We start from the raw sequence: 57,275 nt of genomic DNA, 5'->3' as shown, positions 1-57,275 counted from the left end.
GCGGCCTCGGCCAGCTCAAGCTGGCCGAGGCCGAACATGTAGTGGGATAAATGACTCCGTGCAGCAGAGGAGCAGCCGATGACCAAGAAGACTTACCGGGCTCCTAGCCTATTGGCCATGAAGCGCGTCACGACGCACCCAGGCGAGATGCTGGACGAGGAGTTTCTGAAGCCCTTGGGTGTGAGCGCCCGCGCTCTTGCAAGCGAGATCGACGTCCCGGCAAACCGTCTCACCGAGATGATCGCTGGTCGTCGCGGCATGACCGCCGACACAGCGATCCGGCTCGCACGCTACTTCAGCAACTCGGCTGAGTTCTGGATGAACCTGCAGGCGATGCACGACCTGACGAAAGAGGTCGTCGGGAAGCGCAAAGCTTACGCCAAAATCAAGACGCGGAAGATTGAGACCGAGGCGGCCTAGCAGTAGTGGACGAACTCGATGTCGAACTCTACCTTGCGGTGCGACGATGTCGCCCCGTCACGCCGAGATCAGTGCTATATGGGTCTCGAAAGCTGCTTCCCTATGTATTTGGGGGCGTGTCCCTGCGCCGCATATATGCTGGCTGGGAGCTCATATAGCCGCGAGGGGTCATCGACTGCCCATCTTGGCGGACCTACCTTGGTGACCGCACATTGCATCACGGGCAACAGGACGGCAAGGTTCGCAGCGCACGCCCCCTTAGCCGTAGGGGACGAGCTCGATTCCGAACTCGCGGGCACTTCCCGAGGACTTAAATGGGCACTAAAAGAGGGCGCCAGACAGCTAACATTGAGAAGCGCGTGAGCGACTTGGAGCAGATGGTCGACAGCATCCCCGACATCCTGAACGTCAGGTTTTCGCGGATCGACCGCGAGCTGGCCGAGATCAAGGAGCAGCAGGCCGTCCACACACAGCGGTTCACGACGCTGGAGCGTAAGGTCGAGACACTCAACAAGAAGCTTGCGCTCGGCTTTGGCGAGATGATGGGCGAGATCAAGGGCGTAAAGGGCGAGATCGCGGCTCTGCGCCAGCTGCTCGAGGAGCGATTGCCCAAAACCTAACACCCCGCGGTGTCGCGACAGCCCTTCTTCTCAGCCCGACGTGCAGAGTCCCGAGCTAGCGGTTCCGAAAGCTGCTTCCCCTAAGCATTAGAGGGCGTGTCGTCGTAAACGGGCAGAGTCGGTAGCGGCGGCTGATATCCCTGCGCCGCATATAGGCTGGCTGGGAGTTCGTATAGCCGTGAAGGGTCTTCGTACACGACCCAAGCGCTATCCTCGCCGCCCCAGCCATCCTTGACGCGGTACAATCCCCTCGCCATGCGCTCTCTCCATACTTTGGGCTAAGCAGGCGTCGGTTCGGCGTCCGTGTCAACCAGGACTCAACCGGAAATAATCTCAAACCGAGACGGTACTCTATTGCGAGGCCCCATCGACCGACTTTGGATCGATCTGTAAATCGACGTTCCTCTGTCCGACCTAGGGCCTCTCAAGCGAGACGTCTCTTGATTTCGAAACTCATACGATTGTGTACAAAACCACACCTGTCATGCGGAACATTTACCTCTCTGTGGTGATCGCGCCTGATCGCAGGGAGCCGCGGGGTGGTCTCGCCCATGCGGTCAGTCGTCCCATTCGTTGGGCTCCAAGTGTGCCACGGACTGTGGAGTGCCGGGAACTATCAGGATGGTGCCGTCCGGCTCGATGCGGATTGCCGCGATGTCGAGCTTCTCCTGTTTCGCGGCCCGGATGGCACGCGCTAGATCGGATTGCGTGAAGCGACACGGCCCACGTGCCTCGCGTCGCGCCTTGCCGGGGTGATTGATTGAGGTCTTCCTCACCGATCCACCTCTGGACAGGCATTTCGCCAATTTCCCAGGTGGCATTTCCAGCACGTCCGATGCGGCACGTCGACCTCAAAATTCCATTCCTCACAACTTGGCTTTGCTGCCGCCCGGGGATCATCATGCTGCAGCCATCTGCGCCTGATGTTGCGTCGAGTGATCAGGACCTTTGCTGGCCAGAAAACCCTGGCGCTTCTCGCGCGAGCGCATATGCCCAGCAGAGTGGCGTTCGCTCGATGCTGTTGCCAGGCGGAAGATCGATCCTGATGACTTCAGGAACCTCGATGATCTAAGACGTTTTCCCCAGCCATCACCTGCAGAAGCTGAGGGCCCCCAGGAATGGCAGATTGTCGGCTACCGTTGAGGATCAGTATATGAAGCGCATCCGCATCACCACGCTCGGGGCGAGATCCTACTCAACGAGTGCATGATCCCGCCTCAACATGAGCGCCAGCGCGCTCGCATGAGAACTCTGCATCCCGGCAAACCAGAGATCATCGCCGCAAGCGCAGCATCACAGCCGGACACGATGATCAGGCTATCCGCTATTTTCGCATGAGCGCCGAGATGTGGCTCACCTGCAGCGCAACCAGGATCTCTCGAAGACGCTCGCCGAGAACGCCCGGGCATACGCGAAGATCAAAGCAAGCCCGAGGAGACATAGCAAGATCGGCGTCACCAAGAGAGCGGCGACGTGTTCGCCGACTGGCCTGGTGAACGCCAAAACGCGTGCCATCAAGGCACGACCTCGCAGTTGCGGTCGCCGATGACCATCGGACCCGTTGGCCTCACTATCAGTGGCCTCGAGAGAAACCACGCGGCCCTGGATGTTGGAGCCCTCCGACATGATCGATTATGCTGGCGCCGGAACTTGAACGTGGATGTGACCAGCGGATCCTTGATGTGGAGCATGTAGGTCATCGTTGCGCGGATGATCGAGGACCTGCTCGACGCGCCGGCTGTCTTGGCGGCCGTAATTCTTCCAGACCAGGTAATCGAGCATGTCGCCCTGCTGGGCGATCACCGTCACGCCGAGATCGGTTGCCATGCCTACCCTCTTGACGTTATGGTAATTTGCCCATAGACTGTGGAGTGTCAGACGTTCGCAAACCGCTGCTTTGGATTGGCTCCAGCAAACGCGATCTCGACGGCCTCCCCGATGGGGTGCAGGACGTGTTTGGCTTTGCCCTCGATTTCGCCCAGCGCGGCCTCAAGCATGAGGCCGCGAAGGCCTTAAGCTGTTTCGGCGGCGCCGGTGTTCTGGAGGTAGTCGAGAACGACGAGGGTGGAACTTACCGAGCCGTCTACACGGTGAAGTTCGCCGGCGCCGTCTACGTGCTGCATGTGTTTCAGAAGAAATCGAAGAAGGGCATCGCGACCCCACAGTCAGACGTCAAACTGATCAAGGCGCGCCTCAAGAAGGCGGAAGAAGACTGGAAAGCTCGCCTGAAGGAGCAAACCAAATGAGCAAGATCACCGTCACCAAAAGCAGCGGCAATGTCTACGCCGACATCGGGATCCCGAACGCCACTGAGCACGCCGTCAAGGCCGATCTCGTGATCCGGCTGAGCCAGATCATCAAGGCTCAGGGGCTGACCCAAACCGCAGCTGCGGAGAAGATCGGCATCAGCCAGGGCGACCTCTCGAAGGTCCTGCGCGGACACTTCCGCGGCTACTCGGTCGAGAAGCTCATGACGGCGCTGACCAAGCTGGGCCAGGACGTCACGATTGGCGTACGCGCTGCCAAGCGCAGGACCGGCAGAGTTGCGGTCGAGCTCGAGGACGCTTAGGGCAGAATAGCGCCATGACCGGCAACCGAGGAACGAAGAACGGCGACGAGTACGACGCCTTCTCGCGCAACCGCGGCATTCACAGCTGGCGGCGCGGGAAGCTGCGACGGATCAAGCGCGGATTTTCCAAACGCATGCGCAGACTCGCCCGCCTGGCGCTCAGACGGCCCGATGATCAGCCGTAGTGGACGAGCTCGATGTCGAACTTGACCTTGTGTGGCGCGCTGTCGGCGAAGAACATCGTCTGGTCATCATCGATCGCCCGGATGCACCACTTGCCGTAGTAGCGCCAGAAGCAAGAGGCGAGCCGCGCGAAGAAGGTTGTCTCCAGTGGATGAGACTATCGTCAGACTAGGATGGGCGTGCGACTGGGAATCCGCCACCAACGTTTGCACGCTCCAAGTCTTTGGCCATGCCATGGCCTGCCACACCTCCTGCCGGCCGACTAACCACGCCAGGCCCCGCACCACAACAAGGACGTCCCGACCGCTACACACGACCGGGACGGTCCAGGAGTTTTCACATAGACCGGCCTGCAGACAGATAAGCAGCACGTAGCTGGGTGCCCGATAGCAGCACGCCTGCATGTGCGGCACTGGTGGGAGATCAGTTTGAGAAAACGAAAGTCGAGGTCGAAGGGAGTCAATGGCCAGAGAGGCGCAGCGGAAAGGTTCACTCCTCAGCAGGTGATCGCTGCCCTGGAGGCAAGCGGAGGTGTGAACCTCGCAGCCGCTAAAATGCTTGGTTGTGCTCCTTCGACGATCGCCAACTACCTGGCAAGGTATCCAGAGATCGCCGACGCCAAGGTCGAGATAGAATTCGAGAAACTCGACATTGCCGAAACCGTGGTAGTAAGGCGGATGTTATCCGACGCTAACCCCGTCTTGCAGCTCCGAGCAGCGATGTTCTACCTGACAAGGAGAGGTGCTGCTCGCGGCTACAGCAAGGGGAGGGGTGCATCAGCAACCAAATTTCGGATTGAGGAGAGCATCGATGCCTCGGCGCTGTCCCCTGAAGAACGGCAAACCTTTGAGGAGTTGCTCGCGAAGGTCAAATGGCGAGGTACCAGTTGAGCCAAATTTCAGCTCTCCAAGGGACTTCCAATATTTCCAACGAAGCCCCTGCAGCCGCGCTCGGCTAGTGACGGCCGTTGCGGCGCGCCTGAACGGATGCTCTGCTTCACAGGCGACGGCCGTTAGCGAACTCCAATAGAATGGGATTGATTGGAGCGGGCGATGAGATTCGAACTCACGACCCTCACGTTGGCAACGTGATGCTCTACCCCTGAGCTACGCCCGCATCCTTTAGGGTATTTGGCGCCGCGAGTAGCGGCGGACCCGCCTTATGGCGCAACTGCGCCGCCTTGGCAAGCACCCGCAGCCGCCATGGCGTCCCTCTCCCCCAATACGCCTTCCCCTAGCCCTTCTCGCCCGTTCCGGCCTTGAAATAGCTCTTGAGGCTGCACTGCGAGTAGCCGCCCTCCGAGAACAGCCGTTTGACCTCCTTGAGGGCGATCTCGCGCGTGGCGCCGACGGCCGCCGCACAGCCGGTCTTGGGGTCGGTGCAGCACATGACGGCAAACACATGGTCCATGCCGTTGGTGCTGGCCGGCGTTTCTGCGCAGGTCGAGGAAACCTGCTTGCAGGCGAGCACGGCGAGCTTCTTTGCCTGGTCCTTGCTGGTTGCCCAAACCACCGATGACGAGTTCTCCAGGTTGGGGGCGATGGCTGCCCATCGATCCTGGGCGGCGGCCTGACACGGCAGCACGGCCAATGTGAGCAGTGCCACGGCGACGGCTGCGAGTGGGGCGAGGGATCTCGTGAGCATCATATCTCCTGCGGTCACGACCTTAATGCTACCGCTGGCCAAATCGGCCAGCAAGCGGGTGACAAGAGGAAAGCAGGGAAAGCCGCGGCAAAGCCGATTGGCGAGGACCCGTGAGTTGTTTTAGTAGTCGTCCAGCCCCGAGCGCCCCAAGCCATGCCAGCATCCCGCCAAGACCTCTTCGCCCGACTCGCCGAGCTCGGCATAAGAACCACGACGGTGGAGCACGAGCCGGTGTTCACGGTGGCCGAAAGCAGTCGGCTCGAAAGGGAGCTCCCGGGGGCACATACCAAGAATCTGTTCCTCAAGGACGAGGACGGCTCGCTGTTTCTCGTGGTTGCCATGGCTTCGACGCGCGTCGATCTCAAGGCTTTGGCGCGGACTCTGGGGGCCGGGCGCTTCAGCTTCGGTAAGCCGGAGTTGCTGCTCGACGCACTGGGCGTGCCGCCCGGCTCGGTGACGGCGTTTGCCGTAATAAACGACACAAGGCAGCGGGTGCATCTCGTGTTCGATGCGGAGCTGATGCAGCATGAAACTATAAATTGCCATCCGCTCGAGAACGCGGCGACGACCAACATTGCGCGCGACGACCTTTTGCGGTTCATTCGCGCTTGCGGTCACGAGCCGAGAATTACCGTGCTCGGCGGCGCCATGGCGAACGGCTCTTAAGATATGCGGGTGGTGGCGGAAAAATCCGGCGCCAGCATGACTTGCAGGTCACGCCCAGCGTGACGATGTGGGTCAAGGAAAGCCGCTCGCGGGCCTCAATTTGGACCGCCAGTTGCGTTTTTTGCTATTGAGTGGGGGCAGGCGCTAAGCTTAGTGCCGCGCCGCGAGGAGAAGAGGCATGGAATTCGGGTTGAAGGCATCGCCGGGTGGCGCCAGCGATGCCGGCATCGTCAAGGATTCGACGACGGCAAGCTTCGCCAAAGACGTTATCGAGGCGTCGCGTACGGTACCGGTGATCGTCGATTTCTGGGCGGCTTGGTGTGGCCCGTGCAAGCAACTGACGCCTGTGCTCGAGAAAGTCGTTAAGAGCTACGGCGGCAAGGTGCGGCTCGTTAAGATCAACGTCGATGAGCACCCGGGCATCGCCGGACAATTGCGCGTGCAGTCGCTACCGACCGTCTACGCGTTTCGCGATGGCCGGCCGCTCGACGGCTTCATGGGCGCGCAGCCTGAAAGTGCGGTTCGTGCCTTCGTCGACCGCCTCGTCGGAGAGGATGCAGAGGCCGACGTTGCCACTGTGCTGGCGACCGCCGAGCAGGCGCTTGAGGAAGGCGACGTTCAGGCCGCAGCCGAGATCTTCGCCGCCGTCCTGCAGGAGCACAAGCAGAATGCGGCAGCGCTTGCCGGGTTGGCCCGCTGCTATCTGCAGACGGGCGACATCGATCGCGCCGAGCAGATGATTGCGCTCGTGTCGCCGGACGACAAGAAGATCGCTGCCGTCGAGCAGGTGAAGGCGGCGCTGGAGCTGGCGCGTAAAGCCGGGCAGGCGGACCAGCGGAGCGAGCTGGAGCAGCGGCTGAAGGCTAATCCGGCGGATCTGCAGACGCGCTTCGATCTGGCCGTGGCGCTGGCGGCGCGAGGACAGAAGGCAGAGGCGGTCGAGCATCTGCTTGAGCTTGTGCGGCGCGACCGCAAATGGAACGACGAGGCGGCGCGCAAGCAATTGGTGCAACTTTTCGAGGCTTGGGGTTTCAAGGATCCCGCGGCGATAGACGGACGGCGCCGCCTGTCGTCCTTGCTGTTTTCATAGGCTCTCAGAGCCTCGCCAGAGGCGGAAGGATTTACGGCCCGTGTCCCCGACCGATCGCTACCGGCGTCCGGCAGACCTTCCGCCACGCATTCCCGTCTTTCCGTTGCGCGGTGCCATTCTCCTGCCGCGCGCGACGTTGCCGCTCAACGTGTTCGAGCCCCGCTATCTCGAAATGCTCGACGACGTGATGGCGGGCGACCGTCTGATCGGTATCATTCAGCCGGCAATCAGTGACACGGCCGAGGATGAGGAAAGCCCCCGCGGTCCGGTCGGTCTACGCAGTGTCGGATGCGTGGGGCGCGTCACGAGCTATCAGGAGGTCGACCACGCGCGCCGCATGATCACGCTCACCGGCGTTGCGCGCTACGATGTGCTCGATGAGGCGGTGACCGATCTTCCTTACCGCGTGATGAGCGTCAGCTACGACCGCTACGCCACGGACCTCAGCGAGGGGCTCGGCGAAGAGCAGGTTGATCGAACCAACCTGCTGCGGGTCTTGCGTTCCTATCTCGATGCCAACAAGCTCGAGGCCGATTGGGCCGCCATCCAGCGCGCGTCGAGCGAGTTCCTCATCAATGCGCTGTGCGTCATGTGTCCGTACGGCCCCGAGGAAAAGCAGGCGCTGCTGGAGGCGGAGGACCTCAAATGCCGGGCGGACGTGCTCGTTGCGCTGGCCGAAATGGAGCTGGCCTCCAGCGGCAGCAGCGGCACGACGCTGCAGTAGGCAGCGAGGGAACAAATGTCCCATGCTCCCAACCAGAAGGTCGATCCCAAGCTCCTCGAGATACTCGTCTGCCCGGTGACCAAGACGAACCTCGAATACGACGCTGCGGCACAAGAGCTCATCAGCCGTGCGGCCGGGCTTGCTTTCCCGATCAGAGATGGCATCCCGCGCATGCGCCTCGAGGATGCACGCCGGCTCGACGAGGGCCCGCGGCAACGCTAGCTGCCCACCACCGTTAACCAACCCGCTTCAGCGTTTCGAAACGCCCGTATGGTTGCCTCGGCCGCGGATTTCGTGCGTTGCGTAGCGGGTGCTATTGGCGTGAGCGACAAGAATTTGCATTCCTCGGTCGCGCCGGGTGCTGCGCATGCGGGAGGCGAGAAGTTGCGTCGATTATCCGCCGGTGTTGCGGAGCGCCTGGCCGAGCTTCAGTTGAGCCTTCAGCGTGCACGCGAGGTCGGCGCGTCTACCGCATCGGTGAAATTGTCGCTTTTGATGCTGCTGGTCGGCCTGGCGTGTCTCGTTGTCGCTTTCGCTCTGCTTCCCGGTCCGCTGACGGCCCTGCAAGTCTTTGTCGCCCTCGGCGTTGGCTTCACGCTCATTTCGCTGTATCTCGCGTTCACGGCTGCTGCCCGCCCGGGAGCCGACCAGCTTGAGCATGTGGGCGCGCGTATCGAGCGTCGACTCGAGCGGCTGCAGGATGTGCAGTGGGAGTTGAGTGAGAACGAGTCGCGCTATCGTGCGCTGCTCGACACGCAAGAGGACGCGATCGTTCGGCGTGATGAGCTCGGCAACCTGACTTTTGCCAACAAGGCATTTCTCGACATGTTCGCCGTATCGGCCGATGAGGTGCTGGGCAAGCCGTTCGTGGTCGAGGTGTGCGAGGAAAGCGGTATCGAGCCGCTCTCCGTCGCCGACGATGTCCGTCACCAGCGCTTCGTACAGCACGCGTTCACCGCTTCCGGTCCGCGCTGGATCGAGTGGGAGGAGCATCTGGTAGCCGCCGCGAGCGGGGGCCATTTCGAGGTGCAGAGCGTCGGTCGCGACGTCACCGAGCAGCGCCGGGCCGAGACGCAACTGGCCGAGGCGCGCGATCAGGCCGAGGCCGCCAATCGCGCCAAGGGGCGCTTCCTAGCCGCCATGAGCCACGAGATCCGCACCCCCATGAATGGCATCCTCGGCATGGCAAGCCTTCTGCTCGAGACACCGCAAACTCCCGAGCAGCAGACTTACGCGCGCGCCATCGATCAATCGGCGCGCACACTGTTGGCGCTGATCGACGAGATCCTCGACTTCTCCAAGATCGAGGCCGGAAAGCTGGAGCTGAGCGAGGCGCCGTTTGCGCTCGAGACGTGTATCCAGGGAGCCGTGGAGCTATTGGCGCCGCGCGCGCACGAGAAGGGCCTGGAGATCGCCTGGTCGATGAGCTCACGGCTTCCGCGCGTGGTTCTTGGCGATGAGGCGCGGGTGCGCCAGATTCTCCTCAACCTCCTCTCCAACGCCGTGAAGTTTACCGACACGGGCGGTGTGAGCGTGAAGGTTACGGAGGCCGAAGCGCCAACTGCAGGCGGCGGTACGAAGATCGCAATCGTGGTCGAGGATACCGGCATCGGCCTTACCCCGGAGGACATGCGAGGTCTCTTCACTGAGTTCGAGCAGGCCGAGACGGCCATCCGCCGCCGCAACGGTGGCACCGGACTAGGCTTGGCCATCTCTATGCAGCTGGCGCGCGCCATGGGTGGCGAGATTCGCGTCGACAGCGAGCCGGGAAAGGGGTCGAGATTTACGGCCGACATCGTCCTGCAGCCCGTCGCGCTCGCAGATAGCTCCGAACCAGCAATCCTCTCCGATTCCGGGCGCGTGCTATTGGCCTTCGACCGGTCGTTGGAGCGGCGCGCGTTGAGCGAAGCGCTCTCGTCTGCAGGTATCGCTGCCTTGGAGACGAGCTTCGCCGCAGCCGCAACTGCCCTGGAATCCGCCTCGAGCGAAGGCGCGCCCATCGATCGGCTGGTCGTCGATGGCGCGGAAGGGCCGGCAGCCGCCGGCGGCCTGCTCGCCAAGGCGCGGCAGCTCAATCGTCAGGCCAATGTCAGGGGTATCGTGCTCGTCAATGTGCTGGCGCGCGCCAGCCTCTCGGAGTTTCGCGCCGCCGGCTTCGATGCCTACCTCGTGAGGCCGGTGCGCCCGGCTTCGATGTTGATGCAATTGGGGCTGCGGGGCTCCGAAAGCCCCTCGGCCGTGGAACGCCCTGACGCTCTCGGTAGTCCGCCGCAGCCGGCGCTCGGCGGAATATCGCCTCGTCGCGTGCTGCTGGCCGAGGACAACGAGATCAACTCGCTGCTGGCCAAGCGCGTGCTGGAGAAATGCGGTTGTGACTACGTCGCAGTGACCAACGGCGCCGATGCCGTTGCGGTGGTGCGTCGCGCGCTGGAGGGCGAGGTGTGCGGCGTTGACCTCGTCCTGATGGACATCTTCATGCCGCAGCTGGACGGAATAGAGGCGGCGCGGGCAATCAAAGAGCTTTACGCCAGAGCTCCCCGCTGCATTGCCGCGCCGCCGATCGTCGCGCTGACCGCCAACGCCTTTGCCGAGGATAGGCAGCGCTATCTGGACGCCGGGATGGACGACTATCTGGCCAAGCCGTTCGACAAGGCGAGCCTCGAGACCGTGCTGATGCGCTGGTTTGGCCGCCGCCCGGGCGGGGACGCCGACGCGGCCGCCTGAACGCCGCCATCGAGAGCCCGCAATCCCATGCGCTTTTGCTGCGTGTAAGTTGCCCGCAGCCCATTGGCCGACAGTAAAAAGTCTGTCATGGAAGCGTGATATCCACCCGCGGCCGTTGGGAAAAAAAGCCGTAGCGAAGCTGGTGCGCGGGGGCGGTGCGAGCCGCTTCAAGGGGCGCTGTGGGCACCGTATGATAGCCGTATAGGCAGGGGAGAGACGGAGCGATGAAGTATGCGGCGCGGCGGATGGCCAGCCGGTTGGCACGCAGCCCCAAGTGGCAAGCGGTCCCCGGCGGCCTCTTAGCCTTGCGCGCTCTGCGCGATGCGAGCGGCGCTGCCTTCCCGCTGCGCAAGCCGGACAAGGTCTACGGCAAGATCGGCAACCTCGAGGTGCGCCTGACGCGCCGGTGGCGCGACATCAAGCTCGCGCAGCGGCTGCGCTACAAAGTCTTCTACGAGGAGATGTCGGCCGTGCCGACGCTGCGAGCCGAGCTGCGGCGCCGCGACGAGGACCCATACGATGCCGTGTGCGATCATCTTCTCGTCGTCGACGAGGCGGCGACTGCCGTCAACGAGTCGTGGGGCGGCCTGCGCCGGCAGAAGGTCGTCGGGACCTATCGGGTGCTGCGGCAGGAGGTGGCCGAGCGCACGCTCGGGTTCTATACGCAGAGCGAATACGATATCGCACCGCTCATTGGCGCCAAGCCTCACCACCGCTTCATGGAGCTCGGCCGCTCCTGCGTCCTCGAGCCGTATCGCAACAAGCGCACCGTCGAGCTGCTTTGGCATGGGCTCTGGACGTACGTTCGCGAACACAAGGTCGACGTCATGATCGGGTGTGCGAGCCTACCCGGTACCGATCCTGATCTGCATGCCATGGCGCTCAGCTTTCTGCACCACAACGCCCTGGCGCCCGCCGAGTGGCGTTGCCGCGCGCACAGCCGACTGCACGTCAGCATGGACCGGGTGCCGCGCGATAAGGTCGACTCCAAGGCGGCCTTGAAGGCGTTACCACCTTTGATCAAAGGATATCTGCGCCTCGGGGCTTTCGTCGGCGATGGGGCAGTCATCGACCGGCAATTCGGCACCACCGACGTGCTGATCATTCTGCCCGTGGAAAAGATCGACCCGCGCTACTTCGAGCACTTCGGCACGCCCAGCGAGGTGAAGAGCCGCGTTGCCGTGGACGCCTGAGCACGTCTAGTCGGAGCTATTCTCGCGGCTGTTGTCTTTGCTTCCGGCGATTGCCGAATCGAGCGCGGCCAGGCGCAATGTGCACTGCTTGACGGCGCGCTTTATGCCGCTCGCGCGCACAGGCGGGCTGAAGTAGAAGCCCTGCGCCTCGCTGTATCCTGCAGCCCGGACGGCGGCGAGGCTGGCCGCAGTCTCGACACCCTCCGCAACCGAACGCATGTTCAGCTCCCGCGCCAGATCGGCGACCGATTTGACGATGGCGACGCAATCGTGGTGCTCGGGAATGTCACGCACGAAGCTACGGTCGATTTTGATCTTCTTGAACGGGAAGCTGCGCAGGTAGTTGAGCGTGGCGAAGCAGGTTCCGAAGTCGTCGAGCGTGATGAGAACGCCGAGATCGTGCAGCTTGCGTAGCACCTCCTGCGTGCGCGCCTGATCGCGCATCAGGACGGTCTCGGTGATCTCGAGCTGTAGGCGCTGCGGCTCGAGGCCCGTCTCGTGCAGCACCTCGGTGACGATTTCGTAGACGTCGCAGCACTCTATCTGGACCGCAGACAAGTTGACCGCCACCTTTGTCGATTCCGGCCATTCCTTGGCGTCGGTGCAGGCTTGCCGCAGCGCCCAGCTGCCCATGCGCACAATGAGGCGCGTCTCCTCGGCAATCGGAATGAACTCCGATGGCGGGATCATGCCGCGGCTCGGATGCTTCCAGCGCATCAGCGCCTCGAAGCTCGAGACCTTTCCCTCGCGCAAGTCGACGATCGGCTGATAGTGGAGCACCAGCTCGGAGCGCTCGACTGCCTGCTGCAGCTCAGAGCGCAACGGGTTCTGCGCCTCCGAGGCCGTGTCGACCGAGCCGGGGGCGTAGATGGCATGCACGCCGCGGCCCATGGACTTGGCGCGATACAGCGCCATGTCGGCGCAAGCGAACAGCTGCTCGGGGGTTTGTCCGTGGTGCGGCGCCAGCGCGACGCCGATGCTCGCTTCGGTATGCAGGCAGTGCCCGAAAACGTCATGCGGGCGGCGGATGTTCTGCAGGATGCGGCGCGCAAGGCTGTCGGCAAGGTCTTCGCGATCGACGCCTACCTGTAGAATCGCGAACTCGTCGCCGCCCAATCGCCCGACGACATCGCCGGCACGTAGGCAGTCCTTGAGGCGGGCCGCGACGCTCTTCAAGAGGCCGTCGCCGACGAGATGCCCGAGGCGATCGTTGATCTCCTTGAAGTGGTCGAGATCGAGCCACAGCAGCGCAAATCCCTGGCGCGGATCGTAGCTCTCGAACTGATGCTCCAGCTGTTCGCGGAAGTGGAACCGATTGGGAATCTCGGTCAGCGTATCGTGGCGCGCCAGCCATTCGATCTTTTCGTCGGATTGACGCTGCGCAGTGATGTCTTCCTGCATGTCGACCCATCCGCCACCGGCCAGTGGCTGGTAGGTGACGCGAATGATGCGACCATCGGTGAGGTTCTGGATCTCGTCCAAATGGCCCGACTGCTGCAAACGGGCCACGTGTTTCTTGATCCACTCAGTCGCCGCCTCGCCTGAAGTCTCCTCGCCCATCACGCGCCGCATGTGATAGCGCAGGATCTCGACAAAGGGCGTGCCGGGGCGCGTCAGTCCCGGCGGCAGGTGATAGATGTCGGCATAGGCCTTGTTGCAGACGACGAGACGTTGCTCGCTATCGAACATCGACAGGCCGCGGCCCATGTGATTGAGGGCCGCCTCGAAGCAGGCATTGAGCTGCTCGAGCTTCTCGTTGCGCTGCAAAACCGCGCCGAGCTGCTGTTCGAGAGTGGCCTGCAGGTGCGCCACCTCCTCGGTCGAGAACGGCTCGGAAGCCGCCTCGCCGCGCAGGCTTTCTTGCCGCGGCTTACCCAGGGCAAGCTTGAGCGCACTCTGACTCACGTGTGGCCTTCCTGACGTCGCCGCAGCGTTTGGGCAACTCTACGTCAGCGTTGGTCTCTACATTCCTAACCGCCCCTGCGACTCTTGGGAGGGTTTAGCGAGGAGTTAATCGCCGTCTCAGCTGACTACAGAGCCAAACGCCGGCTCAACCGCAGCGTGACCTCAGCGCGCGTCATCGTAGAAATACTTAACCCCGAGTGTAATTTCGTATTGTTCTGTTGAGACGGTGGCGCGGTGCCCTGCCTCGCCGCGCCCACGATCCGACCATGGATCCCCCGCCCGCCGAATCGCCTCGGGAAGTCTATGCAAATCCGCAGATCGAGGATGGGTGTTCACGAGGCGTGGGGCAGTTATGGCAGTTCAATTAAGGCTCGGCCGCGACCTCAGGCGCTTTGACTGCGCAGCGGCTCTTCCGCCGGGTGCTCGTGACGGATGAAGCTGTAGCTCCAGGCCCCGGAGCCAGGCAGCAGCTGCGCCGGCCAGATGAAACGCGCCCAGCTCGCCTCGAAGTCGGGATGATAGAGGCCCTCCTGGGTGGGAAACCAGGCCTGCGCCTTGCGGGTACGCAAGAGCTGCACCATGTCGGCCGGCGCGCTGTAGCTCTCCGCGGCCTCGCATTGACTGTTTATGGCCTCGACATCGGAGACCAGAAGAAAGGACTCGTTGCCCTCGGCATCGCGCATCATCACGCCAGGCGGCGCCGCGCACACATAGTGCTCGATGATCCCGTTCTTCTCCATGACGTCCTTGAGCAGCTCGGTGAAGCTCGGGTCGGAGAAGAAACACGGCTTCTGCAGTGCCAGCGCGCTGTTGATGGGGGCGGAGATCTCGGCGAAGTACTCGTCCTGTAGGCGTTTGATTTCGCGGCGCAGAGCAAAGGTGACGCTGGCATCCTGCTTTTGCAGGAAGCAGTCGATGACGCCTTCATTGAAGGCGGAGATCGCAGTCTCGAGCCCGGCCTTGCCGGTAAGCAGGATGGTCTTCACCGGCAGATCACGGATTGCGCGGCAGAACTCGACGCCGGTCATCTTCGGCATGTCGTAGTCGACGATGGCGACCGAAACGCGCTGCTGGCGCGCACGATCCTCGATCACCGAGCGCAACTCCGAAAGCTGCAAGCGCAGGAGGCGGTCGCCGAAGCGCACCTCCGATCCCAGGTCCATGTCCGAGACGTCCCTGAAGTAGCGCGCGAAGTTAGGGTGCTGCCCAGCCTGGGCGCGCAAGTGCTCGAGCGCGGCATCGGGACGCGTAAACGTCTGGCACGACACTTCCTCGCTAAACTGAAAATCCAGGCTTTCTAGAAAAAGCGGATCATCGTCCAAAACGAGGATTGAAGTGGGGTGGTAAAACGGCGTCATGATACCTTTAAGCCCTTGCCGGCTGAGTGCACTTTCCGTAAGGACCTTTCGTACTACGGTTTCGTATCGGATCCGGTACGGCGACGGTTAAAAGTTTAAATGTTTCAATTGTCCGAACGCTTTTCCTTAAAGCCTCGTGCGAGCGTCATTATAGCCCGCAGCGAGCCGCGGCCCCGTCCATTCCTTGTGGTGCGCTGGATGAACGAGCTGGCGCGGCGCTACATCGAGTATCACGCCCACGCCCAGCGGAAGATCCGCGCCGCGGCGATCATCGGCGTTCTCGGGTTCCCCATCTTTTACTTTGTTTGGACCTATGTCCTGCCGCAGCCATACGAGAGCATCACGCTGCGCGCCATCGGCACGGGGCTGTGCCTTGCTCTGGCGCTGACGCAGTGGTGGCCCGTTGCCTGGCGCCGCTACATCGTGCCGTTTTCGTACTTTACGTTTCTCTACAGCTTGCCGTTCTTCTTCACGTTGATGCTGTTGTTGAACAACGGCAGCGTGACGTGGGAGATGTCGACGCTAGCGGCGCTGATCTACGTCGTGCTGCTGTATGACCTCGTCAACGCGATCGTCGTGCTGGTCGTCGGCTCGCTTGCTGCCGTCGGGGCCTTTCTCCTGGTGACCGGAGGTGCGCCCATTCCCGAAGGCTACCTACTCACGCTTCCGATCCTCACCTTCGCGCTCACCGGCTTCCTCGGCCTCGCCTATGGCGACAACGTCATCGCGCGCGAGAAGCTCAAGGCTGCGGCCTCGTTGGCGAGCCAGGTGGCGCACGAGTGCCGCACGCCGCTGACCGGCATCCGCTTCGAAGCCGATGGCTGTGAGCGCCTCCTGGCGCGGCTCCCCGAGTCCCCAATTCGTGACAAGCTCGCTGCTTCGCATAGGCGCGTGCGCCAGCACATCACCTCGGCGAACTCGGTCATCGACCTGCTGCTGACCAACGTCGCGCAGCATCACCGCGGCGCACCGACGGCCGAGCTGCACAACATGAGCAAGATCGTATCGATGGCGCTGGAGCGCTACAGCTTCAAGCCCAACCAGCGCGACATCGTGCGCACGGATGTGCGGGAAGATTTTCAGTTCCGCGGCTCGGACCTGCTGATGACTCACGTGCTGTTCAATCTGCTGAAGAATGGCCTGCGGGCCATCGAGGCGCGTGACGGCAACGACAACTATTTGTCGATCGAGCTGAGGCGCGGCGCCGAGACGAACAGCATCGTGATCACCGACACGGGCGAAGGCATCCCGCCGGAGATACTGAACTACGTGTTCATCCCCTTCGTCTCGGCGCAGCGGCCCGGTGTCGGCACCGGACTCGGCCTGTCATTCTGCCGGATGATTATTGAGGACGCCGGCGGTACGATTTCGTGCCGCTCGAAGGTGAATGTCGGCACCTGCTTTACCATCGAATTGCCCGTTGTGCAGCCAGCCATTGAGAATGCGACTGCGGCCTAGGCGCCGCTGCGCGTTGCCGCTCTTGGGCGCGACTTCCAGGGGATTCGCCTGCGAAGCCGGCTTGCGCTTGGTCGAGCGCCACTCGGCCATGCCCACTTCTTCACGGATCTCGTCGCAGACTTCGAGGATGCGGTCGAGCTCGCGTCGGCTCAGGCCGCAGTTCACGGTGAAGCGGATGATGCAGCGCTTGTCGGGCGTTGCGGGTGGAAAGAAGATCGCACCGAACACGCCGCGCTTCTCCAACGCATCGCGCAGCGTCGTTGCCTGCCGGATGTCGCCCGGCTCGAGCGCGATGATCTGCGTCTTCGAGGCGGATACGTTGTAGCCGAGCGCGTCGAGGCCCTGTTTCAAATAGGCGTGGTTGGCATGCAGCTTGTCGCGGCGCCAGTCCTCGCGCTCGAAGATGTCGAGCACGGCATCGAAACCGGCGACTTCATGCTGCATGACGGAGGTGCTGAAGATCGTCGGCAGCGCCTCGTAGCGGAAATACTCGATATTGCGGCGCGACGAGACGACGAGACCGCCGCGGCTCGCCACCGCCTTGGAAAGTCCAACCGTGCGGAAGTGCACGCGCTCAGCGAGCCCGGCGGCGACGACGAGACCGGCGCCATCGGGCCCCTGGGCGCCGAAGGAATGAGTTTCGTCAACGACCAGGGCGGCGCCGTGACGCTCGCACACCTCGACGAGTTCCGCGAGCGGCGCGAGGTCACCATCGGTGCTGTAGAGCGCATCGACGCAAACTAGGCCGGGGCCATTTTGCGCCAGCATGCGGTCGAGCGATTGGGGATCGTTGTGGCGGAACAACACCGGCCTTGCACCGGCGCTGACGACGCCTTCATGCAGCGATATGTGCGCCTTCATGTCGAGAAATACGGGGGCGCCACGCGTGGCGAACGACTGAATGAGGCCAACGTTCGCCGTGTAGCCCGACGCGCAGACGACGCAGTCCTCGGCCCGCATGAGCGCGGCGACGCGCTGCTCGAATTCGCGCGTGATGTCGCGCTCGTGGTGCACCCATACGCGGGAGACGGCATCGCCGTGGCCGCCGGCACGCAATGCCGCGATCTCGCTTTCGATGACGTGGGGGTGGCCGGCGAGGCAGAGGTAGTCGTTGCTGCGGACCTTGATGTCCCCGGGGCGGGGCGTGCGCCCCTGCAGAGGATGGCGGCCCTGCCAGAGCTCGACTTTGCGCCGCACATGATAGTCGTCTACCCGGGCCGTCAAGAACCCCGGCTCGCTCGGGCTTGCGACCTGACGCGTCCGCTTATCTGCAACTCGAAACAGCACTGAATTACCCCACTGTTAATGAGTTCTTAATTAACGGAAAAGAAGGGTTAACTGCAAACCAATTCAGCTGGCGTGCATCAGAATTTGCTCAATCATCCCGTTTCGCTCCGATTGCATTTGCATCTTACGCGGTGAAGCGAGCTGAATTGGGGCTGTCGTTAAAACATAATTAACGAATGCGACGCGGCAATGACCCGGCCGCCGTGTGCGGCGAAAGGTGCCAATCCTTATTGCTGCAGTGGAGGACAGCGCGCGCCCGCATCTTTGCGAAGCGCAAAAGCCGCATGTGGCGAATGGTCGGGCCGGGAAAGGTTTCCCGCCTAAGCCCTTGAACGCCCGATCCGCGTCAGAATTCTACGTCGAGCTCCTCGAGTTCCTCCGGCTCGAGCATGGCGGCCTCTGTCCACTCGATCATCGCCGGCCATTCGGCGACTGTCTTGCAGTATCCGGCACAGTCGCTGTCCAGTTCGACATCGTAGGTGAGGAAGCGCGTGCATACCGGCGCGTACATGGCATCGGCCATCGTAAGCCCGCCGAACAGATACGGCCCGCCGTAGGTGTCGAGGCACTCGCGCCAGATGGCGCATACACGCTCGACGTCGCCTTGCGCGCCCGACCAAACGGAATAGCCGGGATAGTGCGCCTTGAGGTTCATGGGCAGCGCCGAGCGCAGATTATGGAAGCCGGAGTGCATCTCGCCGGCGATGGCGCGGCAGTGGGCGCGGGCGGCGACATCCTTGGGCAGCAGCCCCGCCTCGGGGCGGATTTCGGCCAGATACTCGGCAATGGCCAGGGTATCCCAGACCTTGATGCCGTTGTGCACCAGGCATGGCACCAGGAACGAAGGGGAGAGCAGCAGCAGCTCGGCCCGTGTCGAGGGGTCGTCCGACGACATGACCTCCTCGTGAAACTCGAGCCCCGCCATTTTGCAGAGCAGCCAGCCGCGCAGCGACCACGACGAGTAGTTCTTGCTGCTTATGGTGAGTACCGCTGTTGCCATTCTGCCTATCCTTGAAGAGCGGGCCGGCCTCGCCTGGATCACTGCTGTTGCAAAAAAACGCTCGCCGCCAAGCCGAGGATGCACTAGCGTTTGTGCACCGCACAATAGGCTACTGACAAGATCCGGTCGGCCTGTGGCTCGACCTCTGATGAGACTAAATGCTCTATCTCGCCTATCAAGCCCACTCCGACATGGTTGAGCCGGCCAAGTCGATTGCGCGCTCGTCGCTGGCCATGCTTGGGGCCTTGGGGACCCAGAACAACGTCCCGCTTATCCGCAACCTCTCGGCCGCCTACGAGCTCCTCGCCCGTGCCGGCCTGACGCATGCGCGGCCCGAGTACGGCATCCCCGCCGTCATGGTCGGCGACCGCGAGGTCGAGGTCACCGAGGAGCCAGTCCTGACGCTTCCCTTCGGGACGCTGCTCCGGTTCAAGAAGGATGTCGACGTCGAGCAGCCGCGCGTGCTCGTAGTGGCGCCGCTGTCCGGTCACTTCGCCACGCTGCTGCGCAATACCGTGCGCACGTTGCTGCCCGACCATGACGTCTACATCACCGATTGGCACAACGCCCGCGACGTAAGCATGGAGGCCGGCGCCTTCGGCTTCGATGACTACGTTGCCTATGTCATACGCTTCCTCGAGAAGCTTGGCCCGGGAGCACACCTCGTCGCCGTGTGTCAGCCGTGCGTGCAGGCGCTGGCCGCTGTGGCCGTGATGGCCGCCGATGGCAACGCCGCGCAGCCAAGCAGCATGACGCTGATGGCCGGTCCCATCGACACGCGGGTCAACCCGACGAAGGTCAACAGGCTGGCGACCAGCAAGCCGATTGGTTGGTTCGAGCGCAATTTGATCGCCCGCGTGCCGTGGAAGTACCCGGGCGCGCGACGCATGGTCTATCCCGGTTTCGTGCAGCTAACCGCCTTCGTGTCGATGAACATCAACCGGCACTACAACGCGCACCAGGAGCTGTACGAGCACTTGCGCAATGGTGATCACGAGAAGGCGCAAGTCATCAAGACCTTCTACGACGAATATTTCGCCGTGCTCGATTTGGCGGCCGAGTTTTATCTCGAGACCGTGAGCTGGGTGTTCCAGGAGGCGCGCCTGCCCAAGGGTGAGCTTACCTACAAAGGCCAACCGGTCGAGCTAAAGGCCATCCGCAAAACGGCGCTGCTGACGGTCGAAGGCGAGCGCGACGATATTTGTGCGCTTGGGCAGACGGCGGCTGCGCATGACCTGTGCACCGGGCTGCGCCCGCACATGAAGCGGCACCACATGCAGGTCGGCGTCGGTCACTACGGCGTATTCAGCGGGCGCAAGTGGGACGGCCAGATCTATCCGCTCGTGCGCAACCTCATCCTGGCCAGCGATTGACCGCTATCCTCGGCGCCCGGCATCGTAGGCGGCGATTGCCGCCATGTTGACGACGTCGCTGTCCTTGGCACCGAAACCGCAGATCTGCACCGATCGCGAGAGGCCGACGAGGATCGGCCCGATCACGGTTGCGCCGCCCAGCTCCTTAAGCATGTTGGTGGAAATCGAGGCGGCGTGGAACGCCGGCATGACCAGCACGTTGGCCGTGTCGGACAACCGGCAGAACGGATAATGGCGCATCAGGTCGCGGTTGAGTGCGACGTCCGCCGCCATGTCGCCGTCGTATTCGAAATCGACCTGGCGCTCATCGAGGATTGCCACGGCCTCGCGCATCTGGTCCGAGCGCTCGCCGCGTGGCTGGCCGAAGGTCGAGTAGGCGAGCAGGGCCACTCGCGGCTCGATGCCGAAATTGCGCGCCGCACGCGCGGCTTCCGTGGCGATGTCGGCAAGCTCCTCGGCCGTCGGCATGTCGTGCACGCTGGTGTCGGCGATGAGCACGGCGCGGCCGCGCAGCAGCGCCAGCGAGACGCCGATGACGTTGCGCCCCGGCTCCGCATCTATAACGCGCTGGACATCGTCGTAGACGCTCGTCCAGTTGCGCGTGACGCCGGAGACGAGCGCGTCGGCATGTCCGTGCGCGACCATCAGCATCCCGAAAACGTTGCGTTCATTGGCGACAAGCCGTTGGCAGTCGCGCTTGAGGTATCCGCGGCGCTGCAGGCGGGCATAGAGGTAGGCCGAGAATTCCTCCATATACGGGTTCTTGCGCGTATCGAGGATTTCGTATTCGGGGCGCAGGACCATGCCCAGCGCGCGGAATTGTTCGCGCACCACGTCCGTCGATCCGATGAGGATCGGCACGCCAAAGCCTTGTGAAAAGTAACTGTGCGCGGCGCGGATGACGGCCGGCTCCTCGCCTTCGGCGAAGACCACCCGCTTGGGATCGGAGCGCACGGCGCTGAACGTCGATTGCAGCCAGCCGGCCAATGGATCGAGACGGCCCTCCAGCTGTGCGACATAGGCATCCATGTCGACGATCGGCTTGCGCGCAACGCCCGAATCCATCGCCGCCTTGGCCACCGCGGTGGGGACATTGACGATGAGGCGCGGATCGAAGGGGGCTGGAATGATGTACTCGGGTCCGAACGTCGGGCGCCGGCCGTGGAAGGCGGCAGCGACCTGGTCGGGCACCTCGGCTCGGGCAAGGTCGGCGAGCGCCTCGGCAGCGGCGATCTTCATCGCCTCGTTGATGGTCGAGGCCTGCACGTCGAGGGCGCCGCGGAAGATAAAGGGGAAGCCTAGGACGTTGTTGATCTGGTTCGGGTAGTCGGAGCGGCCGGTGGCTACGATGGCGTCATCGCGCACGGCGAGGACGTCCTCGGGCGTGATCTCCGGATCGGGGTTGGCCATGGCGAAGATGATCGGCTTATCGGCCATGGCGCGCACCATGTCCTGCGTCACGGCACCCTTGACGGAAAGACCGAACAGCGCGTCGGCGCCTTCCAATGCCTGCGCCAGCGTGCGCGCCTTGGTCTTGGCGGCGTACGCCGACTTCCACTGGTTCATGCCTTCCTTGCGACCCTGGTAGACGACGCCCTTGGTGTCGCACAGGATCACGTTTTGCTTGGGGATGCCGAGCGCCACGACCAGTTCCAGGCAGGCGATGCCGGCCGCGCCGGCGCCGTTGACGACGAGCTTGCAGTTCTTGAGCTCGCGCCCGGTAAGCTCGGCGGCGTTGATGAGGCCGGCTGCTGCGATGATCGCGGTTCCGTGCTGGTCATCGTGGAACACCGGGATGTCGAGCAGCTCTTTCAACCGCTGCTCGATGATGAAGCAGTCGGGGGCGCGAACGTCCTCGAGATTGATGCCGCCGAACGACGGGCCGAGATAGCGCACCGAGTTGATGAACTGGTCGGGGTCCTCGGTATCGACCAACAGGTCGATGGCGTCGATGTCGGCAAAGCGCTTGAACAGCGCGCCCTTCCCCTCCATCACCGGCTTGGCGGCCAGCGCGCCGAGATTACCGAGGCCGAGGATGGCGGTGCCGTTGGAGACCACGGCGACCAGGTTGCCCTTGTTGGTGTAGTCGTAGGCGGTAGCGGGGTTTTGCGCGATCGCGTGCACGGGCACGGCGACGCCCGGTGAGTACGCCAGCGACAGGTCGCGCTGCGTGGCCAAAGGCTTGGTGGGCGTGATCTCGAGCTTGCCAGGCTTTCCCTGCGCATGGAACTGCAGCGCTTCCTGGTCGGTGAAACGGGCCTGGGTGGCTTTTGAGCTTCGGGCGGTGGTCATGAGGTGGGCTGTCCGGTTGAAAAGTGGCGCAACATAGGCTTGTGAGGGCGTCGAAACAATCGCTTGGCCTCCCGCCAGCCGGTCGGTGAACAACCGCGGTGGCGCGTTTGACCGCTGGGGGAGGCCCGTTATCGTTGCAGACCGCCGCTGGGCGGGGCCTTTGCAGTGGGGGACGACCGCCGATGGCGGGCAAACGGACGCGAGTGAAGCCGCCGGTGCCTATGCACGACCCGGCCGATGCGGGCGGCGAGGAGCGAGCCGCGGACGCGGCATGGGCGGCTGCACCTCCGGCGCCGTCTGCCGCCGTCGCCGTGCCGGCAGACGAGGCTTCTCCGTCCATGGCGCAGTTCCTGGAGATCAAGGCCGCCAATCCGGACTGCCTGCTGTGGTACCGGATGGGGGATTTCTATGAGCTGTTCTTCGACGATGCCGTGGCGGCCTCGGCAACGCTCGGCATTGTGCTCACCAAGCGTGGAAAGCACCTTGGGCAGGATATCCCGATGTGCGGGGTACCAATCCATCGCGCCGACGAATACCTGCAGCGGCTGATCAGGGCCGGGCACCGCGTCGCGGTCGCCGAGCAGCTCGAGGATCCGGCCGAGGCGAAGAAGCGCGGCTCAAAGGCCGTCGTCAAACGCGACGTCGTGCGCCTCGTGACCCCGGGCACGCTCACCGAGGACACGCTCCTCGATGCCAAGACCCGTAACTATCTCACTGCGCTGTTCCGCGCCGGCGGCCAAGTATCGAGTGCAACCCTCGAGCCAAATGCCATTCTGGCGTTGGCGTCGATCGAGATTTCGACAGGCGAGCTCGAGGTCGGCGAGATCTCGGGCGCCGATTTGCCGGGCGAGTTGGCACGCCTGGCGCCGGGCGAGGTGATCGTTTCCGATGTGCTGCTCGGCGACGCCGATGTCCGCGGATGGATCGCGCGCGTCGGCGCCGCGGCAACACCGGTGCCTGGAGCCTATTTCGACAGCCTCGCGGGAGAGGCGAGCCTCAAGAAACAATTGAAGGTCGCCGAGCTCGGCGGCTTCGGCGCCTTTACCCGGCCGGAGCTGGCGGCGATCGGCGCCGCACTCAAGTACGTCGAGCTGACGCAGATGGGCCGGGCGCCCGCGCTGCGGCCACCCAAACGCTTCGGCTCCGATGCAATTCTGCTGATCGATGCGGCCAGCCGCGCCAGCCTGGAGCTGGTGCGCTCGGTGGCGGGTGAAAAGCAGGGCAGCCTTCTTGCCGCCATCGACCGAACCGTGACCGGCCCTGGCGCGCGCGAGCTGGCCGGCCGGCTGGCGAGCCCGCTGCGCGAGATCGCCCGCATCGACCGCCGGCTCGACGCCGTCGGCTTCCTCATCGATGCGGAGCGCCTGCGCAGCGATCTGCGTGCCGCACTGAGATTATCGCCCGACATCGCGCGCGCCATCTCGCGACTCGGCTTCGGGCGCGGAGGGCCGCGCGACCTGGCCGCCGTGCGCGACGGCCTTTCCTGCGCGCAGGGTTGCGCCGCCCTGCTGGCCGGTGAGGCCTCCACCATGGGCTTGCCGGAGGAATTGGCGCGCATTGCCGACGAGCTGCGTGCGGTGCGGCCAAAGCTGCACGACGCGCTGGCCGCAGCCCTCGTCGATGACCCGCCGCACCTGAGGCGCGATGGCGGCTTCGTGCGGCAAGGCTATCGAGCTGAGCTCGACGAGGCACGTCGCCTCAAGGAGGACGGTCGCGGCGTCATGGCCGGCCTCGAGGCAAGGTACGTCGAGCGCACCGGCGTCAAATCGCTGAAGGTGCGCCACAACAACATCCTCGGCTTCTACATCGAGGTGACGCAGGGCAACGCCAAACCGCTGCTCGAAGGGCCGCTGTCGAGTGAATTCCGTCACCGCCAGACGATGGCCAATGCAGTGCGTTTCTCGACGGCCGAGCTCGCCGATATTGAGGGGCGTATCGCCTCGGCAACGGAGCGGGCCCTCAACCTCGAGCAGGAAGTATTTGCCGAGCTGGCAGCCGCGATCGAGCGCGAGGCCGGGGCTCTCGGCCGCATCGCCGCCGCGCTCGCCGAGCTCGATGCCACAGCCGGGCTTGCCGAGCTGGCGCGCACGGAGAGCTACACGCGCCCTGTTGTCGACGACAGCCAGGCGTTCGAAATTCGTGGCGGCCGGCACCCGGTCGTCGAGCAGGCCCTGAGGGCGGCGAAGGCGGGCGCCTTTATCGAGAACGATTGCGTGCTCGGCGCCGGCGCGGACCGCCGCCAAGGTGACGGCGAGGAGACGGCCGATGGGCGCATCTGGCTCGTCACCGGTCCCAACATGGCCGGCAAGTCGACGTTCCTGCGCCAGAACGCGCTCATCGCGGTGTTGGCGCAGATGGGCTCGTTCGTGCCGGCGCGCAGCGCGAGGATCGGCGCGCTCGATCGCCTGTTCAGCCGCGTCGGCGCATCCGATGATTTAGCTCGCGGGCGGTCGACCTTCATGGTCGAGATGGTGGAGACGGCGGCCATCCTCAATCAGGCGAGCGATCGCTCCCTCGTCATTCTGGACGAGATCGGCCGCGGCACCGCGACTTTCGATGGCTTGTCGATCGCTTGGGCTACGGTCGAATTCCTGCACGACGTGCTGAAGTCGCGCGCGCTTTTCGCCACTCATTATCACGAGCTGACCGCGCTCGCTCGCCGCCTCGACGGCGTTGCCAGCGTAACTGTCGACGTGCGCGAATGGCACGACGAGATCGTCTTCCTCCACAAGGTCAAGCCGGGGGCGGCCGACCGCTCCTATGGCATCCAGGTGGCCAAGCTGGCCGGCCTCCCGGAGCGGGTGGTCGGCCGGGCCCGAGAGGTGCTAGCGCTGCTCGAAAAAGCCGACAGCCGCAAGAACGCGCGCAACGGCGGTCTCGACGAGCTGCCTCTGTTTGCGGTAAGCCGGCCGATGACTTCGCCCGAGCCCTCCGGCCCCACGGCTCTCGAGAAGGCAGTCGACGACTTGAAGCCAGACGATTTGAGCCCGCGCGCCGCGCTCGACGCCGTCTACCGCCTCAAGGCGCTGCGCCAAGGCGGCCAGGGCCCGGAACGGTAAATCAAGGACAACGTCGTGCGGACATCTGCCATGACAAGGCAACATGGATAGAGCGATCCAACGGAGCGCACCCTATTTCGACTCGCGCGCGTTGCGCGCCGAGCTGACGGCGAATTTTCGCGCCGCTGGCGATGATGCCGGCAAGGCGCGCGGCGCCATGATCGAGCGCCTCAAGCTGCTGGTCGCGGATGCGCGCGCGGCCGCGCGCCGCGGATTGGAGGCCGATCACAGTGGGCGCCGCTGCGCCTCCGGGCTGTCGCATTTCCAGGACGAGCTGATCCGCGTTCTCTACGACTATACCGTCTGGCACGTTTACCGGGCGACCAACCCATCCGATGCCGAGCGGATGGCCATCGTTGCCACGGGCGGCTATGGCCGCGCCTTGCTGGCGCCGGGGTCCGACATCGATCTCCTGTTCCTGCTTCCCTACAAGCAGACGGCGTGGGGCGAGAGCGTCGCCGAGTACATTCTCTACGTGCTGTGGGATCTCGGTTTCAAGGTCGGGCACGCAACGCGCACCGTCGATCAGTGCATCAAGATGAGCTCCGACGTGACGGTGCGCACCGCGCTGGTCGATGCCCGGCTCATCCACGGCGACGGCAAGCTCTACGGCGAGTTCGAGGAGCGCTTCCGCACGCAGGTGGTAGCAGGCACGGCGCGCGCCTTCATCGATGCCAAGATGGCCGAGTATGATGCCCGTCACCGCACGGCCGGCGAGAGCCGCTACAAGGTCGAGCCCAACGTCAAGGACGGCAAGGGCGGCCTGCGCGATCTGCACACGCTGCACTGGCTGTCAAAATACCTATACGGGCAGGGCGTCGGCGCCGCGACGGTGGCCGCCGGCATCTTCCGTACCGAGGAGGTGGCGACGTTCCGACGCTGCGAGGACTTCCTGTGGACCATCCGCTGCTTCCTGCATTTCGCCAGCGGGCGCGCCGAGGAGGTGCTGACGTTCGACATGCAGCCGTGGCTCGCCGCCCAGCTCGGCTACAACGACCGCGGCGGTCTTCTCGCCGTCGAGCGCTTCATGAAGCACTACTTTCTCATCGCCAAGGACGTCGGCGACCTGACGACTATTCTCTGCTCGGCGCTCGAGATGCAGCAGCTCAAGGCCTCGCCCGGGCTCAGTCGTTTCCTGCGTCCGCTGAGCTGGAAGCAGCGGCGGCAGTTGCGCACGCGCACCGACTTCCGTATCGACAACGACCGGCTCAATGTTGCCGACCCCGAGGTGTTCAAGCGCGATCCGGTGAATCTCATCCGCTTTTTCGCCGAAGCGCACCACACCAACTCGTTTCTGCATCCCGATGCCATACGGCTGTTGCGGCACTCGAAGCGGTTGATCGATGACGGGCTGCGCACCGATCCGGAGGCCAACCGGATCTTCATCGAGCTGCTCACCGGGGATACCAATCCCGAGATGTCGCTGCGGCGCATGAACGAGGCCGGCGTGCTCGGCCGTTTCGTGCCGGAGTTCGGCCGCGTTGTCGGCATGACGCAGTTCAACATGTACCATAGCTACACGATCGACGAGCACCTCATACGCACCATCGGCATGCTTACCGATATCGAGCGCGGCGGAGCCAGCAACGAGCTGCCGCTGTCGACGGAGATCATCGGCACCATCAAGAACCGGCGCGCGCTGTACGTTGCCGCGTTCCTGCATGACATCGGTAAGGGCTATACCGAGGATCATTCGATCGTCGGTGCGCGCGTGGCACGCAAGCTGGGGCCACGCTTCGGCCTGACGCCGGCGGAGACCGAGACGGCCGCGTGGCTCGTCGAGCAGCATCTGACGATGAGCAACATCGCGCAGAGCCGCGATCTATCCGACCCCAAGACGATCCGCGATTTCGCCGACGTCGTGCAGAGTCCCGAGCGGCTGAAGCTCTTGCTGCTGCTCACGGTGGCCGATATTCGCGCCGTGGGGCCCGGCGTATGGAACGGCTGGAAGGGGCAGCTCCTGCGCACCCTCTATTACGAGACCGAGCCGCTCGTTGCCGGCGGCCACACGCAGGTGAAACGCAGTCAGCGCACCGCGGAGGCCCAGGAAGAATTGCGGCGCGCGCTCACGGATTGGCCGCAGGCCGACGTCGACCGCTACGTCGAGCGGCACTATCCCGACTATTGGCTGCGTACCGATGCCGAGCGGCGGGTGGAGCATGCCAAGCTGCTGCGCCGTGCTGAGCACGAGGGCTTGCACCTCGCCACCGACACGCGCACCGATGCGTTCACGGCCATCACCGAGCTGACCGTCGTGGCTCCGAACCATCCGCGCCTCTTGGCCCTGTTCGCCGGCGCCTGCGCCGCCGCGGGCGCCAACATCGCCGGCGCGCACATCATGACGACGCGCGATGGGTACGCGCTCGATACGTTCCTGCTCAATCGCGCCTTCAAGGACGACGAGGACGAGCTACGTCGCGGCAAGCGCATCGGCGACCTCATCGGCCGACTGTTGCGTGGCGACGCATGGCTCGACACGCTGCTTGCCGAGCGCGGGCCGCCGCCGCGCCGCGTCATGGCGTTCAACGTCGAGCCTGATGTGATCATCAACAACGCGCTTTCGGACCAGTTCACGGTGATCGAGGTTGCGGGGCGCGACCGTCCCGGGTTGCTGTACGAGCTCACCAGCACGCTTTCCAACCTGCTGCTCGATATTACGTCGGCGCACATCACGACTTTCGGCGAGAAGGCCGTGGACGTCTTCTACGTGACCGACCTGACGGGCAAGAAGATCGATAGTGAGACGCGGCAGGAGACCATCCGCAAGCGGCTGATCGGCGTCCTCGAGGGAAGTGTCGAGAAGCTCGATCGCAGCCCGGCGCCAACCTGAGGCGCGGCACCGTTAGCGCGACACCATCAGCTCGACACGACGGTCGAGCTGCCACAGATCTTCCTGGCTGAAGTCGCTGCGCACCACCCCCGTATACGGCTCGGTCTTGCCCTTGGGGATCAGCTCGAGCTCGCCCTTGAAGCCACCCTCGCGCAGGAAGCTGGCGACGGTCTCGAGCCGCTCCCGGGAGAGGTTCATGTTGAGCTCGTGCGTGCCGCGCTCATCGGCATGGCCCGTCAAGGTCACCTTGGGGAAGCGCTTGAGCTGCAGGTATTCGAGCAGCAGCGCGGCGGCCCTTCTGCCATCGCTCGTTAGCGTTGCCTCGTTGAAAATGAAGGTGACCGGTACCGGGACCGACGCGCTCGTGGCAGCTGACTGCGATGTGGGCGGAAGCGGCGGCGCAGCGGCGACAGGGGCACCGGCCGGGGACGTGCGATCGTCGGTGATTGGGGCTGGCGGTGGCGCCGCCGCGACGGTCTGCTTCTCCTCGTCGGTACGTGCCGCCGCGACCATACCCTCGAGGTTCTTCAGCATGTCGGAGGTGACGGTGCCCGCCGTGTGCCGCTTGGGCGGCTCGGGCTTGACCTCCTCACGATGAGCCGCGCTATCGGCCACTTTCGTGCCGGGCGGAGCTTTGAAGAGTGCCAGCTTGGCCTCCGCGTTGGGGATCTTGGCGTCGGTGGTGAACGTCCACTCGCCGTTCTCGTCGGCCTGCGCCGTGCCGATCTCCTTGCCGTCGGCGGTGATCGTGACGACCGATCGAGGCTCGGCGCGCCCGGCGAACACGGATGTGCCGTTCGGGTCGATGCGGGCGATATCGAATGAGGGGGCGGCGCCTTGCGTATCCGACGGGGGGCTGAGCGCCTCCTGCAGCTCCTGCGCTTCGTCCTGCGCAGTTGCGGATTTAGCCGCCTTGGTCGGGCTTTGCTCTTTCGCCTGCTGCTTGGGTGCTAAGGGCCCTGGGTCCATGTCGAGGAGCCAGACTGCTCCTCCGAACAGCATGAGCAGCAGAAGTATAAACAACACTGCCAGGCGAAGCATCGAGGTCGTCCCGCACTCTAGGCCCCCCGGCCCCCGGCACAAGCGACAGTCTCCGGTATTTGAGCATCTTGTTCAAGGCCATCGCGTGGCCGCGGGGCATAGAAGCCTGGGCTAGGCCGAAATCCGCGGATTTCCGCCGCTGCCACGAAACAGGAAAGCCATCAGGAAGCCGGCGACGAAGCCGCCGACGTGCGCCATGTAGGCGATACCGCCGACGTCTTGCGTCGTCTCGTCGGTGTAGGCGATCGAGCCGACGCCGCTGAACAGTTGCAGGACGATCCAGAAGCCGAGCACGACGAGCGCCGGCATGGCGACAACCTGGCTGCCGAACAGCACGTGCACGCGCGCGTGTGGGAACATCAGGATGTAAGCGCCGAGCACGCCGGCGATGGCGCCGGAGGCGCCAACATTCGGAATGTTCGAGCCGGGGGAGACATAGTATTGGGCGAAGGTCGCGGCGATGCCTGCGAGCAGATAGAAGATGAGGAACTTGAGGTGCCCGAAGCGATCTTCGACATTGTCGCCGAAGATCCACAGGTAGAGCATGTTGCCGCCGAGGTGCAGCCACCCGCCGTGCATGAACATGGCGGTGAAGATGGTCACCAGGTTGGTCCCCGGATTGTCCGAGAAGCGTCCCGGAACGAACGCCCACTCCTGGATGAACGCGTCGCCGTTCTGCAGCTCTAGAAGAAAGACCAGCACATTGATGATGATGAGAATGTAGGTGACGAACGGCGTCGAGCGCCGCATGGAATTGTCGTCGCCTAGCGGGAACATGAGGCTGGTCCTCCACCTGTCCTGCGAACTTGTCGGCAATAGCTTTGGCGATGTCAACGCTGGCGAGGCGCCGCGCGGCATGCAGCATCTGGCCGCTTGCCCTCGAGCCAAGGCTCCGCTACCGCTCTGCGCCCATGAAGCTCTACCGCTCCTTCGCGACCGTCGGCGGCCTCACCATGCTGAGCCGCGTGTTCGGCTTTCTGCGCGACATCCTCATCGCCGCCGTTCTCGGCTCAGGTGCCGTCGCCGACGCCTTCTTCGTCGCCTTCCGTTTCCCCAATCTCTTCCGCCGCCTGTTCGGCGAGGGCGCCTTCAATGCCGCGTTCGTGCCACTGTTTGCCAAGCGGCTGGAGGGCGAGGGGCGAGAGGTGGCGCGCGCGTTCGCCGAAGAGGCCATGGCCGGGCTCGTCTTCATCCTCCTGGCGCTCACCATCATCGCCGAGATCGCCATGCCGTTGCTGATGTACGGCCTGGCGCCGGGGTTCAGCGAGACGCCGGAGAAATTCGATCTCGCCGTGCTCCTGACGCGCATCACCATGCCGTACCTGTTGTGCATGTCGCTCGTGGCGCTGATGTCGGGCGTGCTCAACTCGTTCGGCAAGTTCGTCGAAAGCTCCTCCGTCTCCATCGTCCTCAACGTCGTGATGATGGCAGCGACGCTCATTGGCATGGCGCTTGGCTATCAGAATGATCCGATGGCCGGCATCATCCAGGCATGGGGCGTCTTCGCCGCCGGTATCCTGCAGCTGTGGCTGTTGATGGACGGCCTGCGACGCAACAACATCTGGCTCAAGCTGCGCCGGCCGCGCATGACCGAAGGCATGCGGCGGCTCATCCGCCTCGGCATCCCGGGCGTGATCGCCGGCGGCGTCACGCAGATCAACATCGTCATCGGCACTGTCATCGCCTCGATGCAGAACGGGGCGGTCTCCTACCTCTACTACGCGGATCGCCTCTACGAGCTGCCGCTCGCCATCGTCGGCATCGCCATCGGCGTCGTGCTGCTCCCCGATGTGGCGCGCCATTTGCGCGCCGAGAATCACGAGGCGGTGATGGACAGCCAGAACCGCTCGCTCGAGTTCGCCACGCTGCTGACGCTGCCGGCCGCCGTGGCGCTGGCCGTGGTGCCGACCGCCATCGTCGCCGGGCTGTTCGAGCGCGGCGCCTTCACTGCCGCCGATACGCTAGCCACCGCCTATGCATTGGCGATCTTTGCCATCGGACTGCCGAGCTTCGTGTTGATCAAGGTGTTTTCACCCGCCTACTTTGCGCGCGAGGACACGCGCACGCCGATGGTCTACGCGACCATCAGCCTGACCGCGAACACGCTCGGCTCGATAGTCCTGTTCTTCCTGTTCCGCGCCCAAGGTTGGATGCCGCATCTCGGCATCGCCGTGGCGACGACGCTGGGCGGCTTCCTCAACGCGGGGCTGCTTTACGCGACGCTGGCGCGGCGCGGGTTCTTCGTCGCCGACGCGCGGCTGAAGCGGACTCTGCCGCGCATCGTGCTGGCAAGCGTCATTATGGGTGCCGTGTTGTGGGTCGTTGCCGATGCGCTCGACGGCATGTTCAAGCCGCCGACCCCCGAGTTGACGCGCGCCTTCGCGCTCGCGGTGCTGGTCGGATCCGGGCTCATCGTCTATGGCGTAGCCGTCTTCGCCGCCGGTGCCCTCGACATGCGCCAGCTGCGTCGTTTCCTCACCCGCCGCACGCCTCCGCCGGGCCCCGTCTGACTGCCGTCGCCGGTTTCGTGAAACGCGGCCTTGCGCGGGCGGCGCCGCCGCGCCATAAACCCGCGCCTATCGCTTCAAGGGGCTCCAATGAAGTTCAAAGAGCGCGTGTTCTCCGGCATGCAGCCGACCGGCAGCCTGCACCTCGGGAACTATCTCGGGGCGATGCTGCAGTGGATCGAGCTGCAGAAGACGCACGAGTGCATCTATTGCGTCGTCGACATGCACGCGATCACCGTCTGGCAGGATCCCGACGAGCTGAAATCGGCGATCCGCCAGGTGACGGCGGCCTACATCGCCTCGGGCCTCGATCCCAAGCGCAGCATCCTCTTCAACCAGAGCGAGGTGGCGGCGCACGCCGAGCTGGCTTGGATCTTCAATTGCGTGGCCCGCCTCGGTTGGCTCAACCGCATGACGCAGTTCAAGGAGAAGGCCGGCAAGGACCGTGAGAACGCCTCCGTCGGCCTCTACGTCTATCCGAACCTGATGGCGGCTGACATTCTCGCCTATCGCGCAACGCATGTGCCGGTCGGCGACGACCAAAAGCAGCACCTCGAACTCTCCCGCGATATCGCGCAGAAGTTCAACAACGACTTCAAGCAGTGGATTGAGAAGGCGGGCTATGTCGACGGCAACTTCTTTCCGCTGCCCGAGCCGGTGATCACCGGGCCGGCGACGCGCGTGATGAGCCTGCGCGACGGGACCAAGAAGATGTCGAAGTCGGACCCGTCCGACCTGTCGCGCATCAACCTTACGGACGATGCCGACACCATCGCCAAGAAGATCCAGAAGGCGAAGACCGATCCCGAGCCGCTCCCCTCGGAGCTCAAGGGCCTCGACGGGCGCCCCGAGGCCGAGAACCTCGTTGGCATCTACGCGGCGCTGGCCGGCCGGAGCAAGGCCAAGGTGCTCGAGGAGTTCGGCGGCGCGCAGTTCTCCGCCTTCAAGAAGGCGTTGGCGGAGCTTTGCGTCGAGAAGCTCGGGCCGATCGCGGCCGAGACCAAGCGCTTGATGGCCGACCCGGCGGAGATCGACCGCGTCCTCGCCAGCGGTTCGGAACGGGCCCGCGTGATCGCGGGGCCGATTATTGCCGAGGTCAAGGACGTCGTAGGTTTCGTGCGCTCTTAATGCTCGCGCTGTTGTTAGTGCCCCAGCCTCATGGCAGCATGGGTCCATGACGACGAAGAAGCGCCGTTCCTTCGAGGCCGACCACTTCCGCAAGTTCCTGCTCGTCATCGACGAGAGTCCGGAGGCGGAAAGCGCCCTCTATTACGCCGCCAGCCGCATGCAGCGCTCCTCGGGCACGCTCGTCATGCTGTACGTGATCGTGCCGCAGGAATTCCAGCACTGGATCAACGTCCGCCAGCAGCAGGTCGAGGAGGAGACGACCAAGGCCAAGGCGCTGTTTCGCCTCATGCGCCGCAAGCTCAATCTGGCCGGGTACGAGAACGTCGCCTGCGAGGAAATCATCCGCGAGGGCGCCAAGGGCGAGGAAATTCGCAAATTGATCGACGAGGACGAGGATATTGCCGTGCTGGTGCTGGGAGCCTCGACCGATGCCGCCGGTCCCGGCCCCCTGGTGTCGTCGCTGGCCGCCGGCAGCGCCGCCGGCAGCTTCCCGATCCCCATTACCATCGTACCCGGGACGCTGGCCCTGGAGGATGTCCGCACCTTGGCGTAAAAGGCCCACAAGGCACTCGAAATCCCGTCCTGGATCGCCTATCTTAGATTAATTCTAAAGTGAGTAGACCGCCGGCCTGCGCCGGCGATGGCAATGCGGAAAGGCCAGCCGATGTTCATTCAGACCGAAGCGACCCCCAACCCGGCGACGCTGAAGTTCATACCCGGCAAGGCCGTGCTAGCCGAGGGCACCGCCGACTTCACCGACAAGGGGGAGGCGCTGGCGTCGCCACTTGCCTCGCGCTTGTTCGACATCAAAGGCGTGCGCGGTGTGTTCCTCGGCTCTGACTTCATCTCGGTGACCAAGGGCGACGAGGAGTGGCAGCACCTGAAGCCGATGATCCTCGGCGCCATCATGGAGCACTTCATGTCGGGGGCCCCGGTCATCGCCGAGACGGCCAACGACGAAGCGGGTACGGTGTCGTACGATCCCGAGGACGAGGCGGTCGTCGCCACCATCAAGGAGCTGCTTGAGACGCGCGTGCGCCCTGCGGTGGCGCAGGACGGCGGCGACATCACGTTCTCGGGGTTCCGCGACGGCGTCGTCTATCTGCACATGCGCGGCGCCTGCTCGGGCTGCCCCAGCTCGACGGCCACGCTGCGCCACGGCATCGAGAATTTGCTACGCCACTTCTGTCCGGAAGTGCAAGAAGTTCAGGCCGTTTAAGCCGCGTAGATGCGAATTGAGAAACCCCGCCCCATCGGCGGGGTTTTTTGTGCGTTCAACCGATGCGGATCAGCAGGAACAACCATGCAGGTCGATGACGCTGCCTTGCGGCGAGCATTTCTGGATGCGCGCACGTACAATGCCTGGCTTTCGAAAGAGGTGCCGGACGACCTGCTGAGGCAGCTCGTCGACATACTGAAGCTTGGTCCCACCAGCGCCAATTGCCAGCCGGCGCGCTTCTTGTTCGTGAGGTCGAAGGAGGGCAAGGAGAAGCTGCGGCCGCTCCTCAGCGAGGGCAATCGCGCCAAGACCATGCAGGCGCCGGTATGCGCGATCATTGGCTACGATCTGGAGTTCTACGAGCACCTGCCACGGCTGTTTCCGCACAAGGACATGAAGAGCTCGTTTGCCGGCAAGCCGGACAAGATCCACGAGAACGCGTTCCGCAACGGCACCCTCCAAGGCGCCTATCTCATTCTCGCGGCAAGGCTTTTGGGCCTCGATTGCGGGCCGATGTCGGGCTTCGACAACGCCGGGGTCGACAAGGCCTTTTTCGCCGGCACCAGCATCCGATCGAATTTCCTGTGCAACCTCGGATTCGGCGATGCCTCCGTTCTGAAGCCGCGTTCGCCGCGCCTCGACTTCGCCGAAATGGCCAAGATCATCTGAGACATTGGCCTTTCATTTTCGGATGGTGAATCTGCCGTGCTCTGCGTATAGGGTGCGGCGCATGAATATTCTGGCCTTCGATACGTGCTTCGACGGCTGCTCGGTGTGCCTCGCCGAGTGGCGCCAAGGCGTTGTCGTCGAGCGCAGTGCGCGGATGGAGCGCTTCGAGGCCGGTCATGCCGAGCGCCTCATCCCGATGATCGGCGAAGCCATGGAAGAGGCGCGGCTGCGCTTCGATGAACTCGAGCGGATCGCGGTGACCATCGGTCCCGGCACTTTTACGGGAACGCGCATCGGCATTGCCGCGGCCCGCAGCTTGGCGCTGGCGACGGGAGTCGGCACCGTCGGCGCTTCGAGTCTGGCGGTCATGGCTGAGGTGGCGCGGCGCAAGATCAGGCCGGATGTGCTCGCCGTCGTCGTCGATGCGCGGCGGGGCGAAGTCTACGCCCAGTTGTTTGGCTCGGGCGGCGGGTGCGATGCGATCTCACCGCCGCAGCTATTGTCGGTGGAAGAGGCGGCGCTGCTGGGCGGCCGCGGACCCATCGTGTTCGTCGGCTCCGGCGCCACGCTAGTCGCAGCCGTTGCCGCGCGTCAGGGTCGCGACGCGCGAGCGGCGCTCCCCGACCTGCTCCCCGATGCCGTCGCGCTGGCGCACCTTGCGACCTCGCTCGAAGTATCCGATGCGCCGCTCATTCCGTTCTATCTGCGGCCGCCCGATGCCAAGCCGCAGGACGGCAAGGCGATCGCGAGGCTCTGAAGATGCGCACGGCCGCCACCCCGCTCGATCCGAAGAACTTGAGCCTTCTGTGGGCGAGCCCGGAGCGCGCCGAAGAGATCGCTGCCCTGCACGCCCGACTGTTCGATCCGCCGTGGGATGCCGACAGCGTGACGCAGTCCATCGAGCATCCCGCATCCGCCTCGTTCATCGCTCAGGTGCGGGAGCCGCGGTCGCTCGCCGGCTTCGTTATCGGGCGCATCGCCGCCGATGAGGCCGAGATCCTGTCGATTGGCGTTGCGCCGGAGTGGCAGCGCCGCGGCATCGCCCGCCAGATGGTCGAGGGGCTCGCCCGCGCCGCCCGCCGCGCCGAGGTACGGCGTCTATTCCTCGAGGTGGCATCCGACAACGACCCGGCGATCGCTCTCTACAAGAGCCTCGGCTTCAAGACGGCCGGACGGCGCAAGGCCTATTACCAGCGCGGGGCGGGCGAGAGCGTCGATGCCATTATTCTGGCCCTTACCCTATAGGTGCATGTGGTCGTTTTTCGTGGACCGTCGGCGGTGGACGGCCCGCGGCCGCTTTCCTATAAAGCGTCCACCGACCGAGAGCGGAGCGAACACCGCCGCATGGCCGAATCGACAAATCCGAATTTGAGCCGCATCGAGCTCCTGTGCACCGAGCAGGGCTTGCGCATGACCGGCCAGCGGCGCGTCATCGCCCGCGTTCTGTCGACCGCAAAGGATCATCCTGACGTCGAGGAGGTCTACCAGCGCGCCCACGAGGTGGACCGGCGGATATCGTTATCGACCGTCTACCGCACGCTAAAGCTGTTCGCCGAGAAGGGCATTCTCGAACGACACGACTTCGGCCACAAGCGCGGGCGCTATGAGGAGGCAGCGCGCGGTCATCACGATCATCTCATCGATATGGAGAGCGGACGCGTGATCGAATTCCGCAACGAAGCGATCGAGGCGCTGCAGGACAGGATCGCGCGCGAGCTGGGGTTCAAGCTCGTCGGTCACCGGCTCGAGCTCTATGGCGTGCGCGTGAAACCGGCGAAGAAGGCGTGATACGCTGGCGGGGAGCGAAGATGGGTGCGTTCCGCGGTGGAGCGATTCTCGCAGGCTTCTTCGCCCTCACCGTGCCGCTGATGCCAGTGCAGGCACTTCTCTTGCGCGCCAGTCCGAAGCGTGCGCGCACCTTCCCGCATTGGTACCACCGCCAAGTGTGCCGACTGCTCGGCATCCGCATCTCGATCGACGGCGAGGTGGCGCGCGATCGCCCGGTGCTGCTCGTCGCCAATCACACGACGTGGCTGGACATTCCCGTGCTTTCCGCCGTGGCGCCAGTCTCGTTCGTCGCCAAGAAGGAGGTCGGCAACTGGCCGTTCGTCGCCTCCTTGGCGCGCCTGCAGCGCTCCGTGTTCGTCGATCGCACGCGACGAATCGCGGTTGGGCAGGTGGCCGGCGAAATCGTCGAGCGGCTTGCCCAGGGCGACGCCATCGTTCTTTTCGCCGAAGGCACTTCGAGCGACGGCAACCGCGTGCTGCCGTTCATGACCTCGCTGTTCGCCGCGGCGAAGCCTCCGTCAGGGGAGGCCAGCGCAGCGCCCGACGCGGTCGTGCAGACGCTGTCGGTGGTCTACACGCGCCTGCACGGTGTTCCCCTCGGCCGTACGGGGCGACCTGCGGTTGCCTGGTACGGTGACATGGAGATGCGCAGCCACGCCTGGCAGCTGCTCAAGGCCGGTCCACTCGACGTTGAGATCCGCATCGGGGCGCCTGTGGCATTAACGAGCTTCGCCGATCGCAAGGAGCTGGCGCGGCATAGCGAAGCACAGGTACGCGAGCACGTGGTGCGCATGTTGCGCGTCAGGTCATCGGATGAAGCCGTGACGATCGCAGAAGCTGAGCCGGCGCCATCGGCCATCAGAATGCGCGCCGCGGAACCCCGGCAAAAGTGGACGTGAGGGATACTCCTATGTAGGGACTGGACAAAGCCGCAGCGATGAGGCTGCGTACGCGGCATGGACAGTGGACGCGCGAAAGCATGGACGATCGGTTGACGACGCAGACGAGAGAGGCTGAGCCCGATGAGGCGATCATCTCGCCGTCCGGCGTAGCGCGCTCGCCTGCGACGGGGCCCAAGGTCTACGTGCGAACCTTTGGCTGCCAGATGAACGTCTATGATTCTGAGCGCATGACCGAGGCGCTCTCCGCCCACGGCTATGCGGAGACCGGCGCCGTCGAAGACGCCGACCTCGTAATTCTCAATACGTGCCACATCCGCGAGAAGGCGGCGGAGAAGGTCTACTCGGACCTCGGCCGCATTCGCCAGGTGAAGGGCGCGCGCGCGGCGTCGGGCAGCGACACGGTTGTCGCCGTCGTCGGGTGCGTCGCGCAGGCGGAAGGCAGCGAGATCGTGCGGCGCGCGCCGGTAGTCGATCTAGTGGTCGGTCCGCAGAGCTATCATCGGCTGCCAGAGCTGATCGCGCGCACGCGCTCGGAGAACCGCTCGCTGGTCGAGACGGAGTTTCCCGAGGAGGAGAAATTCGCACGTCTGCCGCAGCGCGCCCCCTCGCGCGGCGTTACGGCATTCCTCACCGTGCAAGAGGGCTGCGATAAGTTCTGCACGTTCTGCGTGGTGCCCTACACACGCGGCATGGAGTACTCGCGTTCCGTCGCCGACATCGAGCACGAGGCGCGCGCTCTGGTGGCCGGCGGCGTGCGCGAGGTGACGCTGCTCGGTCAGAACGTCAACGGCTACCACGGCGCCGGTCCGGAGGGGCGCAGTTACTCGCTCGCCGATCTCATCCGCCATCTCGCGCAGATCGATGGATTGGAGCGGTTGCGCTACACGACCAGCCACCCGCGCGACATGAGCGATGACCTCATCGCTGCGCACGGCACCGAGAAGAAGCTGATGCCGTATCTGCACCTGCCGTTTCAGTCGGGCGCCGACCGCATCCTTGCTGCCATGAATCGCAAGCATACGGCGCGCGAGTATATCGATCTCGTCGGCCGTATCCGCGCCGCGCAGCCCGAACTCGCGCTGTCGACCGATGTCATCGTCGGCTTCCCGGGAGAAACCGAGGCTGAGTTTGCCGATACGCTCAGCGTGTTCGCAGAAGTCGGGTTCGCCGCCGCCTATTCCTTCAAGTATAGCCCGCGGCCCGGCACGCCGGCTGAGAAGCTCAGCGACCAAATTCCCGACGAGGTGAAGGCGGACCGCCTTGCTCGCCTGCAGAGCGTTATCGAGCGTCAGCAGGCCCTGTTCAGTCAGCGCTGCGTGGGGCGCGCGCTGCCAGTGCTGTTCGAAAAGCCGGGCCGGCGCCCGGGGCAACTGATCGGTCGCTCCCCCTATCTGCAGTCCGTGCATGCCAAAGCGCCTGCCGGCATGCTGGGCCGCGTCGTACCCGTTGAAATTTCAGCGTTCGGGCCCAATAGTCTAGCCGGTGTCATACGCCCGGAGTGATGATCCGGTAACGGTTATGCCAGTTATCCCGCTCCGGCTGTGCGGCGCGGCTGAGGCCTATGATAGGTTAACCGACGAGAGTGACGATTCGAAGCGAACGACGTCTGGAGCGCCGATTGGCAGCATTTCGCGGGAATCCGGTCGCTGGACCGGGGCGATCGCCCAAAACACAGGTCGCCAATAAGCGCCTGGTGGTGCCTTTTGAGGACAACCGCCACCTGACCCGGCTCCTCGGCGAATACGATAGCCACCTGGCTCTGATCGAGGACCGCCTTGGTATCGAGGCGCACGCGCACGGCAATGTCGTCACGCTCAACGGACCGGAAGCGGCCTGCGACATAGCGCGCGGTGTGCTGGAGGAGCTCTACAGCCGCGCGGCCGCCGGCGAGCCGATCGGTGCCGGCGACTTCGACGGGCTCATTCGTCACGCCCGCGAGGCAGCCGTCCCCGGTGACGGGCAGGCACAGATCGCCACGCGCCGCCGCGTCATCAAGGCGCGTACGCCCATGCAAAGCGCCTACATTCGGGCGCTGGAGAAATCCGATCTCGTGTTTGGGGTCGGCCCCGCCGGCACGGGCAAGACCTATATTGCCGTCGCTTACGCCGCCCATTGCCTGGAGCGCGGCGTCGTGGAGCGCATCATCCTTTCTCGCCCGGCTGTCGAAGCGGGCGAGCGGCTCGGTTTCTTGCCGGGCGATATGCGCGAGAAAGTCGATCCCTATCTGCGTCCGCTTTACGATGCTCTCTATGATGTGCTGCCGCCGGAGAAGGTCGAGCGCGACCTGGAAACTGGCGTCATCGAGATCGCGCCGCTCGCCTTCATGCGCGGACGCACGCTGGCCAACGCCTACGTCATCCTCGATGAGGCACAAAATACGACCACTATGCAGATGAAGATGTTTCTCACCCGACTCGGCGAGAACTCGAAGATGACGGTAACCGGCGATCCGAGCCAGATCGACCTGCCGTACGGCATGAAATCGGGCCTCGAGGAGGCGATTGCTCTGCTCGCCGACGTGCGCGGGATCGAGGCTATCCGATTTACCGGCGCCGACGTGGTCCGCCGTGACCTCGTCGCGCGCATTGTTGAAGCCTATGACCGGCAGAAGTAAGCTTCGTGCCATGCCCCCCATTGCTCCAGTGACCCGCGCGCCGCCCGTCAATGGCACGGATGATGCGCAAGCCGACGCCGATCCTCCCCTAAGTCTCGACATCGACGTCGTGCACGAAGGCGGCGACTGGGATTCGGTCGTCGACGGCGACGCTCTGGTGCGCGAGGCCGCGCGGGCACTCGCCGCCGAGCTGGCACTATCGAGCGGCGAGATCTGCGTGGCGCTCTCGAGCGACGCGCAAGTGGCCGAGCTCAACGCCAGCTATCGCGGCAAGGCAGCGCCCACCAACGTGCTGTCCTTTCCTGCGATCCCCATGCTGCCGGTGGAAGGCGAGCCGCGCTTCCTTGGCGATGTTGTGCTCGCCTTGGAGACGATGCAGCGCGAGGCCGCCGATCTGGAGCTGCCACTCGAGCATCATATGCAACACCTGGTGGTGCACGGACTTTTGCATCTTCTGGGATATGACCACGAGACGGACGAGGAGGCGCAGGCCATGGAATGCCTCGAGGTGCGCATTCTCGCGCGCCTCGGCATTGCCGATCCCTATGCGGCGGCGCGGCCGATCGATCCGCCCGAGCATGCGAGCCATCGTACCAAATCATGAGCAACGCACACTTACCCAAAGACCCGATCGAGACGCCGAGTCCGGTGAGCGGCGAGCCCCTTGCCACCGGCAGCCAAAGCCTGCTCAACGCGCTGCTCAGCCGCATCGGACTGCGCTCGCCCAGCCTGCGCGAGATGCTCGAGGCGGACCTCAAGGGGGAGGCGGAGGCCGATGCCGCCGCATTCTCGACCGAAGAGCGCGAGATGCTGCGCCGACTGTTGCGCTTCGGGGGCCTGCGCGTCGAGGACATCATGGTGCCGCGTGCCGATATCATCGCGCTCGAAGAGAGCGACACTCTCGCGGAGCTGTTGCGCACCTTCGGCGAGGCCGGTGTGTCCCGTATTCCGCTGTTCAGCGAGACCCTCGACGACCCGCGCGGCATGATTCACGTCAAGGACCTGTTCCGCTGGCTCACACGGGAAGCGGCCGACGACTCGGTGAATACACGCATAGCCGTGGCGCCGGCAGACGGAGACGTGAGCGGCGATGACACGGGGGCCGAGCCGTCGCATCTCGATTTCGGCCGCGTCGACCTCTCGCGCCCCATCACCTCGGCCAAGATCCGCCGCCCCGTCCTCTATGTTCCGCCATCGATGCCGGCGACCAACCTCCTGATCCGCATGCAATCGACGCGCATCCACATGGCGCTGGTGGTCGATGAGTATGGCGGCACCGACGGGCTGGTCACCATCGAGGACCTGGTCGAGCAGATCGTCGGCGATATCGAGGACGAGCACGATGTGGCCGAGGCGGCATACATCGTCACCGAACCGAAGATTGGGCTCGTCGCTTCGGCGCGCACACCGATCAAGCAGCTGGAAGAGCATCTCGGCGTCAAGCTCCTGAAACCTGAAGAGGAGGAGGACATCGACACGCTGGGTGGGCTGATGTTCTCGCTGCTTGGGCGGGTGCCGGTGCGCGGCGAGCTCGTTCGACACCCCAGTGGCCTTGAGTTGGAGGTGCTCGATGCCGATGCGCGCCGCCTCAAGAAGGTGAAGATCCACCAGCCGCGCGTTGCCGAAACGCCGGCAGCCGACGCGGCGAAAGCGTGAGCCTCGCTCCGGCATCCGCGCGGCAGCGGCAAGCCGGCTCTGCCATCGTGGTGCGCTTTGTCGATTTGGTGAGAGGCTTTGCGCTCTCGATAGCCAGCTTGTCGGGCCGGCGCCGCTTGGCTGCAGGCTTCGTCGCCGGCGCCGCATCGGCCCTCGCCATGGCGCCCTTCTTCCTCTCGCCGGTGCTGTTCGCCACGCTTCCGGTGCTCGTCTGGCTGATCGACGGCGCAGGTACCGAGGGCGTTTCACGTCGCGCTATTATGCTGCGTGCAGCCGGCGCCGGGTGGTGGTTCGGCTTCGGTTATTTTCTCTTGGGACTGTTCTGGGTCGGCGAAGCGTTCCTGGTCGAAGCCGACAAGTTCGCTTGGCTGATGCCGTTCGCGGTGGTGCTGCTTCCAGCCGGATTGGCACTGTTCACCGGGCTCGCTGCCGGCGTGGCGCGGCTCGTATGGTCGCCCGGGATCGCGCGCGTGCTGGTGCTGGCGATCACGCTTGCGCTCGCCGAGTGGCTGCGCGGGCACGTGTTGACCGGCTTTCCCTGGAGCGTTCTGGGCTATGCGCTGACGTGGCCGCTACCGCTGATGCAGTCGGCGTCCGTGCTCGGCATCTACGGGCTGACGCTCCTGTGCGTCGCCATCTTCGCCGGACCACTGGTCATCGTTGCGGACGCCAAAGCGGAGACGGCTCGTCGCGGCGCCGTCCTGCGCGCAGGCATGCTGGCCGTCGTTCCACTGCTGGTGCTCTATGCGCTCGGGGTCTGGCGACTATCTGCCGAGGCCGCCCCCATGCTCGATGGCGTGCGTGTTCGCATCGTGCAGGCGAGCGTTCCGCAGCGTGACAAATGGCGCCCCGAGAAGCAGCGCCAGATTTTCGAGGACCAGCTTTCCCTGTCGCGGCGCGATGCCTCCGGCCGGCAGGACGACCTATCCGGCATCACCCACCTCGTCTGGCCGGAGGCCGCCATGCCCTTCCTGCCACTCGAGCACCCCGAGGCGCTGGCGGCCATCGGCGACATGCTGCCCAATGGCACGCAGCTGCTATCGGGAGCGCTGCGGCTCAAGCACCAGACGTCGACCGCGCTCGCTGGCGCGCGCGAGGGTTACAACAGCCTCATGGCATTCGGCGACCAGGGCAATCTGGAGCACACCTACGACAAGATTCATCTCGTGCCATTCGGCGAGTACCTGCCGATGCAGGGGCTGCTGGAAAGCATCGGCCTCGAGCAGCTGACCCGCTGGCGCGGTGGCTTTTCCATCGGCACCGTGCCGCGCCCGCTGCTCAAGATCCCCGGACTGCCGCCGGCGGCAGGACTGATCTGCTACGAGGCGATCTTCCCGACCGCCATCGTCCAGGGGGCCGAGCGGCCGGGGCTGCTGGTCAACGTGACGAATGACGGCTGGTTCGGGGATACGACAGGGCCCTGGCAACACTTCCACCAGACGCGCGTGCGTGCGGTCGAGGAGGGCTTGCCAATCATCCGGGCGGCCAATAATGGCGTGTCGGCGGTCGTAGATGGGCAAGGTCGTGTTGTCGCAATGCTCACCCTTAACGCCCGCGGCGTCCTGGACAGTGGAATACCTGCGTCTATCTCAGCCCCCGTTTACGCTAAGCTGGGCGATTGTACTTTCTTAGCTCTGGTTCTCATCTTTCTGGGTGCCGCAGCTCTGCTGAACTACCGCCAAAGCCATTAGAGACAATTTGGTTGTTGTTCTGAAGGATGGCAGCCGTCATAAAGCTCGAATCGGAGGCATCGGGAAGATTTTCCGGCCCTTCAATAACACCCCAAGTTGGATGGGGGAGCGCCCGCAATCAAAGCGTGCATAACTGGTAACAAGCGGGATTAAAGGTAGTAGGAATGTCGAAAGAGACCGGGTTGGAAGATGCAGAAATCGAAGAGCGTGGGTCGCGGCGCGCCAACCCCATAGATGTTCACGTCGGCGCCCGCGTGCGGCTGCGCCGTATGCTGCTCGGCATGAGCCAGGAAAAGCTTGGCGAGCACCTCGGTCTGACCTTTCAGCAGATCCAGAAGTACGAAAAGGGTATCAACAGGATCGGCGCCAGCCGCCTGTTCGATCTCTCGCAGGTTCTCGGCGTTCCAGTGCAGTTCTTCTATGAGGAGCTCGCGGTCGGCCAGCCGGCAGGTGCAGCCGGCTTCGGCGAGCGCCCGGCGGAAAGCTACGCCGTAGAGTTCCTTGGGAGCCGCGAGGGCCTGGAGCTCAACAAGGCATTCGCGCGCATCACCGATCCGCGTGTGCGACGCTCCATCGTCGATTTGGTGCGCGCCTTTGCCGGTGAGACCGTCAGCGAGTAGGGACAGTCGTTCAGACCCCCGGCCGAGCCAGCGTGCCAACGCGCCGCAGGCGTCGGCCGATGGCATCCTCTCCTTGGCGACCTCACTCCTTGACCCTGTGGGCAAAGCTTGAGACAAACCCGGCGTTTTTAGCGACGCCGAAGCGCACGGGGGCCCGAGTGGCACGCAAATCATATCTCTTCACGAGCGAGTCCGTATCCGAGGGGCACCCGGACAAGGTATGCGATCGCATCTCTGATGAGATCGTCGATCTGTTCTTCCGTGAAGGACCGAAGGCCGGCATCGACCCCTGGGCGATCCGCGCTGCCTGCGAGACGCTGGCCACGACCAACAAGGTCGTCATCGCCGGTGAGACGCGCGGCCCGGAAACGGTGACCAAGGACTGGATCGCGCACGTCGCGCGCATGGCCATCCGCGACATCGGCTACGAGCAGGAAGGCTTCCACTGGGAGAGGGCCGATATCGAGGTCCTGCTGCATCCCCAGTCGGCGGACATCGCCGCAGGTGTCGATGCGCTGCAGCCGGGTGCCAACAAGGAAGAGGGCGCTGGCGATCAGGGCATCATGTTCGGCTATGCCTGCACCGAGACGCCGCAGCTCATGCCGGCGCCGATCTACTACGCCCATAACATCCTGCACGATCTGGCCGTCGCGCGGCACAAGAAGGAAGGCGCCGCCGCGCTGCTCGGGCCGGACTCGAAGAGCCAGGTCACCGTGCGCTACGAGGACGGCAAGGCGGTCGGCGTGACGCAGATCGTCGTTTCCCACCAGCACATCAAGGAAGACCTTTCGTCCAATCAGATCCGCGACATCATCGAGCCCTACGTGCGCAAGACGCTGCCCGAAGGCTGGATCAGCAAGGATACGATCTGGCACATCAATCCGACCGGTAAATTCTTCATCGGCGGGCCGGATGGCGATTGTGGCCTCACGGGACGCAAGATCATCGTCGACACCTACGGCGGCGCCGCTCCGCACGGCGGCGGCGCGTTCTCCGGCAAGGATTCGACCAAGGTCGACCGCTCGGCGGCGTATGCGGCGCGCTATCTCGCCAAGAACGTGGTTGCGGCCGGTCTCGCCGATCGGTGCACGATCCAGCTTTCGTATGCCATCGGCGTCGCCAAGCCGCTGTCGATCTACGTCGACACGCACGGCACCGGCAAAGTCGACGAGGCAAAGCTCGAGAAGGCGCTGGGCGAGGTCATGGACCTGTCGCCGCGCGGCATCCGCAAGCACCTCGACCTCAACAAGCCGATTTACGCCCGTACCGCGGCCTACGGTCACTTCGGGCGGCCCCCTGAGGCGGACGGCGGTTTCTCCTGGGAGAAGACCGACCTTGCCGATGCGATCAAAAAGGCCGTCGCCTGAGGCGAGCGGCGGGGCGCTGGAGCTTCAGCGCCGGCATGAGCTGCGATCGTTCGGCCGCCGGCGCGGGCGCAAGCTAAGTGCACGTCAGCAGCATTTGCTCGACGAGGTTCTGCCGCGCGTATCGCTACCGCTGGCCGAAGCGCCGCCTGCCCAACTAGCAGCGCTGTTCTCACCACCGCCAACGCGGGTGTGGCTGGAGATCGGCTTCGGCGGCGGGGAGCACCTCGCTTGGCAGGCGCACGCCAATCCGGACGTCGGCCTCATTGGCTGCGAGGTGTTCGAGGACGGCGTCGTCAAGCTTCTGTCGGCCATCGACGAGGGCGGACTCGCCAATATCCGGGTGAGCACCGAGGATGCGCGCGCCGTTCTGCGCTGGCTGCCTGCCGGCTCCCTCGATCGGGTGTTCATCCTGTTCCCCGATCCGTGGCCGAAGAAGCGGCATGTGAAACGTCGGCTGATCAACCGGTCGCTGCTCGATGCGTTGGCTCGCGTGATGCGCCCGGGTGGGGAGTTGCGGGTGGCCACCGATATTGGCGACTACCTGCGCACCATTCTCCTGGCAGCGCGCGGCCACCCCTGGTTCGTTTGGCGCGTCGCGGGGCCGGCGGATTGGCGCCAGCGAGGGGTTGATTGGCCCCCAACGCGCTACGAAGCCAAGGCCGGGCGGGAGCAGCGACGAAGCTACTATTTACGATTTGTGCGGAACAGCCGCCTCTGACGAGCCATCGTCCCCTTGCAACCGCAGTCACGATCCCGTAATATTCCGTTGCTCATGATCATCTCAACTATCAGGAGTGGGCCCTCCGGGTCCGCTCTTTTTGTATTGGCGTAGGGGATCGGGCAGAGCTGGCCGGAACCACAACCAAGATGCACGCTGGCGAGCAAGGCGCCTTGGGCGACCGATTCATCGTTGAAAGCGGCCCCGCCGCGCGGGTTGCCGAGCTCGTGGAGCCGGCGCTCAGCGATCGCGGCTTCCGACTGGTGCGCGTCGCCGTGTCCGGCCGTGAAGGCAAGACCGTGCAGATCATGGCAGAGCGGCCCGATGGCACGATGACGATTGAGGATTGCGAGGCCATATCTAAGGAGATTTCGCCGCTGCTCGACGTGCACGATCCGATCGCCGGCGCCTATCGCCTCGAGGTTTCTTCGCCCGGTATCGACCGCCCGCTGGTGCGGCCCTCGGACTTCGAGGACTGGTCGGGACACGAGGCGAAGATCGAGGTGAAGGAGCCGATCGACGGGCGGAAGCGTTTCCGCGGCACGCTCGAAGGCTTCGAGGACGGCGAGGCCCGCATTGAGGTCGAGCTTGGTGAGGCAGGGAAGGCCGTTATCGGTATTCCGATGCGGCTCATCGCGGATGCCCGACTGGTGTTGACCGACGAATTGATCCGCGAGGCCCTGCGCCGCGCAAAGAAGAGCAACGCATCAGGATCCGACGAGGCCACAGAGCCGAGCGCGGACCGCGAGGAGGATTAAGACCATGGCAATGGCCGGCATCAGCGCCAACAGGCTTGAGCTCCTGCAGATCGCCGACGCGGTGGCACGCGAGAAGGCGATCGACCGCAAGATCGTCATCGAGGCGATGGAAGACGCCATCCAGAAGGCGGCGAAGTCGCGCTACGGCGCCGAGAACGACATCCGCTGTGAGATCGATCCGAAGACCGGCGAGGCTCGCTTGTCGCGGGTGCTGGCCGTGGTCGACACGGTCGAGAACGATTCAACGCAGATCACGCTCGAGGATGCGCAGCGTCGCAACAGCGAGGCCAAGGTCGGCGACCTCATTGCCGAGCCGCTGCCGCCGCTGGATTTCGGTCGCGTCGCGGCGCAGAACGCCAAGCAGGTCATCGTGCAGAAGGTGCGCGAGGCCGAACGCGAGCGGCACTATAACGAATACAAGGATCGCATCGGCGAGATCGTCAACGGCACTGTGAAGCGGGTCGAGTACGGCAACGTCATCGTCGATCTGGGTCGCGCCGAGGGCATCATCCGCCGCGATGAGATGATCCCGCGTGAGAACGTGCGCTACGGCGACCGCATCCGCGCCTACATCTACAACGTTTCCCGTGAGCCGCGCGGCCCGCAGATCTTCCTCTCGCGCGCCCGCCCCGAGTTCATGTCCAAGCTGTTCGCGCAGGAGGTGCCGGAGATCTACGACGGCGTCGTCGAGATCAAGTCGGTGGCGCGCGATCCGGGCAGCCGCGCTAAGATTGCCGTTATTTCCAAGGATTCCTCTATCGATCCGGTCGGCGCTTGCGTCGGCATGCGCGGCTCGCGCGTGCAGGCGGTGGTCAACGAGCTGCAGGGCGAGAAGGTCGACATCATCCAGTGGAACCCCGACGCGGCGAGCTTCATCGTCAACGCCCTTGCCCCCGCCGAGGTGACCAAGGTCGTCCTCGACGAAGACTCGAACCGCATCGAGGTCGTGGTGCCGGAGAGCCAGCTGTCGTTAGCCATCGGGCGCCGCGGCCAGAACGTGCGGCTCGCCTCGCAGCTCACGGGCTGGGACATCGACATCCTCACCGAGCAGGAAGAGTCCGAGCGCCGTCAAAAGGAGTTCTCCGAGCGCTCGACCATGCTCATGGAGGCGCTCGACGTCGACGAGGTGATCGCCCAGCTGCTGGTCACCGAGGGCTTTGCCTCGATCGAGGAGGTCGCCTATGTCGATCTCTCGGAGATCGCGCACATCGAAGGGTTCGATGAGCATACGGCCAACGAGATTCAGACGCGTGCGCGTGAGTACCTCGAAAAGCAGGAGGCGGATCGCGATGCCAAGCGGCGCGAGCTGGGCGTCGCCGACGAGATCGCCAAGGTTCAGGGTGTCACCACCGCGATGATGGTGGCGATGGGCGAGAACGGCATCAAGACGTTGGAGGACCTGGCCGACTGCGCCACCGACGATCTCATCGGTTGGACCGAGCGCAAGAAGGAAAAGGACGCCGAGCCGGTGCGTCACAAGGGCGTGCTAGAGGGCTTCGATCTCGGCCGCAAGGAGGCCGAGGAGATGATCATGTCGGCACGCGTTCTGGCCGGCTGGATCAAGCCTGAGGATCTGCAGCCGGCTCCGGCGGAAGCGGTAGGCGAAGGCGAGGAGCCGGCCGAAGGCGGCAACGATGCCGCTGTCGAAGGCTAATTGGCAATGTTCTCGGCGAGAGGAATATCGGATTGGGCGCTGAGCCGCTGGACGACACAGACGATGGAGACGTGCGGGGTTCGCTTCGCCGCTGCATCGTCACGCGCCACGAGCTGCCGCCCGACGACCTGATCCGCTTCGTCGCCGATCCTTCGGGTACGATAGTCCCGGACGTCACCCGCAAGCTGCCTGGTCGGGGTGTTTGGGTAACCAGTGAACGTGCGGCGGTGGAGGCTGCGGTCAGGTCGAACGCCTTCGCCAAGAGCCTCAAGCGGCACGTGAACGCTCGACCGGACTTGCCTCAGGCCGTAGAGGCACTATTTGTAGAGCGCCTCCTCAACGCGCTGTCGCTGGCCAACAAGGCGGGTCTCGTCTCCACCGGGGCCGAGAAAGTCGACAAGCTGCTCGACAGCGGGCGTGCTGCGGCGCTGCTTCACGGGGCCGACGGCACCCCCGAGGGACGCCGCAAGCTCGACGCCAAGTTCATGGCAATTCAACGAGATAAGGGCAAGCCTGCGCCTATTGTTGATTGCCTCACCATCGAACAATTGAGCTTGGCCATCGGGCGGTCAAATGTGGTACATGCTGGCCTCATACAAGGCGGAGCCACGACACGGTTTCTTAGTCAGGCCGAGCGCTTAAGGCGCTATCGGTCGGGCTTGAGCGCATCCTGAAGACAGGAAATGCAGGGTTTCGGAGTTTGAACGAGAAGAGCATGACAGAGACCAAGGACACCACCGACAAGACTCTCCGCGGAGGCGCGCGCAAGCCGCTGTCGCTGCAGCGGACGGTCGAAAGCGGCCATGTCCGGCAGAATTTCAGCCACGGACGCTCGAAGTCGGTTGTCGTCGAAAAGCGCAGAACGCGGAAGCTCTCGGGTCCCGGCGGAGCCGGCGAGCCAGAGATGACTGCGGCTGCGCCGGTCGTCGAAGCACCGGTGGCACGCAAGCCGGCGCATCCTGAAGCGGCGGCGCCCATCGCCGAGAAACCGGCGCCGGTTGGCGGCCGCGGCCTGTCCGACGAGGAGCGCGACGCGCGTGCGCGTGCGCTTGCTGCCGCACGCCAGCGCGAGGATATCGAGCGCGTCGAGGAGCGCGCCCGGGCGGAGCTTGCGGCTGCGGCTGCGGCGGCCGCTCCGCCGCCGCCCCCTGTCGCCGCTCCCTCTCCGACGAGCGAAACATCGGCACCTGTGGCGCGTGCTCCCGAAGTGCGTGCTCCCGAAGCGCGTGGTGCGGCGCCGGCAACGGCACGCCCGCGGACCGGCGACGGCGCTCCGCGTCCACGCACCTCCTATAATCCGGCGCTGCAGCCGCGCGAGGGCGGCCGACCGCGCGAGATCGAAATCCCGGTGCCGCCACGCGCCAAGCCTGAGCCGGAAGCCCCCAAGCGCGTTGCTCGCGGTCCTGAGATCGACGAGGAAGAGGGTCGCGGTGGTCCCAAGGGCGCCCGCAAGCCCGGCGCTGCGCGCACTCCGACGCCGAAGGCGGACGAAAAGCGCGAGCGCGTCAAGCTGACCATCAACAACGCCTTCGACGAGAAGCAGCGCGAGCGCTCCCTCGCCTCGTTGAAGCGCAAGCGCGAGCGCGAGAAGCTCAAGGCGATGGGCATTCCCCAGAACCGCGAGAAGATCGTCCGCGAGGTGGTGATCCCCGAGGTCATCACCATCCAAGAGCTCGCCAACCGCATGACCGAGCGCGCCGTCGACGTCATCAAGTACCTGATGAAAGAAGGCGCGATGCACAAGATAAACGATGTGGTCGACGCCGACACGGCCGAGCTCATCGTGCAGGAGTTCGGCCATACGCCAAAACGCGTCTCCGAGGCCGACGTCGAAACCGGGTTCATCGGCGAGAAAGACGAGGAGGGCGTGCTCGAGCCGCGCGCTCCGGTCGTCACCATCATGGGGCACGTCGACCACGGCAAGACGTCGCTGCTCGACGCCATCCGGCAGACGAACGTCGTTGCCGGCGAGGCCGGCGGCATTACCCAGCACATCGGCGCCTATCAGGTGACGACGCCATCGGGCGAGAAGGTGACGTTCATCGACACGCCGGGCCACGAGGCGTTCACCGCCATGCGTGCCCGCGGCGCCAAGGTGACGGACATCGTCGTGCTGGTCGTGGCGGCCGACGACGGCGTCATGCCGCAGACCATCGAGGCCATCAACCATGCCAAGGCTGCGGGTGTGCCGATCATCGTGGCGATCAACAAGATCGACAAGCCGCAAGCCGATCCGAACCGCGTGCGCACCGAGCTCTTGCAGCATGAGATCGTCGTCGAGAGCATGTCGGGCGAAACGCTAGATGTGCCGGTGTCGGCGCTGAAGCGGACCAACCTCGACAAGCTGCTCGAGGCGATCCACCTGCAGGCGGAAATCCTCGATCTCAAAGCCAACCCCAACCGCTCCGCCGAAGGCATCGTCGTGGAGGCGAAGCTGGAGCGCGGGCGCGGCCCGGTCGGCACCGTGCTGGTGCAGCGCGGCACGCTGCGCGTCGGCGACATCGTCGTCGCCGGTACCGCCTGGGGACGTGTGCGTGCGCTTATCGACGACCACGGCGAGAACACGCCGGCGGCCGGACCGTCAGTGCCGGTCGAGATCCTCGGCTTCGATTCCGCACCTGAGGCCGGCGACCAGTTCGCCGTTGTCGAAAACGAGGGCCGCGCGCGCGAGATCACCGATTACCGCGTGCGCAAGCGCCGCGACGCACTCGGCTCGGCCGGCACGGCCCGCACGCTCGAGCAGATGATGCAGCAGCTCAAAGAGGCTGGCCGCAAGGACTTCACGCTGCTCGTCAAGGGCGACGTGCAGGGCTCGGTCGAGGCCATTGCCGGCGCGCTGCGCAAGCTCGGAACCGACGAGGTCGGCGCCCAGATCGTCCACTCGGGCGTCGGCGGCATCACCGAATCCGATGTGGCGCTAGCGAGCGCCTCGAAGGCGGTGATCGTCGGCTTCAACGTCCGCGCCAACGCGCAGGCGAAGGCGCTTGCCGACCGCGACGGCATCCAGATCCGCTACTACAACATCATCTACGATCTGGTGGACGACGTGAAGGCGGCGATGTCGGGCCTGTTGGCGCCGACGATCCGCGAGATCTACCTCGGCAAGGCGGAAATCCTCGAGGTGTTCAACATCTCGAAGACCGGCAAGGTCGCCGGCTGCCGCGTGACGGAGGGCAAGGTCGAGCGCGGCGCCAAGGTGCGCCTCATCCGCGACGACGTCGTCATTCACGAAGGCACGCTATCGACCTTGAAGCGCTTCAAGGACGAGGTGCGCGAGGTGCCGGCAGGCCAGGAGTGCGGCATGGCTTTCGCCAACTACCAGGACATCCGGCAGGGCGACCACATCGAGTGCTTCAACGTTGAGACGGTGACGCGCTCGCTCTAGGGATTAGGTTCTAGGAATTAGGGACTAAGTGTCAGACCCTCTGGGTCTGACACTCGAATTTGGCAACCGCTCGCGGTCCAATCCCGCGGCGGATTCCAGTGAGCTAACTTTCCAGTGACGAGATCCAAGAAATCGGCGTATTCGGCCGCGCCTTCGCAGCGGCAGCTGCGCGTCGGCGAGCTCATTCGCCACAAGCTCGCCGAGATGTTGGCGCGCGGCGACATCCACGACGATGTCATCGCCGCGCACGTCATCACCGTGCCGGAGGTGCGGTTGTCACCCGACCTGAAGCTGGCGACGGTATACGTCGTCACCCTCGGGGATACCGACACGAAGGAAGTGATCGAGGCGCTCAACCGCAACAAGCGCTACATCCGCGGAGAGGTGGCGCGGGCGGTGAACCTGAAGTTCGCACCCGACATCCGCTTCCGCCGCGACGAGACGTTCGAGGAGGCGAGCCGCATCGATGCGCTGCTGGCGAGCCCGAAGGTCCGTCAGGATGTCGACAAGGACTAGCCGATGGCGCGGAGAAAAAAGGGAAATCCGGTGCATGGCTGGGTCGTGCTCGACAAGCCGATCGGCATGACGTCGACGCAGGCCGTCGGCGCCGTGCGCCGCCTGTTCGAGGCGCAGAAGGCGGGCCATGCCGGCACCCTCGATCCGTTGGCGACCGGCATCCTGCCGATTGCGCTCGGCGAGGCGACGAAGACCGTGCCGTTCGCCGTCGATGGCGAGAAAGCATACCGCTTCACGGTGCGCTTCGGCGCCGAGACCGATACCGACGATGCCGAGGGCCAGGTCGTGCGCACCTCGGACGTGCTTCCTTCGCTGGAGGACATCGAGAATATCCTTCCCGATTTCACCGGCGAGATCAGCCAGGTGCCGCCGGCGTTCTCGGCCATCAAGGTGGAAGGCAACCGCGCCTACGACTTGGCCCGCAGCGGCGAGGAGGTCGTGCTGGAGCCGCGCTGGATCGTGATCGAGGAGCTGCGACTTATCGATATGCCGGACGAGGCGACGGCGGTGCTGGAGGCCGAGTGCGGCAAGGGAACGTACGTGCGGGCCCTGGCGCGCGACATGGGCCGGGCGTTGGGCAGCGCCGCGCACGTCATCGCCCTGCGGCGCACGCGCGTCGGGCCGTTCGATGAGCAGATGGCGGTGCAACTTGGCACCCTGAAGGAGGCGGCCGAGTCGGGCGAGATCGGCCGCTATCTGCAGCCCGTCGAGGCGGCGCTCGAAGATCTGCCAGGCTTGAGCGTCGGTCCCGGCGACGCCGCAAGCCTGGCCCGCGGCCAGGCCGTGCTCGTGCGCGGGCGTGACGCACCGGTGCTGAGCGGGGCGGCTTACGCGCACTTCAAGGGCCGCATTCTCGCGCTCGGCGAGCTGGAGAAAGGGGCCTTCCGCCCCACCCGGGTGTTCAATTTCGGCTGATATCGCCAGCGTGCAGGGGAGGGAAGGCGCCGGTTAACGTCACAGGCACCATTTCAGGCCCGATTTGTGCTCGCGGCGCCGGCACGCTCGTGTATAAGACGCCCACCGCTTTGCGACCCTGCTGGACGACATCCCGGCTGTGGCCGCTTTTTGAGGGCTAGGCCCTCTCCCACACCTTAAGAGAAAGGATACCCGATGTCGCTTTCGCCCGAGCGCAAGAGCGCGCTCATCAAGGACAACGCTACGAAGGCCAACGACACCGGCTCGCCGGAAGTGCAGATCGCCCTCCTGACCGAGCGGATCAACCACCTCACCGAGCATTTCAAGACCCACAAGAAAGACAACCATTCGCGCCGCGGCCTCCTCAAGATGGTGAGCCAGCGCCGCCAGCTTCTCGACTACGTGAAGCGCAAGAACGAGCAGCGCTACCAGAGTATCATCGACAAGCTCGGCATCCGCCGCTGACGACAGGCGCGCGGAAGGTCGGCGACCTCGTCGATGACAGCCATCCGCCCGCATCCTTAGGAGGCATCGAGCCTCGCGCCTCGGCTCAAAACCGAGGGCAAGCGCAACCGGCATTCCGGCCGGCTGTGCACCGCTACGAGATGAGAGAAAGAAAGAACGAACATGTTCGATATCCATCGTGTTGAAATTGATTGGGGTGGGCGCAAGCTCACGCTCGAGACCGGGCGCATGGCGCGCCAGGCCGACGCTGCGGTCTACGCCCAGTACGGCGAGACCAGCGTTCTCGCCACCGTCGTTGCCGCCAAGGCTCCCAAGCCGGGCGTCGACTTCTTCCCCCTTACCGTGAACTATCAGGAGAAGACCTACGCCGCGGGCAAGATTCCCGGCGGCTTCTTCAAGCGCGAAGGCCGCCCCTCCGAGAAGGAGACGTTGACCTCGCGCCTCATCGACCGGCCCATCCGCCCGTTGTTCGTCGAGGGCTTCAAGAACGAGACGCAGGTCGTCGTCACCGTGCTGTCGCACGACATGGAGAACGACCCGGACATCCTTGGCATGGTCGCGGCATCCGCGGCGCTGACGCTGTCGGGCGTACCGTTCCTCGGGCCGATTGGTGCCGCCCGCGTCGGCCTGATCGCCGGCGAGCTCGTGCTCAACCCGATGCTCGACGAGATGCCGGAGAGCTCTCTCGACCTCGTCATCGCCGGTACGCAGGACGCCGTCATGATGGTCGAGTCGGAGGCCAAGGAGCTTCCCGAGACGCAGATGCTCGAAGCGGTGATGTTCGGCCACCGGCACTTCCAGCCGGTGATTCAGGCTATCATCAAGCTTGCCGAGAAGGCCGCCAAGGAGCCGTGGGATATTGAGTTGCCGGACGCGCAGAAGTATTCGGAGCAGGTCAGGCAGCTCGCCGAGGCCGACCTGCGCGCCGCTTTCTCCACCAAGGAGAAGCAGAAGCGCTACGACCTCGTCAAAGAGGCCGAGGCCAAGGTGAAGGCCGGTATCGAGATCCCCGACGACGCCAACGAGAAGGTGCTGCTCGCCGATACGTTCAAGGCGCTGAAGAGCGAGATCGTGCGCGGCGATATCGTCAAGACCGGCCGCCGCATCGACGGCCGCGACCTGAAAACCGTGCGTCCCATCGTTTCCGAGGTACATGTCCTGCCGCGCACGCACGGCTCGGCGCTGTTCACCCGCGGCGAGACGCAGGCGATGGTCGTCGCCACGCTCGGCACTGGCGAGGACGAGCAGTTCATCGACGCGCTCGAGGGCACGCGCAAAGAGCGCTTCATGCTGCACTACAACTTCCCGCCATATTCGGTGGGCGAGACGGGTCGCATGGGCTCGCCCGGGCGCCGCGAAATCGGCCACGGCAAGCTCGCCTGGCGCGCCATCCATCCGGTGATGCCGGCGCAGGAGGAGTTCCCCTACACCATCCGCGTCGTCTCCGAGATCACCGAGTCGAATGGCTCCTCGTCGATGGCCACGGTGTGCGGCACCTCGCTGGCCCTCATGGATGCCGGCGTGCCCATCAAGTCGCCGGTGGCGGGTATCGCCATGGGCCTCATCAAGGAAGGCGCCGACTTCGCCGTGCTCTCGGACATCCTCGGCGATGAGGATCATCTGGGTGACATGGACTTCAAGGTGGCCGGCACCGACAAGGGCGTCACATCGCTGCAGATGGACATCAAGATCACCGGCATCACCGAGGAGATCATGCGCGTTGCGCTCGATCAGGCACGCGACGGCCGCATGCACATCCTCGGCGAGATGGCGAAGGCGCTGGGCACCGCCCGCGCCGAGCTCGGCGAGCATGCGCCGCGTATCGAGACGATCAAGATCCCGACCGACAAGATCCGCGAGGTGATCGGCTCGGGCGGCTCGGTGATCCGCGAGATCGTCGCCGAATCCGGCGCCAAGATCGACATCGAGGACGACGGCACGGTGAAGGTAGCCGCGGCCAAGCGCGAGTCGATCGAGGCGGCGCTGAAGCGCATCAAGGAGATCGCTTCAGAGCCGGAGGTCGGCACCATCTACAAGGGCAAGGTCGTCAAGATCATGGACTTCGGCGCCTTCGTGAACTTCTTCGGCGCCAAGGACGGCCTCGTGCACATCTCGCAGCTCGCCCCGGGGCGTCCGGCGACGGTCGGCGAGGTCGTCAAGGAGGGCCAGGAGGTCTACGTCAAGCTCCTCGGCTTCGACGAGCGCGGCAAGACGCGTCTGTCGATGAAGATCGTCGATCAGGCGACGGGCCAGGAGATTCCGCGTGGCGAGGGCGAGGAGCCCGAGCAGGAGTTCCGTTCCGAGCGCCCGCCGCGTCGCGAGCGCGAAGGTGGCGGACGCGACCGCCGCCCGCCGCGCCGCGATCGCGAAGCGGGCTGAGCACCCAATAGCCAGTGATACGACGGAGCCGCCGGGCATCTCCCGGCGGCTTTGTCGTCGATGACACCCTGCGACAATTCGTGTTGACGCCGATCAAGGGGCGGGGGGCCCGGCCTCTGGCAGATTGTGCCTACGTCACGCTTCCCTTCCCCTAGAAAGGCCCTCCCCCCCCGGGCCGTACGTGGCGATATCGGGGCGCACGCCTTACCCTCAGGCGTGCGCCCCGGTTTTTTATCCACCCGGCTTGGTCCACTGTGCTTTAGCCGCTCGCGGCCTGCTGGCAGATGCGCGGCAGAGGATTGCCGTTGAACCACAGCTCGTAGCTGTTGGGCGCATTGGTGCGTGCCCAGGACGTCCTCGATATGTCCTTGACGCTGAGCTCCAGTCCCAGCGTGCGAAACAGGGTGGCAATCTGCTTGGCGCGCTGCTCGTCCTCGGCATGGAAGAAGCGCAGCTCCTGGTTGGAGTTGGCGTAGCCCTGGTACTTGCGCACGGCCGGGAAGCGCACGGCCGCCTTGTCGGCATCCTTGAAGGCTTCGCGCAAGCGCACGAGGCAGCCATAGACGTCGTCGTTCGGTACATGGATGAAGACACGTGCCGGCCGCCGCTCCAGGGCCACGCGGTAGGCCTCGGCGACATCGGAGTTTTCCTTGGCGGCTGCCTGGATGGCGACCTCTAGCATCGGCAAAAGCTCGTGGTTTTCCGCCGTGGTCGCGTAGTCGATCTGCGCGGAGAGGAATTCGACCGGCACCTTGCCGTTCTTGGCGAGGTACTCGAACATCGCGATCCCATACTTCTGCTTCTCCGGCGACTTGTCGGTGACGAGATCGATCATGCTCTTGAGGTCATTGACGTTCTGCTGCCAGCGCGTCCAGTACCAGCCCATGC

The 57,275-nt window shown here is 64.6% G+C and carries 51 protein-coding genes, 1 tRNA gene and 1 pseudogene (1 of these 53 only partly in view); 41 read left to right on the top strand and 12 right to left on the bottom strand.

The annotated features are described in order from the left end of the window. The first annotated feature begins 117 nt into the window (after window positions 1–117). The gene (locus F9K20_RS09755; protein ID WP_291000600.1) at window positions 118–420 is read left to right on the top strand and encodes a HigA family addiction module antitoxin; all 303 of its coding nucleotides are present in this window, start codon (window positions 118–120) and stop codon (window positions 418–420) included. A gap of 359 nt (window positions 421–779) precedes the next feature. Further along, window positions 780–1,040 carry a hypothetical protein gene (locus F9K20_RS09750; protein WP_291000581.1) on the top strand — a complete coding sequence of 87 codons (261 nt, stop codon included), beginning with the start codon at window positions 780–782 and terminating at the stop codon, window positions 1,038–1,040. Window positions 1,041–1,597: 557 nt separating this feature from the next. Here the strand turns inward: F9K20_RS09750 and F9K20_RS09745 are convergent. Both F9K20_RS09745 and F9K20_RS09740 read right to left on the bottom strand, forming a co-directional pair. Beyond that, window positions 1,598–1,816: a hypothetical protein gene (locus F9K20_RS09745; protein WP_291000579.1), complete on the bottom strand. Its 219-nt coding sequence runs from the start codon at window positions 1,814–1,816 to the stop codon at window positions 1,598–1,600. Window positions 1,817–2,672: 856 nt separating this feature from the next. After that, window positions 2,673–2,867 carry a tail protein X gene (locus F9K20_RS09740; protein ID WP_291000576.1) on the bottom strand — a complete coding sequence of 65 codons (195 nt, stop codon included), beginning with the start codon at window positions 2,865–2,867 and terminating at the stop codon, window positions 2,673–2,675. A gap of 44 nt (window positions 2,868–2,911) precedes the next feature. Between F9K20_RS09740 and F9K20_RS09735 the strand changes: the two genes are divergently transcribed. The 4 genes from F9K20_RS09735 to F9K20_RS09720 all read left to right on the top strand — a co-directional run bounded on the left by F9K20_RS09735 (window position 2,912) and on the right by F9K20_RS09720 (window position 4,682). Beyond that, window positions 2,912–3,286 carry a type II toxin-antitoxin system RelE/ParE family toxin gene (locus F9K20_RS09735; protein ID WP_291000573.1) on the top strand — a complete coding sequence of 125 codons (375 nt, stop codon included), beginning with the start codon at window positions 2,912–2,914 and terminating at the stop codon, window positions 3,284–3,286. Beyond that, window positions 3,283–3,609 carry a helix-turn-helix domain-containing protein gene (locus F9K20_RS09730; protein WP_291000570.1) on the top strand — a complete coding sequence of 109 codons (327 nt, stop codon included), beginning with the start codon at window positions 3,283–3,285 and terminating at the stop codon, window positions 3,607–3,609. Before F9K20_RS09735 ends, F9K20_RS09730 begins: the two co-directional genes overlap by 4 nt. A 14-nt stretch (window positions 3,610–3,623) precedes the next feature. Continuing rightward, window positions 3,624–3,794, top strand: a complete 171-nt coding sequence (locus F9K20_RS09725; RefSeq protein ID WP_291000568.1) for a hypothetical protein — start codon at window positions 3,624–3,626, stop codon at window positions 3,792–3,794. 426 nt (window positions 3,795–4,220) lie between these two features. Next, the gene (locus tag F9K20_RS09720) at window positions 4,221–4,682 is read left to right on the top strand and encodes a hypothetical protein (protein WP_291000565.1); all 462 of its coding nucleotides are present in this window, start codon (window positions 4,221–4,223) and stop codon (window positions 4,680–4,682) included. 151 nt (window positions 4,683–4,833) lie between these two features. On the opposite strand, the gene F9K20_RS09715 is transcribed toward F9K20_RS09720, so the two are convergent. Beyond that, window positions 4,834–4,908 (bottom strand) — tRNA-Gly (locus F9K20_RS09715). 117 nt (window positions 4,909–5,025) lie between these two features. Beyond that, on the bottom strand, window positions 5,026–5,436 hold the full coding sequence (locus tag F9K20_RS09710) for a hypothetical protein (RefSeq protein ID WP_291000562.1): 411 nt from the start codon (window positions 5,434–5,436) through the stop codon (window positions 5,026–5,028). Between the two features lie 153 nt (window positions 5,437–5,589). On the opposite strand from F9K20_RS09710, the gene F9K20_RS09705 reads away from it, so the two are divergent. The 6 genes from F9K20_RS09705 (at window position 5,590) to F9K20_RS09680 (ending at window position 11,833) form a co-directional block, all read left to right on the top strand. Further along, window positions 5,590–6,102 carry a prolyl-tRNA synthetase associated domain-containing protein gene (locus F9K20_RS09705; RefSeq protein WP_291000559.1) on the top strand — a complete coding sequence of 171 codons (513 nt, stop codon included), beginning with the start codon at window positions 5,590–5,592 and terminating at the stop codon, window positions 6,100–6,102. A 178-nt stretch (window positions 6,103–6,280) separates the two neighbouring features. Then, window positions 6,281–7,192 (top strand): thioredoxin, encoded by a 912-nt coding sequence (gene trxA, locus F9K20_RS09700; RefSeq protein ID WP_291000555.1) that lies wholly within the window; start codon window positions 6,281–6,283, stop codon window positions 7,190–7,192. A gap of 40 nt (window positions 7,193–7,232) precedes the next feature. Beyond that, window positions 7,233–7,916: an LON peptidase substrate-binding domain-containing protein gene (locus tag F9K20_RS09695; RefSeq protein ID WP_291000551.1), complete on the top strand. Its 684-nt coding sequence runs from the start codon at window positions 7,233–7,235 to the stop codon at window positions 7,914–7,916. A 15-nt stretch (window positions 7,917–7,931) separates the two neighbouring features. Then, window positions 7,932–8,138: a Trm112 family protein gene (locus tag F9K20_RS09690; RefSeq protein WP_291000548.1), complete on the top strand. Its 207-nt coding sequence runs from the start codon at window positions 7,932–7,934 to the stop codon at window positions 8,136–8,138. Window positions 8,139–8,237: 99 nt separating this feature from the next. Beyond that, window positions 8,238–10,640, top strand: coding sequence for an ATP-binding protein (locus F9K20_RS09685; protein WP_291000545.1), 2,403 nt, complete (start codon window positions 8,238–8,240; stop codon window positions 10,638–10,640). 224 nt (window positions 10,641–10,864) lie between these two features. Then, window positions 10,865–11,833, top strand: a complete 969-nt coding sequence (locus F9K20_RS09680) for a GNAT family N-acyltransferase (RefSeq protein WP_291000542.1) — start codon at window positions 10,865–10,867, stop codon at window positions 11,831–11,833. A 6-nt stretch (window positions 11,834–11,839) separates the two neighbouring features. Here F9K20_RS09680 and F9K20_RS09675 read toward each other — a convergent pair whose 3' ends face one another. Further along, the gene (locus F9K20_RS09675) at window positions 11,840–13,738 is read right to left on the bottom strand and encodes an EAL domain-containing protein (protein WP_291000539.1); all 1,899 of its coding nucleotides are present in this window, start codon (window positions 13,736–13,738) and stop codon (window positions 11,840–11,842) included. A gap of 383 nt (window positions 13,739–14,121) precedes the next feature. After that, a complete protein-coding gene (locus F9K20_RS09670; protein WP_291000536.1) occupies window positions 14,122–15,096 on the bottom strand; it encodes a response regulator in 975 nt (324 codons plus the stop codon). Between the two features lie 198 nt (window positions 15,097–15,294). Here F9K20_RS09670 and F9K20_RS09665 point away from each other — a divergent pair, with 198 nt between their 5' ends. After that, a complete protein-coding gene (locus tag F9K20_RS09665) occupies window positions 15,295–16,554 on the top strand; it encodes a HAMP domain-containing sensor histidine kinase (RefSeq protein ID WP_291000533.1) in 1,260 nt (419 codons plus the stop codon). An 81-nt stretch (window positions 16,555–16,635) separates the two neighbouring features. Here F9K20_RS09665 and cqsA read toward each other — a convergent pair. Together cqsA and F9K20_RS09655 are read right to left on the bottom strand one after the other, a co-directional pair. Next, window positions 16,636–17,841 (bottom strand): annotated as a pseudogene (cqsA, locus tag F9K20_RS09660) (alpha-hydroxyketone-type quorum-sensing autoinducer synthase); the annotation flags it as partial. 346 nt (window positions 17,842–18,187) lie between these two features. After that, window positions 18,188–18,841: a glutathione S-transferase family protein gene (locus F9K20_RS09655; protein WP_291000530.1), complete on the bottom strand. Its 654-nt coding sequence runs from the start codon at window positions 18,839–18,841 to the stop codon at window positions 18,188–18,190. Window positions 18,842–18,999: 158 nt separating this feature from the next. On the opposite strand from F9K20_RS09655, the gene F9K20_RS09650 reads away from it, so the two are divergent. After that, window positions 19,000–20,214 (top strand): polyhydroxyalkanoate depolymerase, encoded by a 1,215-nt coding sequence (locus tag F9K20_RS09650; RefSeq protein ID WP_291000527.1) that lies wholly within the window; start codon window positions 19,000–19,002, stop codon window positions 20,212–20,214. A 3-nt stretch (window positions 20,215–20,217) separates the two neighbouring features. Here F9K20_RS09650 and F9K20_RS09645 read toward each other — a convergent pair whose 3' ends face one another. Further along, window positions 20,218–22,506 carry an NADP-dependent malic enzyme gene (locus tag F9K20_RS09645; protein ID WP_291000524.1) on the bottom strand — a complete coding sequence of 763 codons (2,289 nt, stop codon included), beginning with the start codon at window positions 22,504–22,506 and terminating at the stop codon, window positions 20,218–20,220. 338 nt (window positions 22,507–22,844) lie between these two features. Between F9K20_RS09645 and mutS the strand changes: the two genes are divergently transcribed. Together mutS and F9K20_RS09635 are read left to right on the top strand one after the other, a co-directional pair. Then, a complete protein-coding gene (mutS, locus tag F9K20_RS09640; RefSeq protein ID WP_291000597.1) occupies window positions 22,845–25,565 on the top strand; it encodes a DNA mismatch repair protein MutS in 2,721 nt (906 codons plus the stop codon). 43 nt (window positions 25,566–25,608) lie between these two features. Then, window positions 25,609–28,395, top strand: coding sequence for a [protein-PII] uridylyltransferase (locus tag F9K20_RS09635; protein ID WP_291000521.1), 2,787 nt, complete (start codon window positions 25,609–25,611; stop codon window positions 28,393–28,395). A gap of 12 nt (window positions 28,396–28,407) precedes the next feature. Here the strand turns inward: F9K20_RS09635 and F9K20_RS09630 are convergent, their stop codons facing one another. Then, the gene (locus F9K20_RS09630) at window positions 28,408–29,436 is read right to left on the bottom strand and encodes an OmpA family protein (protein ID WP_291000517.1); all 1,029 of its coding nucleotides are present in this window, start codon (window positions 29,434–29,436) and stop codon (window positions 28,408–28,410) included. A 111-nt stretch (window positions 29,437–29,547) separates the two neighbouring features. Further along, window positions 29,548–30,213: a rhomboid family intramembrane serine protease gene (locus F9K20_RS09625; RefSeq protein ID WP_291000514.1), complete on the bottom strand. Its 666-nt coding sequence runs from the start codon at window positions 30,211–30,213 to the stop codon at window positions 29,548–29,550. 134 nt (window positions 30,214–30,347) lie between these two features. On the opposite strand from F9K20_RS09625, the gene murJ reads away from it, so the two are divergent. The 25 genes from murJ (at window position 30,348) to pnp (ending at window position 56,387) form a co-directional block, all read left to right on the top strand. After that, the gene (gene murJ / locus F9K20_RS09620) at window positions 30,348–31,946 is read left to right on the top strand and encodes a murein biosynthesis integral membrane protein MurJ (protein ID WP_291000511.1); all 1,599 of its coding nucleotides are present in this window, start codon (window positions 30,348–30,350) and stop codon (window positions 31,944–31,946) included. 87 nt (window positions 31,947–32,033) lie between these two features. Then, the gene (gene trpS / locus F9K20_RS09615) at window positions 32,034–33,071 is read left to right on the top strand and encodes a tryptophan--tRNA ligase (protein WP_291000508.1); all 1,038 of its coding nucleotides are present in this window, start codon (window positions 32,034–32,036) and stop codon (window positions 33,069–33,071) included. 46 nt (window positions 33,072–33,117) lie between these two features. Beyond that, window positions 33,118–33,624, top strand: a complete 507-nt coding sequence (locus tag F9K20_RS09610) for a universal stress protein (RefSeq protein ID WP_291000506.1) — start codon at window positions 33,118–33,120, stop codon at window positions 33,622–33,624. A 111-nt stretch (window positions 33,625–33,735) separates the two neighbouring features. Beyond that, the gene (locus F9K20_RS09605) at window positions 33,736–34,290 is read left to right on the top strand and encodes a NifU family protein (RefSeq protein ID WP_291000503.1); all 555 of its coding nucleotides are present in this window, start codon (window positions 33,736–33,738) and stop codon (window positions 34,288–34,290) included. 84 nt (window positions 34,291–34,374) lie between these two features. After that, window positions 34,375–34,959: a malonic semialdehyde reductase gene (locus F9K20_RS09600; RefSeq protein WP_291000501.1), complete on the top strand. Its 585-nt coding sequence runs from the start codon at window positions 34,375–34,377 to the stop codon at window positions 34,957–34,959. 61 nt (window positions 34,960–35,020) lie between these two features. Next, window positions 35,021–35,716 (top strand): tRNA (adenosine(37)-N6)-threonylcarbamoyltransferase complex dimerization subunit type 1 TsaB, encoded by a 696-nt coding sequence (gene tsaB / locus F9K20_RS09595; protein WP_291000498.1) that lies wholly within the window; start codon window positions 35,021–35,023, stop codon window positions 35,714–35,716. A 2-nt stretch (window positions 35,717–35,718) separates the two neighbouring features. Beyond that, on the top strand, window positions 35,719–36,204 hold the full coding sequence (gene rimI, locus F9K20_RS09590; RefSeq protein WP_291000495.1) for a ribosomal protein S18-alanine N-acetyltransferase: 486 nt from the start codon (window positions 35,719–35,721) through the stop codon (window positions 36,202–36,204). A 99-nt stretch (window positions 36,205–36,303) separates the two neighbouring features. Next, window positions 36,304–36,747, top strand: coding sequence for a Fur family transcriptional regulator (locus F9K20_RS09585; RefSeq protein ID WP_291000492.1), 444 nt, complete (start codon window positions 36,304–36,306; stop codon window positions 36,745–36,747). A gap of 20 nt (window positions 36,748–36,767) precedes the next feature. Beyond that, complete coding sequence (locus F9K20_RS09580; RefSeq protein ID WP_291000489.1) at window positions 36,768–37,646, top strand: 1-acyl-sn-glycerol-3-phosphate acyltransferase; 879 nt, start codon at window positions 36,768–36,770, stop codon at window positions 37,644–37,646. Window positions 37,647–37,852: 206 nt separating this feature from the next. Further along, window positions 37,853–39,151: a tRNA (N6-isopentenyl adenosine(37)-C2)-methylthiotransferase MiaB gene (miaB, locus tag F9K20_RS09575; protein WP_291000594.1), complete on the top strand. Its 1,299-nt coding sequence runs from the start codon at window positions 37,853–37,855 to the stop codon at window positions 39,149–39,151. 188 nt (window positions 39,152–39,339) lie between these two features. Next, window positions 39,340–40,263: a PhoH family protein gene (locus F9K20_RS09570; protein WP_291000592.1), complete on the top strand. Its 924-nt coding sequence runs from the start codon at window positions 39,340–39,342 to the stop codon at window positions 40,261–40,263. 10 nt (window positions 40,264–40,273) lie between these two features. Continuing rightward, window positions 40,274–40,867, top strand: coding sequence for an rRNA maturation RNase YbeY (gene ybeY, locus F9K20_RS09565; RefSeq protein WP_291000486.1), 594 nt, complete (start codon window positions 40,274–40,276; stop codon window positions 40,865–40,867). Continuing rightward, window positions 40,864–41,919, top strand: coding sequence for a hemolysin family protein (locus F9K20_RS09560; RefSeq protein ID WP_291000483.1), 1,056 nt, complete (start codon window positions 40,864–40,866; stop codon window positions 41,917–41,919). Before ybeY ends, F9K20_RS09560 begins: the two co-directional genes overlap by 4 nt. Further along, window positions 41,916–43,610, top strand: a complete 1,695-nt coding sequence (gene lnt / locus F9K20_RS09555) for an apolipoprotein N-acyltransferase (RefSeq protein WP_291000480.1) — start codon at window positions 41,916–41,918, stop codon at window positions 43,608–43,610. The genes F9K20_RS09560 and lnt overlap by 4 nt, the downstream gene beginning before the upstream one ends. 164 nt (window positions 43,611–43,774) lie before the next feature. After that, window positions 43,775–44,230 carry a helix-turn-helix transcriptional regulator gene (locus tag F9K20_RS09550; protein WP_291000478.1) on the top strand — a complete coding sequence of 152 codons (456 nt, stop codon included), beginning with the start codon at window positions 43,775–43,777 and terminating at the stop codon, window positions 44,228–44,230. 158 nt (window positions 44,231–44,388) lie between these two features. Next, on the top strand, window positions 44,389–45,597 hold the full coding sequence (metK, locus tag F9K20_RS09545) for a methionine adenosyltransferase (RefSeq protein ID WP_291000476.1): 1,209 nt from the start codon (window positions 44,389–44,391) through the stop codon (window positions 45,595–45,597). Then, a complete protein-coding gene (gene trmB / locus F9K20_RS09540) occupies window positions 45,572–46,315 on the top strand; it encodes a tRNA (guanosine(46)-N7)-methyltransferase TrmB (protein WP_291000474.1) in 744 nt (247 codons plus the stop codon). Before metK ends, trmB begins: the two co-directional genes overlap by 26 nt. A 173-nt stretch (window positions 46,316–46,488) precedes the next feature. After that, window positions 46,489–47,073 carry a ribosome maturation factor RimP gene (rimP, locus tag F9K20_RS09535; RefSeq protein ID WP_291000472.1) on the top strand — a complete coding sequence of 195 codons (585 nt, stop codon included), beginning with the start codon at window positions 46,489–46,491 and terminating at the stop codon, window positions 47,071–47,073. Between the two features lie 4 nt (window positions 47,074–47,077). Further along, window positions 47,078–48,727, top strand: coding sequence for a transcription termination factor NusA (nusA, locus tag F9K20_RS09530; RefSeq protein ID WP_291000469.1), 1,650 nt, complete (start codon window positions 47,078–47,080; stop codon window positions 48,725–48,727). A 32-nt stretch (window positions 48,728–48,759) separates the two neighbouring features. Beyond that, window positions 48,760–49,401 carry an RNA-binding protein gene (locus F9K20_RS09525; protein ID WP_291000466.1) on the top strand — a complete coding sequence of 214 codons (642 nt, stop codon included), beginning with the start codon at window positions 48,760–48,762 and terminating at the stop codon, window positions 49,399–49,401. Window positions 49,402–49,442: 41 nt separating this feature from the next. Further along, entirely contained in the window at window positions 49,443–52,112 is a 2,670-nt protein-coding gene (infB, locus tag F9K20_RS09520) for a translation initiation factor IF-2 (RefSeq protein WP_291000464.1), read from the top strand. A 114-nt stretch (window positions 52,113–52,226) separates the two neighbouring features. Beyond that, complete coding sequence (gene rbfA / locus F9K20_RS09515) at window positions 52,227–52,628, top strand: 30S ribosome-binding factor RbfA (RefSeq protein WP_291000461.1); 402 nt, start codon at window positions 52,227–52,229, stop codon at window positions 52,626–52,628. Window positions 52,629–52,631: 3 nt separating this feature from the next. Next, a complete protein-coding gene (truB, locus tag F9K20_RS09510) occupies window positions 52,632–53,543 on the top strand; it encodes a tRNA pseudouridine(55) synthase TruB (protein ID WP_291000458.1) in 912 nt (303 codons plus the stop codon). Between the two features lie 195 nt (window positions 53,544–53,738). Further along, window positions 53,739–54,008 carry a 30S ribosomal protein S15 gene (gene rpsO, locus F9K20_RS09505; protein ID WP_291000455.1) on the top strand — a complete coding sequence of 90 codons (270 nt, stop codon included), beginning with the start codon at window positions 53,739–53,741 and terminating at the stop codon, window positions 54,006–54,008. A gap of 162 nt (window positions 54,009–54,170) precedes the next feature. Beyond that, window positions 54,171–56,387, top strand: a complete 2,217-nt coding sequence (gene pnp / locus F9K20_RS09500) for a polyribonucleotide nucleotidyltransferase (protein WP_291000452.1) — start codon at window positions 54,171–54,173, stop codon at window positions 56,385–56,387. Window positions 56,388–56,646: 259 nt separating this feature from the next. Here pnp and F9K20_RS09495 read toward each other — a convergent pair whose 3' ends face one another. Next, a protein-coding gene (locus tag F9K20_RS09495) for a hypothetical protein (protein ID WP_291000450.1) crosses the window boundary here: on the bottom strand, window positions 56,647–57,275 show its 3' portion. 82 nt of this gene lie beyond the right edge of the window; only the last 629 of its 711 coding nucleotides appear in the window; its start codon lies beyond the right edge, outside the window — the gene reads right to left on this strand; it ends in the stop codon at window positions 56,647–56,649.

The organism is Hyphomicrobium sp., from assembly GCF_009026145.1.
GTDB lineage: Bacteria > Pseudomonadota > Alphaproteobacteria > Rhizobiales > Hyphomicrobiaceae > Hyphomicrobium_A.
This window is presented reverse-complemented; position numbering and strand designations above follow the sequence as displayed.

Excerpts from the sequence above, each read along its gene's own strand:
- F9K20_RS09755 (WP_291000600.1), top strand. The coding sequence starts at position 118 with ATGAAGCGCGTCACGACGCACCCAGGCGAGATGCTGGACGAGGAGTTT.
- F9K20_RS09740 (WP_291000576.1), bottom strand. The coding sequence starts at position 2,867 with ATGGCAACCGATCTCGGCGTGACGGTGATCGCCCAGCAGGGCGACATG.
- F9K20_RS09730 (WP_291000570.1), top strand. The coding sequence starts at position 3,283 with ATGAGCAAGATCACCGTCACCAAAAGCAGCGGCAATGTCTACGCCGAC.
- F9K20_RS09725 (WP_291000568.1), top strand. The coding sequence starts at position 3,624 with ATGACCGGCAACCGAGGAACGAAGAACGGCGACGAGTACGACGCCTTC.
- F9K20_RS09710 (WP_291000562.1), bottom strand. The coding sequence starts at position 5,436 with ATGCTCACGAGATCCCTCGCCCCACTCGCAGCCGTCGCCGTGGCACTG.
- F9K20_RS09705 (WP_291000559.1), top strand. The coding sequence starts at position 5,590 with ATGCCAGCATCCCGCCAAGACCTCTTCGCCCGACTCGCCGAGCTCGGC.
- trxA (WP_291000555.1), top strand. The coding sequence starts at position 6,281 with ATGGAATTCGGGTTGAAGGCATCGCCGGGTGGCGCCAGCGATGCCGGC.
- F9K20_RS09690 (WP_291000548.1), top strand. The coding sequence starts at position 7,932 with ATGTCCCATGCTCCCAACCAGAAGGTCGATCCCAAGCTCCTCGAGATA.
- F9K20_RS09680 (WP_291000542.1), top strand. The coding sequence starts at position 10,865 with ATGAAGTATGCGGCGCGGCGGATGGCCAGCCGGTTGGCACGCAGCCCC.
- F9K20_RS09670 (WP_291000536.1), bottom strand. The coding sequence starts at position 15,096 with ATGACGCCGTTTTACCACCCCACTTCAATCCTCGTTTTGGACGATGAT.
- F9K20_RS09665 (WP_291000533.1), top strand. The coding sequence starts at position 15,295 with ATGAACGAGCTGGCGCGGCGCTACATCGAGTATCACGCCCACGCCCAG.
- F9K20_RS09655 (WP_291000530.1), bottom strand. The coding sequence starts at position 18,841 with ATGGCAACAGCGGTACTCACCATAAGCAGCAAGAACTACTCGTCGTGG.
- F9K20_RS09650 (WP_291000527.1), top strand. The coding sequence starts at position 19,000 with ATGCTCTATCTCGCCTATCAAGCCCACTCCGACATGGTTGAGCCGGCC.
- F9K20_RS09645 (WP_291000524.1), bottom strand. The coding sequence starts at position 22,506 with ATGACCACCGCCCGAAGCTCAAAAGCCACCCAGGCCCGTTTCACCGAC.
- mutS (WP_291000597.1), top strand. The coding sequence starts at position 22,845 with ATGGCGCAGTTCCTGGAGATCAAGGCCGCCAATCCGGACTGCCTGCTG.
- F9K20_RS09635 (WP_291000521.1), top strand. The coding sequence starts at position 25,609 with ATGGATAGAGCGATCCAACGGAGCGCACCCTATTTCGACTCGCGCGCG.
- F9K20_RS09630 (WP_291000517.1), bottom strand. The coding sequence starts at position 29,436 with ATGCTTCGCCTGGCAGTGTTGTTTATACTTCTGCTGCTCATGCTGTTC.
- F9K20_RS09625 (WP_291000514.1), bottom strand. The coding sequence starts at position 30,213 with ATGTTCCCGCTAGGCGACGACAATTCCATGCGGCGCTCGACGCCGTTC.
- murJ (WP_291000511.1), top strand. The coding sequence starts at position 30,348 with ATGAAGCTCTACCGCTCCTTCGCGACCGTCGGCGGCCTCACCATGCTG.
- trpS (WP_291000508.1), top strand. The coding sequence starts at position 32,034 with ATGAAGTTCAAAGAGCGCGTGTTCTCCGGCATGCAGCCGACCGGCAGC.
- F9K20_RS09610 (WP_291000506.1), top strand. The coding sequence starts at position 33,118 with ATGACGACGAAGAAGCGCCGTTCCTTCGAGGCCGACCACTTCCGCAAG.
- F9K20_RS09605 (WP_291000503.1), top strand. The coding sequence starts at position 33,736 with ATGTTCATTCAGACCGAAGCGACCCCCAACCCGGCGACGCTGAAGTTC.
- F9K20_RS09600 (WP_291000501.1), top strand. The coding sequence starts at position 34,375 with ATGCAGGTCGATGACGCTGCCTTGCGGCGAGCATTTCTGGATGCGCGC.
- tsaB (WP_291000498.1), top strand. The coding sequence starts at position 35,021 with ATGAATATTCTGGCCTTCGATACGTGCTTCGACGGCTGCTCGGTGTGC.
- rimI (WP_291000495.1), top strand. The coding sequence starts at position 35,719 with ATGCGCACGGCCGCCACCCCGCTCGATCCGAAGAACTTGAGCCTTCTG.
- F9K20_RS09585 (WP_291000492.1), top strand. The coding sequence starts at position 36,304 with ATGGCCGAATCGACAAATCCGAATTTGAGCCGCATCGAGCTCCTGTGC.
- F9K20_RS09580 (WP_291000489.1), top strand. The coding sequence starts at position 36,768 with ATGGGTGCGTTCCGCGGTGGAGCGATTCTCGCAGGCTTCTTCGCCCTC.
- miaB (WP_291000594.1), top strand. The coding sequence starts at position 37,853 with ATGAACGTCTATGATTCTGAGCGCATGACCGAGGCGCTCTCCGCCCAC.
- ybeY (WP_291000486.1), top strand. The coding sequence starts at position 40,274 with ATGCCCCCCATTGCTCCAGTGACCCGCGCGCCGCCCGTCAATGGCACG.
- F9K20_RS09560 (WP_291000483.1), top strand. The coding sequence starts at position 40,864 with ATGAGCAACGCACACTTACCCAAAGACCCGATCGAGACGCCGAGTCCG.
- F9K20_RS09550 (WP_291000478.1), top strand. The coding sequence starts at position 43,775 with ATGTCGAAAGAGACCGGGTTGGAAGATGCAGAAATCGAAGAGCGTGGG.
- trmB (WP_291000474.1), top strand. The coding sequence starts at position 45,572 with ATGCGATCAAAAAGGCCGTCGCCTGAGGCGAGCGGCGGGGCGCTGGAG.
- nusA (WP_291000469.1), top strand. The coding sequence starts at position 47,078 with ATGGCAATGGCCGGCATCAGCGCCAACAGGCTTGAGCTCCTGCAGATC.
- infB (WP_291000464.1), top strand. The coding sequence starts at position 49,443 with ATGACAGAGACCAAGGACACCACCGACAAGACTCTCCGCGGAGGCGCG.
- truB (WP_291000458.1), top strand. The coding sequence starts at position 52,632 with ATGGCGCGGAGAAAAAAGGGAAATCCGGTGCATGGCTGGGTCGTGCTC.
- rpsO (WP_291000455.1), top strand. The coding sequence starts at position 53,739 with ATGTCGCTTTCGCCCGAGCGCAAGAGCGCGCTCATCAAGGACAACGCT.
- pnp (WP_291000452.1), top strand. The coding sequence starts at position 54,171 with ATGTTCGATATCCATCGTGTTGAAATTGATTGGGGTGGGCGCAAGCTC.